Here is a 57,671-nt window from a genome sequence, read left to right on the forward strand (position 1 = left end):
TCTGTCATAATTGCAAATTCGGCAAAATCTCCAATATTTTTCAGGTGATCGAGCGTGATGTGAAACTGACCTAAAAAGTAAATGCTACGAGTTTTTTCCATCTTTAATGACACTTTATATCCCATGGTACATAGCATACTTTTGGCGGCAGTTGAGTCAGTAATGTCGGTTGCCTCACATCGGTCAGATTCTGGCCCTTTTACAATCCACAGTTTGATTCCAGAAGGCTCCATTTCGCGAATGCAAACGCTTTTATTTTCATCGGTAAGTTGACCGTCGGCGGTATCGAAATAGGTGTCTGACTCGATATTATCGATTAGCATCACTCCGTGATTAAACTGACTCAATGTGGCCAAAAAATTGGTTTTAGATTTAAGACGATATTTTATTTCAACTTCATATTTGCCTTTAAAATGATCTTGACTCAAAGGGTTCCTCTACTTTTTCTTTATTGGCTTGAACACCCCCATCTTACTTCTGTTGGAGCTGTAATTGCATTTCATATTTGCTTATCGCTTCTTGGCTATCGATTGCTTTTATTGTCTTTGAATCAATGACAAAGTTATCACAGACTAGCGAGTAAATAACTTCCTTTGCTTCAGGTAAGTCGATACGCTGTGGGACGATGAAAGTGCCTTTTTTGAGAATGGTATACGAATTTATCATCACGCTGCCTCTTTAAGTACGGTAACTATGAGTACATTATTGCGAAAATCGAGCGGTGAAATTCCACTATTGGGCCTGAAATTGGTACTTATTCGCCAAATCGTGAGAAAGCGTTTCCAACTCTCAAAATGGTTATTTGGAGTGCTTACTCCGATACTCTCTCGGCGACATACCTTTATAAGACTTAAATAATCGATTGAAGTTGGATTGGTTGTTATAGCCCACTGAGTGACAAATAAAATTAATACTTAAGCTGGTGGTTTCGAGTAGGCTTGCGGCTTGACCTAACCTGATCTTTTTAAGGCGCTGGCTGAAGCTTTCACCAAAATGTTTCTGAAAGATTCGGTTGGCCGTTCGAGAACTGCAATAGATATATTCCGCGACTGAATCCAATGTAATGCTTTTCGCATAGTTCTCTTCAATGAAGCTGGAAAGTTTATCTACTTTGTCTTGTTCACATTCGCATATTTCATTTTCTTGCTGGAAAGGTGATCTTAGCAAAATGCTATCTTTGTCGGTTGCGATTACGTTTAAGAAGCGCAGTAGTACCGAGAGCTGCTCCAAGCTTGATGTTTGGTAATCTAACTCATTGATGACTTTGTAAGCCTGTAACGAAGTCTGTGGGCAAAAAGAAAGGCCATTGTTGAGATTAAACAGTAACTTGGACAACTTATGCATTTCACTACAATGAGTCAGCATATTGGATATCCAGTCTTTGTCTATCCATAACGAATGCCTCTCATTCACACCTTGCTGTGGCGTTAAGCTTCCAAGAAAGTGCGGAATATGAGGGGGAATGAGGAGTAGCGAATGTTTACTTACTTCGACATCAACGTTACTGACTCGCACTTTACCTTGGTAGTTTACGAGTAGGATAAGTTCGTACTCATTGTGATAATGGAACGTACTATTGGAGAGTGGGCTGTCATCCATGTAGTGTCGCCAAGAAAAACCCGGTCGAATAGGAGTTTTGTTGAGTTCAGGCTTCATACTATTACCAACTCTAGCTTACATTGGCTTTAGCTTAACACCACATGAATGCGTGTTTTTTGAACTGGCCAAAAACTATTGAAAACTGGCCGGTTAGTATTATTTCTTTAGTTGCTCTTTTGCGGCTTCAACTTTGGAGAAATCTAAGCCAAGTTCTTCTACCGCTTCTTTGATTAACGCGGGGTTTTGCATGACTTGCGCCATAAGCATTTGTAGTTTTTCTTGAGGTAACCCTAATTGGCTAACGGTTGCCATGGCAGCGAGAGGGTTTTCTGTTAAAGCTTGAAATAATTCGTTGATTCTCTCATCGCTAATATTGTTCTCTTTCAATATTGCAAGGATTGGGTTCATGTCGTTACCTTTTTACTGCGAAATGTGAATATAGAAAAGATAGTCTAGCACTTCGATATGCGCGATAAAACTAGGGGTTACTCTCGCTTTCTCTTTTAACGTGCTTTGGATTGCTAGCTATTAATCAATCTGGTCAAACCAATTAATTATTTTTCTTATATTTATGAGTGTTGGGAATATATTGGTGGCATACTGTGAAGCCCCAGTTCGCCAGCCTTAAGTTAAAAAATATGGTACGTAAAATAATCAAATCGCCTATTCTTATTGGTATCGCCACTAGTGTTTTGCTCTCTGCGTGTTCTAGCTCACTTCCTACCAAGAAAGAACAAGCGGTTGCCGCTCCTGCCAATATCAAACTCAGCGAAGTAAACTACTCTTCTGATGAAAAAGGTATTCAGTGGGTATCTAAAAACCTCACTCCTCATGATTACACCAATATCATTGTTCAGCCTGTTAGTATTGATCTCAAAGAGAAGCGTTCACCTCAAATTCCTCAAAATGTATTGGTAAAAATATCCGATCGAATAACAGCGCAGTTAAAATCAGATATGTCGAGCGACGTTAAAGTGGTGAGTGAGCCACAGGCCCATACAGCGAAATTGTCCATTGTCATCTACGAAGCGAGTACGGGGGCAGAAGATGCGAAAATTACCGACTTTATACCCATTGGCGCTGTAATTGATGGTGTCGCTGCTGCCGTTGGACACCGGAGCCAAACGGTCCGTTTAGTGATTGAGGCGAAAGTCACGGATAGTATTACTGGCAAACTATTGGCAGAGAGAATTTCGGTAATTAAGGAAAACGGTATTCTTTCCAACGAGTACGTTAAATTGACGTATCAAGAGGTTCAAAAGCGGGTTGAGGGCTTTGTGAAAGAAATGAGAACATTTGTTCAATCTGCCGTTTATTCAGCCAAGCAGAAACCTTAGTTTGTCCTAGAGCACGCTCTAGTATAAAAACCAGAACTTCCAACATATTGTTGTTCCCCATTGTGGTGAAAAATTGTGAGACGACTTACGGAGCTTTCATTTTTTTCACTGATTAATGGGGAATTTTTTTTGGCTGAGTGATCTGTTTTTTACTTTTGTTTAATTAGGCATGATGTCATGGAGTTTAAAAAGTTGGCTCACCTCGGTATTTGGCAGATATGCTCCTGATTACCCCCTAATTGTATAGAACCAAATACCGAGCTTACCTCTTTCATATCAGCTGTGCTGTGCGACAAGTTGGCTCTCTAGCCGGCCATTGGTGATTAATATCGTGGCGCAAATAGCACCAATAATAAGCGCTCCGACAAAGATATAGACAAAACCATGGGAGAAATTATGATCCAGCTGAGTGGCAAGCATTGGAGAGAAGCCACTTATTGCAGCCCCAATGCCATAGCTGGCGCAACACCCACTACTTCGCAAGTATTTCGGATAAATCTCCGAAAATATGGGGGTTATGGTTCCTTGAACCCAGCAACCTAAAATAACTAGTGTCAGTAGGCCGAGTGCCATGCTGGTCATATCATTTGACAATATTAAATGAATCGCTGGGTAGAGAAGCGCAATGTGAAGAATGATGCCGTACAAGGTCATTTTAGCGCGCCCAAACTTATCTGACAGTAAGCCAAACATTGGATAAAGCAAACATGCGACTAGCAGGGAAATGGTATTGAGTGTCAATGATTGACTCATTGTGAGGTGGCTATATTGGGTGAAAAAGGTAACGAAATAGACAAAGTCGATGTAGAACATGCCACCCAGTGCTGCACTAAATAAAACAACGATTAAAAAGCTCAGTTTATAGTCTTTCCATAAGAACTTATAGGTATTCGAAGTGGGTGCTTTAGACTTATCAAAGCTTTTTGCCTCTTCTTTTTTAAACTGAGAGCGTATGACGAATAAATAGATCGCCAGTAAAACGCCGCCAAAGAAGAAAGTGATTCTCCAAGCATAAGGTTCCAAACTTGTTGGCGTATAGTTGAGAACTAAGTAGCTGGTTCCTGATGCTAAAAGGAAACCAATGAGAGACACTGAAATTGCAATCCCTGAGTAAAAGCCAGTATTTTTAAGTTGTTTGTTTTCAGCGGTAACGACAAGGAGGTTCGCATACTGACCTCCAGCGGATATCCCCTGAATAATTCGAATCACTACCAAGAGTATCGGCGCCATAATTCCAATTGAGGCAAATGAGGGCAAAAAGGCGATGAATAGTGTAGAAAGCCCCATAATGATAATGGCTAGATTCATGCTGAAGTACCGGCCAACGCGGTCTCCGATCCAACCAAATACAATTCCTCCTAGAGGTCTGGCCATAAAGCCAACGGCAAACGTTGCAAACGCGAGCAGCAAACTACTGAAAGCGCTTGCTGTTGGAAAAAATAACCTTCCGATCGTGGCAGAGAAATAGCCGAACAGGCAGAAATCATACCATTCGATAGCGTTACCAAAGGATGTTTTTAAGGTGTGAGTAATATTTTTACGTAATTGCATGCTGTATGTCAGTTCGCTTGGGTTAACGTTGAAGAAAGTAATGCAATGGATGCTTTATGGAGATAGTTAGGCTTGTGTAAGTACAATAATTGACGCGCGCTCCACGTTAACATTTGTAGGAATTCGATTAAATTCAATTTAACAAATAGTTATGCAATCTTAGTTTGACTGAAGTGTCATGGTACTTTGAACTTCACCACAGCCCCTTTACCTGTTGTACGGAGGCTACCAAAGACTTTATCTAGACGGAATTATTGCTTAATTCACTGATCCTTCAGGGGTTGAATTTTCCTCTAGATAAATATAGTTTCTAGTTTCGCAGAATAAAACTCTGTGATATGGTTGTTTTTCATCCTACTTAATCTCAAAAACAGAATAATATGTTAGTTTTGCTAACAGACCTGTAAAAAATTATCGATTTTAATTCGTTTTCCGTTGTCCGATACTCCTCAGCTATTTTTAATCATAAATTCGTCGATAAGGTCGATACGATCTATTGATAAGGCTTATTTTCAAGTCGTTACTATTCCTATAATTAAGTGAGAGTTTGATGGAATCAAAAACCATTGGAGCCATATTAATCATTACTGGTACTTGCGTCGGTGCTGGGATTTTGGCTCTACCACTATCAACAGCTGGGTTAGGGTTCGTACCTACCGTTATTTCGTTAGGTGTTACCTGGATCATTTCAATTATCACGGCATTGCTACTCGTAGAGGTGCTTGCTGAGTTAAAGCTGAAAAATATTAACTTCGATACCATGTGCAGCAAGACACTCGGACGTGTTGGCCAAGTGATTTGTATGGTTGCTTACCTGATTCTGTTGTATGCAGTATCTTCGGCTTACCTGAGTGGTGGTACGTCCATGCTAAGTGCGTTGCTCGCACAGGGTGGGATCACGCTTCCTTATTGGGTATCCAGTTTATTGTTTGCAATCGTATTGGGTTCAGTTGTATGTCTTGGCCATCGCGCAGTAGATTTAACCAACCGAAGCCTATTGTCGATAAAAGGCCTTAGTTTTTTTGCTCTTGTAGTGATAGTGATGCCTGATGTGTCTCATGCAAATCTATTCCAATTTAAACATGCTCTGCCTTATTTTTGGGGCGCAGTACCAGTATTGTTCTTTGCTTTTGGTTTCCAGCTGATTGTTCCAAGTATGTATAACTATTTAGAGCAAGATATCAAACAGCTTAGAATTGCGATTGTGCTCGGTAGTTTAATTCCATTTTTGCTATACAGCTTATGGCTCGCCGTGACATTGGGCATTTTGCCTCGCTTTGGTACGACCAGCTATTCAAGTTTCCTGCATAGCCACAGTAGTGGTGACGTAGGCGCACTATTTACCATGCTTGGGTCTCAAGGCACGTTACGTTGGAGTCACAAGGTTATGGATATTTTCACCAACGTAGCAGTAACGACGTCTTTCTTGACGGTTACTATGGCGTTAAAAGATTACCTTTGTGATATTTTTAACCTCGATAGCCAAACAAAAAGTGGTAATGGTAAAGGCGCTCTCTTAACTTACCTTCCTCCTCTGGCATTGGTTCTGTTTGCGCCAACATTATTCCAAGTTGCTCTGGACTATGCCGCTGCGAGTCTAGCTGTCGTACTTGTTTTCTTACCTGTTGCGATGGCCGTAGCCATTAGACGCCAACAGAAGAAGGAGAAAACAACGAGCACGTTTAAGGTCGGTGGTGGCGTGCCGCTTCTCGCAATCTTAGTTATTTTCGGAATTGTATTGCTTGTCTTAAGTTTTATGGCTAGCTGGAATATGCTGCCAGTACTACACTAAGGCCAGTAGGAGCTATCTCGTTTGCATCGAGACTTAGCGCGGCCACCTATCATAGGTGGCCGTTTTTACATTAAAATTAATACCTTATCAGTATCTGTAAATTTATATAACATACTCGTCGATTAATACTGATTATTTCTTTCACTGTTGTTAGGTAATCTGCAGCGTATGGAGATAAATTTGGTTAGAAGGTAATGACGAATTGGATGTAGCAGGTGTTGAATGCACCACTTTTGAATCCCTACTTTGCATTTCAACAGATACGCGCTTTCGATTTGATTTGTTCCAGTCTGCCGCTTACCAATCGTATTAGTTAGGAGGTTGTATGGCTTACGGCGCCGCAATTGAATCACTCTTTGATAGCCGCTTCCATAAGAAAGTATTCCGGGTAACGCTAACCGTTCTGCCTTGCTTTATATACTACTGGTTTACTGGAGATTCCATGGCCATTGAATTTGCGTTGGCCAGTTTCTCTCTTTATTACGTATTGAGGACTTTTCGCTGGGGATTTTCCGCTATTGTATTACACCAAATTGTAGTGGTGTTCGGAATTGCCCTGTTACTTAGCGCTCAGAAAAATTTCTGGCTATTTATCATTGTTTGTACCTTTTGGGGCGCCGCATGTATGGGATTGAGCGTACTCGGCAAGGAGTATCGAACGTTAGGAAGCTTTATTCTTATTCCATCGCTATACCTCTCTTTAGCCTTAGGAGAACATGCTGGTTTTAGCAGTGTATACCAAGATAAGCTCGACTTACTGCTTTGGTCTTCTGTCGCCCTTATTGGACCAGCGATTGTTCATTTTCTAGCGTGTGGTTTTGATGAAAAGCATCAAACCTATTGGAAATGGCATACTCATATTAAGCCAAGTTTGAACGGTGAAGTGGCCTGGACGGTTTTGTCTATTGCCTTTGCGTTATTCGTCACGACATGGATTGTTGAGTATTACAAACTTCCAGAGGCTAAATGGGTAATTTGGTCTTCGGTGGCCGTTATCACCGGAGAGTTTGGTAGCATGCACCGTAAACTCGTTCATCGTGTCGGTGGAGCCGCATTTGGGCTAGTTGCCGCTTTTATCATTGTCCTTGTCGTCCCTATTCCTTCGGTATTTTATGATTTTGTTGGGGTTTTAATAATCGCTACGTTATGTATCCCTAAATATCCAGTGGCGTATGGTTTGCGTTCGATGCTCGTTGCCATTGCTGCTGGTGGCCTCGCGCAAAGTGTATTGGTTGGGGAGCACCGTCTATTTAACGTGTTTGTTGGGGATGTTGTTGGGGTAGTTTGCGCATACGTTGTGTCATATATTTCACTTTCCTACCACAGATTATTTGACACTAGTGTAAACGGCTGAATGATGGCAAACCGAAATCGAGAGGCATATCTTAAGTTACTGAAGTGTAACAAAAGTTTCACTAGTCAGTAATAGTATTCAATACTCTTATTCTATAAGTTGTCGGGAAAATATTGGAAAGATAGATATATGGAGATAACGTATGCCAACCAGTGGAAACTTAAGCTTGTCCCCAAAAGAAGCTTGGAATAATTTTACTCATCCGGGCATTGAAATGAGTACGCCGAATGAAATTAAAATTTATGCGGCGCAAAAAATGGAAGCGATTATGGGATCGAAGACGTCATTGATCAGCGGAAATTATTTCAGTACTAACTTGGGTGTGACTAATAAGATATATGCAATGGAATATGGCCAGTGGTATCCCGGGTACAAAATCGATGTGGATGGTATTTCAAAAAAGTGGTCTTTTTTAAATGCTCACTATGCCGCGTATAAACAAAAAACTTATCTGAATCAGCTGCAAGCCGTTCAAAGTGACTATAACGTTGCAGTGCAGCATATGCATGCGTGTGAGAATAGACTATACGCTGCTCAGAATGATTTTGGCTGTACAAATGCTCGAACTTATATGAACAACATTGATACTGCGATGAATCAGCTTGCGTTGGCGAAAAATAATGTAGATGTGAAAAAAGCCCAAGCTCTTACAGAGCAGGGCGATATTGTAGCCAAAGTATCAAAAGGAAATATAGAAGAGGCAAAAGCAAGATTGATAGCAGGTGATATACAGATTCAAAATAATAAACTGTTTATGGTCTGATACCGCTTAAATTAGATAGGACATCAACTGATATTGAGCTTAAATTGTGATGAATACCCACCATCTAACTTAATATCTTGTCCGGTCATAAAGTTGTTGCTGATTAGCATCTGAACTACGGAGATAACATCGTTTGTCTCTCCACAATCTTCAGTTAAGTAGCTGTTTGAATAATTGGGTAATTTCCCATGATATTTCCCTTGAATCATGGGTGTATCAATTGTTGCTGGTGAAATAGAATTGACTTGAAGGTCTGGCGCATTTTCTACAGCGATGACTTTGGTTAAATTTACGATTGCGGCTTTCGCTGCGCTGTATGCGGCCATATTGGTGCAGCCATAATGCGCTGTTATGCTGGCGATATTAATGATTTTTCGCTTTTTGTGGGTCGCTGTATTGCACAATGCGAGTTCACACTGGATAGCATTGAAGAAAGGGTAAAAGTTGTCGTTGAACGCTTCCATGTAGCCATCGAGTTCAAACTGATCAAAACGCTGTCGCATACTGCTTACACCCGCGCAGTTAACCGCAATATCGAAGTCGTCAATTTCTTTGAATATGTTTTGGGTTGCGCCTTGATTCCTTAAGTCGACTTGAAATTGTTTACATTGTAAATCGTCGATCTCTGGAATGGGGCATCTATCAAGACCGATGACTTGATACCCGAGCCCAATTAAGTGTGTCAGTGCGTGTTTTCCAATACCGCTAGCGCTTCCTGTGACTATTGCTTTCATTTATTTTCTCTATACTCTCGGGCTAATTTTCTGTATACGACTGTTCCATCTAATTCACCGTTAGGTAGGCGACGCGTATGCTCTAGCAATGCTTCAAATATAAATCCGCACCTTTTTGCTACCGCAATGCTTTTGCTATTGGATTCTACAGCTTTAATTTGGACTCGTTGTGCACCTAATTCGGTAAATGCATAGGATTCAACAAGTTTTACGGCTTCAGATACGTACCCTTTGCCGACTTCAGAGGTTCTTAGCCAATAACCAATTTCAAAATGAGGTATGGATTTATCATGAATGATCAGTCCAGTCATCCCCAAAAATCGTCCAGTATTTTTATCGAAGATGGCCATTCTTAACTCTTCACTGAAGTGTTCAAAGTTTTCTATAGCCTCTTGCATGTTGTCGATGGTGCTTTGTTCAGTTAAAGCAAATTCTACCCATGGAAGGTAGTTCGCCAATTCCTTTTGTGATTCGAGCACAGCGTCGAGAACCAATGGGCAAAATGCAAGAGAAGGTTTGTGCAACTCAACCCTTGAGCCAACAGCGAGTTTCGTCATGTATTTACCTAATTAATAACAGGGTGTGTAACTGTTTCATATAGATAAAATCGGTTCAAGAAAATTTATAACCTTTTCTATCCAGTTATTTAACCTAATAAGAGTGATTCTTAAAAGGTCAAATAACTAACCAAGCTTGAGCAAAAACATAGCGACATTACACTGTGCTAATCAATGTGAACGGTGATGGAGTCTTGTTTTGCACACCTAAATATCATCTCTATATCTTCTGGTAATACGCGACTGATAGAAAGGTTAGGTAAAGAGTTGATATCAAAAAACTTAGATTCAGAAATCTCCATTGTCGCTTTAGGCTCTCCCGACACATAGCGGCAGATAAAGAAAAGTTTATAAATATGAAAAGGGTAGTCAGGCTTATAGGCGTGCAACGCTCTGTCTTTAATGGCAACTAACTTTGGCGAATCGACGATAATACTGGACTCTTCATAAACCTCTCGAATAACGCCTTGTGTCGGTGGTTCACATACGTCTGCCCAACCGCCAGGCATGCTCCATCCACCATCTTCAATTTCTTTCACAAGCAATATCTTATTGTCTTTGATGATTCCTGCGCGCAAGTCCACTTTAGGTGTTGGGTACCCGCTTTCTGGAATAAACAACTTTTGGATTTTCTCTACGGGCTCGCCACTTAAACGTGAAAACATTTCGCTGGATATGTTTGCCAGTTGATCAAATCGCTCTAAATCAAACTTGTCTTTGCTGTAGGCTTGCCCTGCTTGAGAGATTGCCTGTATTTGCTTTGCCCAGTCTAGCCAAGGTGACATTTCATTCATGGTGAATTCTCACTTGTAAGGTTTTTAACGAATCCGTGAGCCTTATAAACTAGCAAAATATAACAGTATATAAATGCGATAACTTTCAACTAATTGCAAAAAGTTACCCAAGTGCTGCATCAACACTTGGGTAGAGTTACTCAGGATACTGAGTTCATTTTTTCAATTAGACCCTTGCCTTAGCTTGGTTCGCAATAACCTGAATATCTAATTCCTGATAAAAGGGCCATGTCTCGGTTCCACGTCGCTAAATCTTTCTTGTTAAACTCATTCAGTGAGTGATGTCCGCAAGCTCTAGCCATAACTTGCATCAGCTCTACAGAAGCTTCAAAGAAATTTTTAAGTTGAGTTGCCGACTTATCAACATTCAGCTTTTGGCGCAGGTCGGCTTTTTGTGTGGCAATACCCGCTGGACAGTTATTCGTGTTGCACATTCTAGCAGCGACACAGCCAATTGCTTGCATAGCACTGTTTGATACAGCAATACCATCAGCACCGAGTGCCATCGCCTTAACAAAATCAATGGGGACTCGAAGTCCTCCAGTAATAATGAGAGTAACTTTGCCGCTTGCCCCTTTCTCGTCGAGATAACGTCTAGCTCTGGCTAGTGCAGGAATGGTAGGGACACTTATGTGATCGCGGAATATTTCTGGTGCTGCTCCGGTACCTCCACCTCGGCCATCCAAAATAATGTAGTCGGCGCTGGCATCCAGAGCGAATTGAATGTCATCTTCGATGTGGTTTGCGCTAAGCTTAAAACCAATTGGGATACCGCCAGAGACTTCTCTAACTCTATCCGCAAATCGTTTGAAATCGCTAACACTATGGAGATCAGAAAATGTCGGCGGTGAAACTGCGGCTTCTCCTTCAGCAATATTGCGAACTTGTGAGATTTTACCCACGTTTTTGTTTCCGGGAAGATGGCCTCCAGTGCCTGTTTTTGCGCCTTGACCACCTTTGAAGTGAAATGCTTGTACATTTTTTAGAAGCGATTCATTGTAGCCAAATTTTGCGCTGGCTAACTCATAGAAATACCGGGAGTTTGCTGCTTGTTCTTCCGGTAGCATTCCCCCTTCTCCAGAGCAGATGCCGGTTCCTGCTAGCTCAGCTCCTTTAGCAAGGGAAGTCTTGGCTTCTTCAGAAAGCGCGCCGAAGCTCATGTCGGAAACGAACAAAGGGATGTTGAGCTTGAGTGGTTTGTCTGCGTTTGGACCGATAATGAGCTCAGTATTGACGCCGACATTTTCCATCAGCGGCTTTTGCGCCATTTGTGCGACCATGACTTGTATATCATCCCATTGTGGCAGCATGTGGCGAGGTACACCCATGGAAGTCATTGGGCCATGATGCCCAAGTTTTGATAGACCTTCTCTTGCGAGCTGGTGAATCAGTTCCACAGTGGGCTCTTCTTTTGTTGCTGTCGCGACAGGGATATCACCAATTTGGGCTTGAACGCCGGGTCCTTCTTGACCTACTTGTTGGCTAGAAAATTGTTTGTGTGAGCCGTCGCAAAAGGGAGGGTTTGCCGTATGTTTACATTGGCAAAGATATGCGTCACCATCATCGTCTGCCGTAAATCGCTTGGGCTTAAAGTCTGTTCCGGCATGTGAACCGTCGCAGAAAGGTTGCTTGCTAGAACGTCCACAGGCGCAAAAATAGTAGTCGTCCCCTTTGTTTAACTCTACTTTTATTGGCTTGTTGTCAAAAATAATTGGTTTGCTCATTGACCATTATCCTTATTTCCAATGTAGAAAATTCTTTATGTAGGTGTATGTGAATTCACTTTCTTAATTATATGAATGATTTGTTTCTTCAACTGTGTTTTAGCGAAGTAATGACTAAATACAGTTGTCCAATCAATTTATCATAATTTGACATTTAAATTATGAATCAAGAAGTTAGTTGTCACAAAAATAACTGAATACTGATTTTCAATATTTGAAAACAACCCATTGACCTTACCCTTGGTGGAAGCCTTACGCTAATACTCAGCCCTCAAGGTACTGGTTTAAGTTATCTAATGAGGTTAACTATTAACTTAGGAGAACAATATTATGGGTTGTTGTGGATCTAGTAAAAAACGAGCGCCTGAACAAGGTCAGAATATGAATCATGGCGTTCAAAACAAATCTAAAAATCAATTTAATTCTGATATGAGTCAAAAGCCTAAAGTAGGATTTTGGCGTAGGTTGTTTGGACATTAGATCTAAGGAGTAAGTACTATGTCTAAGGTAAATAAATTTTGGCTGACGATCGCGATTGTGTTTGTTGTTGGCGTGCCTGTTGGGGCTTACGCTTATATCGAGCAAACTCACCTACAAGCGTGTGAAAACATGATGCAACAATATATGGGGAATGGGCAGCATTCGATGATGCATCAACAAAATGCAATTAGTTCGAGTAGTCATAAATAATAGATGTGGCCCCGCATCCTATATTTTCAAAAACTTAAGAAAACTGCCGAATATTGAAGTTACCTTTGGTATTCGGTACATCTTCGAATATACCACTGACATTCCATTTATTTTGATTCAATGATGATCTTGGTATTTTCTCGGTTCTCACTTTGATATGCTGCGTTTTCTATTGAAGAATTAAATGGAATTAAACAGTATGAAAGTTGATAAAATTGCCTTTCCTTTTATTGCTATGTCCTCTCTTCTTATTTCTTCCAATTCTATAGCAGCGGCTGACACTACTTTACCTCCAAAGAACTTTGTAGAAGTCACAAAGCTTATTCCAAGCATGCAGCTTGATATGAGATATGATACTAATTACAACTTTGTGGGAAAAAAGATCGACGGTTATAACAACCCTGTTTGCCTATTGACCAAACAGGCGGTAGAAGCCCTAAAGAAAGTAGAGAACCAGCTACTGCCCATGGGGCTTACTTTGAAAGCGTATGATTGCTATCGCCCTCAAAGAGCAGTAGACGATTTTGTTCAATGGGCTAACAAAATTGAAGATACCAAAATGAAGCAGGCGTTTTATCCAAACGTAGATAAATCGCAATTATTTGCTCAAGGATATATTGATAAGCGTTCAGGGCATAGTAGAGGAAGCACAATAGATCTCACGATTGTACCTCTAAATAGCCAAGTTCCCAGCTTGGGTAATGTAAACCTTAATGAATCTTGTACTGCGTCAAAATCAGAGCGAGCCCCTGATAATAGTTTAGATTTTGGCAGTGGCTATGATTGCTTTAGCCCAATATCTCATCCTGATTATTCGCAAATCAACCCACAAGCGAAAGCCAATCGATTGCTGTTGAGAACCTTGATGGTCAGTGCTGGGTTTGTACCACTGGAGACCGAGTGGTGGCACTATACGCTGGCTTACGAGCCTTACCCGAATACGTACTTCAATTTTCCGGTAGATTATTTAAACCACTAAGTCTGAGTTTCGGTCGCTTCAGGTACAGGGAAAACTTTATCGTAAGCTAGATTAAACAAGTAGGCATAGACCACATAAAAAATGACCAGGCCAATGTCCAGCATTAATGCTTGGATAAGGCCTACTTTTAGAAACCATGCAATCATAGGGACGGTGATGAATACTAGACCACCTTCAAAACTGAGTGCGTGGAATACTCGAACTAGTGCGCTTTTTTGCACTTTGCCATAACGCTTGAGCATAAATTTGTCGAACCCTAGGTTATAAACATAATTCCATCCCGTTGCGATGATCGACAGAGCAATACCGAGCACACCTACATGCCCAGCTTCAAACCCGAAATGTTGGAAGATGGCTACAACGATGATTAGTCCAATAATTTCAAAAGCGATCGCGTGACGTATGCGATCTAATCGGGTTCTCACAGCATTTACCTAGTGCGTTAAATCTCGAGGCATTGTATACCCAGAATTAGCTGTAAGAAACATGCTCGTAATTAGTTTCACGTATCTATATTGTTAGTGTCAGCTCTATAGCCACTCTGCTTTCCAAATAAATCATCTATAAAACGATGGTAAAGATAGTGACAATCGAGTTCATTTGTAAATCATTTTCTTTTCACCTTTACCTTTGAATGTAACGCTACCGAATGTCCGCTATTTATTAACCCATCATTAACCAGATACATGCTATTCCTTCATTGTCCGACAAAAATTTGGATGATTTTTGTTCGAATCTCTAAATTCAGAGGAGGTAGAGGATGCTAAGTGTTGCTTCAAAAGATTTAATAGAAAAAATTAGATACGATAATTCAGTTGAAGGCTCTGTCGATCGATCCAAAAACGCGATGAAAAAAGTGTTGACTCAAATTAATAAGCAAAGAAACATGAGTCAGGGCTTCAAACTAGTCAATAACGCAGAGTTTAATCGCAAGCTCAGTGAGTTGAAAGACATGCTTAAAGTCAAAGGCTTTTCTAACACCGAAGAAGGTAAAATGGCTCAGCAAATGCTAGCTATATTGAGCAGTGATGCTGAGCTAGAAAAATACTTAGATCAAGATGTCGTCAAGGAGATCAAGAATAAAGATAGCCGAAATTGGTTTACTAGAAAGTTTAGTTCTAAAACGCTAGTAAATAACAAAGACCTTAGCATTCACTCACGCTCTCAATTGGCCAGTGCCAGATTGAAAAGAAAGCAATTGTTTCTTTTTTATAGAGACATCATGGAAGCTCAAATTCAGCTCAAGGTTTTTTGTAGAAAAATCATCGAAATCTTTGGTGAGCATGAAGTAAAGCTTTCCAGTCCTCCTGGCGCGCACCATGGGATAAAAAGTTTTAATGGTGCTCTTGATAAAATAACCAATAGAGATAGGGACAGCGAAGTTGGTGATTTAAAAGACTGTGCAAGGATGACGTTGGAGTTTACTTCTGTTGATACAATGCTGGAAGCCAAGCTATTGATTGCGTCAACCGACGAATTTCAGAACGTTAAGAAGTTCAAGAATAGCCTAAAAGACCGATATGGTTCAGGTACAGAACAAGATGGGTTGAAAGGGTTCAATAGTAAAGCACAGAAATCAGGCTATCAAGATATTAAATTTTTTCTACGTATGGAAAACGGAGTGATTGGTGAGCTTCAGTTAAATACGAAAGGCGCTCTTATTGCTAAAGAAAAAGAACATGTTATTTACGATATAACTCGTGTGACTAGCGACCATACAAAACCCTACACCATTAATAACCCAGATGTTGTAAAAAAAGTCCTACATCATATGGATGCAAAGTGGTTTGACTTTGTGCAAAAAAGGGTCCCTGATGCCAGAGAGCCTCTGAAACAAGTGAGGCTGATGATAGATAAAATTCCAAAGACCAATAACCCAACAATGTTGGTGATGCCAGAAGATGTAAAAGCTTTGCAGAAGGTGAGCTTAGCTTTATATGCACAAGGCAAGAATGGCACAGCCCTCATGTAGATGTAATATCCGAAGTATGCCCTAAGCTAGCCTTGAAGTTTGGGCGTTACTCGGTAGTTGGATTTTCCCCGTTTGTGTTCGGAAAAGTCACAATAAATCGCGTAAATTTTTCCAGTTCACTTTCACATGTAATCGTCCCGCCTAACGTGTTAGTGACGATGTTATAGACAATATGTAGTCCTAGTCCGCTGCCACCTTTGCCATGTTTGGTCGTGTAAAATGGTTCAAAAATATGGGGTAGGGTTTCGCTTGAAATACCCACCCCATTGTCACAGTACTCGATATGGACGGTGTCACTTGTGAGATCCGCATGAATGCCGATGACTCCTTCATCTCTTCCTTCAAAACCGTGATAGAGCGAGTTCATTAAAAGGCTAGATATAATTTGAGATAGAGCGCCGGGGTGGGTAAAAATAATCAAGTTTTCTGTACAGGATATGTTTATCTTATATTGGGTTTTACGAAACTGAGGCTGCATACTAGTGAGGATTCTTTCTAAATAATGCTTTAAGTCGAGTTGACGATATTTATTAGACTCCTGATCGACTGACATTTCTTTGAAACTTTTTATTAGTTCTGTCGCTCTATTGATATTGATTTGTATGATATCGCTACCTTCTTTGACGCTCTCGAAAAACTGCTCCAGACCAGACTCGGATAACTCGCCAGTTTGGTATCGATTAACGATGTCGTCGACTTCTTCTTTTAGAAACGAAGAGGCGGTTAGGCTAACGCCTAAAGGGGTTTTTACTTCATGGGTGATACCCGCAACTAATCCTCCTAATGACGCCATTTTTTCCGACTCTACAAGTTGGTTTTGAGTGTCTTGCAACTGCTTAAATGATTTTTCGAGTTCTTCGTTTGCTTTAACTCGATTGTCTATTTCTTCAGAAGCAATAGACAGGACTCTATTGTACTCTCGTGCAATTTGGCCTACTTCAGTGTGTGGCTCTTCATGGACTTGAGATTTAAAGTCGCCTTTTTTTTTATGATTTTCCATGGCTGATAGAAGTTCAATGACTTCAGTGTTTGCGTTGTGTTCTGAAATGTTGAGTCCTTGAATTTCGTCTTCTAGGCTCACTCGTAACGGAACCACTTTATTGATCATTTTAAGGAAGAAATATGTTGGGAAGAAGGTCCATAGAAAGCAAATGATGATACCCAAAATCTGAACCCAAGTTTGCTCTAGAGGGCTGAGACCCGTTGCTAATATTAATGGGTCTCCAAATAGGGCAACGCTTAACGTCCCCCACGCACCGCATAAACCGTGTACTGGAACAACTTTTACGACATCATCAATTTTGTAGATGTCGAGCAACTTAGTGCCCAATAAATATATGAATCCACCTAACATACCAATAATTGCCGCTTGTGCAGGTGTGACAGCATTACAAGCTGCAGTAATACTGACAAGCCCAGCTAGAGCTCCGTTGAGAATATCTAAAACATTAGGCTTTTTTTTCCGAATATAACTAAGGACTAATATCGACAGCGAACCAAAACTCGCTGAAATTAGTGTGTTGATGAGGATCAACGGTATGCTCGCGTCAAGCTTAAAAGTACTGCCTGCGTTAAAGCCAAACCAGCCAAACCAAAGAATGAGAATTCCCACTGTTGCCATGGGAATATTGTGTCCTTGGATAGCAGGTGCGCCTTTGACAAATCGCCCAATTCTAGGCCCGATTACGAGAACCGCTGCCAGTGATGCCCACCCAGCTAGAGAGTGGACAACACTGCCGCCTGCAAAATCGACAAAGCCTAACTGACTTAGCCAGCCTAAAGGTTCGCCTTCGATTGTCCCATTCCATACCCAACGACCAAAAAAAGGATAAATAATGCCAGATATAAATACAGTGACACACAAATAAGCTGAAAAGCTTGCTCGTTCGGATATCGCCCCCGACATAATCGTCGCAGCGGTGCCGCAAAATACCAGCTGAAAAATAAAAAAAGCAAGTAGGGCGGGAGAGTGTACTCCTTGAAGAAACAAGTAGTTTTGGGCAACGCCGTTGTCAAACGAGCTATACATGATGGCAAAGCCAACCATCCAAAACAGAGCCGCCGCAATGCAGAAATCACAGAAATTTTTAGCGGCTACATTTATGCTATTTTTGGACCGAACAGACCCAGCTTCAAGGAAACAGAACCCAGCTTGCATAAGGAATACGCTGCCAGCACAAAATATGACCCACATAATATTTTGCATTTCAACAAGATAAGCAATGCCTGAATCCACTCTTTCTCCTTTTGTTATCGCAAGGTCGCTTCAACACTCAGGGTTGGTTTACTGCGGCTAAGTCATGTTTCAAGGCTGACAACCTAGGGGAATATTGTCATCTAATGATAGAAGACGGATAAGATATCGGCCAAGTTCTAGACTTCATCGCATGTCGTCATTTAAAGAAGGTGTTTCATATTTGCACCGTTACGTCCGTTTTTCTTGTATTCCGTTTCTTTATTTAGCCACTTAAACTCATTGTTGTGTCGTCAAAATTGATAAAGTAGGTTTACGGAGCATTTGCTCGCTTCCTCAATTCGACGCCAAATCATAATGTTAAGAAAAAGGAGAGTAACATGTCACAGCAAGACATCGACACAATCAACTCTAAGGATATCAGTGGCGATTTTCCGTTTGAGTCAAAGTACGTCGAGGTTTTAGGCTCAAGGATCCACTATATTGATGAAGGTGAAGGCGAGCCGATCTTATTTCTTCATGGTAACCCGACTTCTTCGTATCTATGGCGCAACATTATTCCATATGTTTCTGGCTCGGGTAGAGCAATAGCGATGGATCTAGTTGGCATGGGGAAGTCAGATAAGCCAGATTTGCAATATAGATTTGTGGATCATATGAAATATTTGGACGCTTTCATCAATGAACTCAATTTAAAAAATATTACGTTGGTGGTTCACGATTGGGGTTCTGCATTGGGCTTTTCTTATGCTTCTATGAACGAAGAAAACATCAAGGCAATCGCCTTTATGGAGTCATTGGTAGCGCCATATAAATGGGATACATTGCCAACTGAAGGTGCAGAAATGATTCGCCAGATTAGGACTCCTGAACTGGGAAAAGAGCTTATATTGAATCAAAATTTCTTTGTGGAGAAATTTTTGCCAAGTGCTGTTCTGCGCACTTTGTCTAAACAGGAAATGCAAGCCTACAGTATCCCTTTTACAACATATAAAAGCCGTATACCTGTTTGGAAATGGGTCAATGAGATCCCAATCTCTTCAACACCTATCGATGTGCATATTATTGTGTCTACGTATAGTAAGTGGTTACAAACCACAGAAATTCCGAAGTTGCTGTTATCCGCGAAGCCAGGAATTATGATTCAACAACAACAGGTGGATTGGATAAAAAACAATTTTAAAAACATTACTGCGGTCGACGTTGGCCAAGGGCTTCACTTTATTCAGGAAGATTGCCCGCATGAAATTGGTCAAGCTATACACGATTGGTATGTCGCCATTGATTAAACTTGGTGTCGTTGAACGCTAGCTTTGTAGCGGTGTTGAAGGCACAGAGTGGCCTTCAACACTTGATTCAACGGTTCTCAACGCTTAGGCAATTTTGAACTTTGCAACACTGTCCCTAAGCTCGTGGATCAATTGATTGGTTTTTTCCACAAGCTCTGAGGTGCTTTGAGAACTATTCAGTACTCCTTCATTTGAATCACGAATTGAGGTTAGGTTTTGGTTTACGTCTTCTGCTGTGACCGATTGTTCTTCACTTGCCGTTGCTATGTGTGTACTTACTTCGCTTACATCAACCATTAGTTTTGTTAGGCTGTCAAACGATGAACCCATCTCTTGGGCGAGTTGCAGAGTTGCATTGGAGTCATTAAAACTTTTTTCAATTGAATCGACAGAAGAGTCTGCGCTATTTTTCAAATTCTCCATTAAGGATTCAATCTGACTTGTGGATTCTTGGCTTCGTTGAGCGAGCGCTCTGACTTCATCAGCAACGACAGCAAACCCTCGGCCTTGTTCTCCAGCTCTTGCGGCTTCAATAGAAGCATTTAGAGCGAGTAAATTGGTCTGCTCTGCTATTTCATTGATAGTATTAACAAAGCTAGATATGGCTTCAGAGTTGCCTTTTAGCTCGTTAATGACCTCTTTTGACGACAACATATTCTCGACCAAACCTTCCGCTGCTTCGACGTTTTGCGAGACTATGGCTCTACCAGTATTAATTTGCTCTTCAGCAAGGTTGACCGTATCGCTCGCATTAGATGTGCTGGCCGCCACTTCTGTAATGGCAGAAGCCATCTCTGTCATTGCTGTAGCGACTTGATCTGTACGTTGGAATTGTTCATCGACAATGGTTGAGTTTTGCTTGGATAAGCGGGAGACCTCGTTCATAGAAGACTCGATGTGCTGAGTATTGTTTAGGATGATGGCAATTGACTGGCTTAAGTTCTGCGACATGGTAGTCATTGCCTGATATAACTCGCCAATTTCGTCTTTATTATCTGGTATCGATAGACTTTGGTTGGAGAAATCTCCTTGGGCCATTTCGTTTGCTAAATGTTTTGCCTCTTTTAGCCTAGAGGTGATAAACCCGCTAACCATCCAGCCAATACCCAACCCTAAAACAATCGAAATACAAGAAATAATGATCATTGTACTGAGAGCGGATTTTTCTTCAGATTCAGTAAACAGCACAGTCTCTTCAGTGATTTTTTCTAATTGCTTTAAGAAGTCTTTAAGGTGATCGTTGACCTGAGTTTGCTCCTCTTCCAACTTGTCGACTCCGGAGCTAACGTCAGCGCCGGAAGCCAGTTGCGAAAGAATAGCGAAGCCATGTTCTTCATAGGTTTTGTGTTCAGCAATAAGGCCGTCGAGCTTCGACAATAAAATTAACTCTTTTGCTTTTAATTCTTCGGTAAATGCATGGGAAATAGCGGCTTCCAGCAATACTTTCGCTTCGACGAACTCGTTGTCAACGTCTTCACTGAGCTGGTGGAATTTCTTATCAATTTTCTTTATTTCTTCTGCAGAGCTTAGGCGAAGAGCCTTTTCGATGAGAATTGCAGCTTCTAGCTGCTTTATGGTGATGTCACTGACTAATTGAACCAGTGGGATGTTTTCACCAGCGATACCTTCTAGCTCACTACCAATGACACTCATTTTGTATGAACTGAACGCTGAAGTAATTATTAAAAGTAGCAATAATACAGACACTAACCCTAGTATTTTTACTCTGATTGGGAGATCTTTAAACCATTCCATAGTTTCTGCCTCTAGACATCGGGTATCTAAAACTTTAGGCAAAAATCGCTATTGTGACCAGACGAGAATTCGGGCATCAAAACGATAATAAATAACTTTATCCAGACTATGTGATGCTTGTTTCATATTTTATTGTTTTGCCATCTATAAAGTTATTCATCCAATGAACTGAACTGGGTTTATTTACACGTCAACGACAGGACTGAAAAAAAGCTCTAAACGAAAATGAGAGTCGCTGTTGTTCTTTATAAATTGATTGAATATAAATTTCCTCAATGAATAAATTGATGTAAATATTTCAAAATATTTCAAAAAGTAACATTGCAGAATTAGTCGAGTCTCAAAGCTATTGTGCTGAATTTCTTAATTAACTCATTGTTAATATTGATTAAAGATGATTCACGGCTCCACTGTGAATGTGTTTTTTACTTTAATTAGGCGTCATGAAAAAGTCATAAATCTTCCACAATTCAAAACTATGCTGGCGAGCATTCATTGGCAGCCGCAATGGTTGTCATTTTATCTGGAAGTAAACAGCTAGGACCTATTATGACTAGGAAATTTAAGCCGACGCTCGTAGCGGCCTCTCTTGCCTTTTCCTTTATTACATTGGCAGGTGGGTGCTCTTATTTACAAGCGGACTCAAACAACGATCATACTCAAGGTACAAAAACTGAGCAAACCACAACAGCCAACACGTCGTCTCAAGACAAAACGAAAACTCCAATTGAGCACGTCGTCGTCATTTTTGATGAGAATATTTCGTTTGACCACTACTTCGGCACGTACCCTCACGCCACAAATCCAAAAGGTGAGCCGGCGTTCCACGCAAAACCTGATACTCCGCCTGTCAATGGTTTAACTCCAGAGTTATTGACTCATAACCCAAACCGTATCAATCCATTTTTGCTGAAGCGAGACAAAGAGCCTTGCGACCAAGATCATGAGTATGAAGCGGAGCAAGAAGCATACAATGGTGGCTTGGTGAACCAATTCGTCAGTGCAACTGGGAACAAGAGCTCCAAAGAATGTCAACATGAAGTGATGGGTTACTATGACGGAAATACTGTCACGGCTCTCTGGAACTACGCTCAGCACTATTCGCTAAATGATAACTCTTATGGAACAATCTTTGGTCCGTCTACCCCTGGTGCGCTCAACCTAATTGCGGGTACGACAGGTAAAGCCTTCCCAACGGATGCACCAGATATTGTCAATGGAAATCTTGTTGGCGACGTTGATCCGCGTTTTGATGATTGTTCTTATAAGAATCCAGCTCAAGCGAAAGCTGGAGAAGAAGATCCAGCAAAAGATGGCGGACTCGTATACATTAAGGGCAAAAATATTGGTAACTTGCTCAATGAAAAAGGAGTGACTTGGGGCTGGTTTGAGGGGGGATTTGACCCATCGAGCCGAACTAAGTCCGGCATTGCTCGCTGTGATACTGTCAGCACCAACGTGTTCGGTGGACAGAAAAAGGATTATATTCCTCACCACGAACCGTTCCAATATTATAAGTCAACGTCTAACCCTCATCACTTAGCGCCTAGCAGTACAGCGATGGTGGGCAAGACTGACAGAGCGAACCATCAATACAGCTTGAAGACTTTCTGGAAGGCAGCCGAAAGCGGTCATATGCCAGCAGTTAGCTTCCTAAAACCAAAAGGGGTTGAAGACGCGCACGCAGGATATTCAAATCCATTGGATGAACAGAAATTCCTAGTACGTACCATTAACCGCCTACAAAAACTGCCGAGCTGGAAACATACTGCGGTTATCATTGCGTATGATGACTCGGATGGTTACTACGATCATGTTATGCCGCCGAAGAACCACTTCGCGAATGAACAAGGTCGTGCTGGATATGGGCCTCGTCTACCACTGTTAGTGATTTCCCCATACGCTAAGCAAAACTACGTTGATCATACCTTGACCAACCAGGCTTCAATTATTCGCTTCATAGAGAATAACTGGCAGCTAGGACATATCAAACACTCTATGGACAAGCATTCTGGAACGTTAGATAACATGTTTAACTTCCACAAAAAGCACCTAGATCCAAAAGTGTTCCTAAACCCTACAACGGGTGAAGTTGTTTCTTAACCATTGATTGCCGCAGTGATGTCACTGCGGCATTTTCATACCCAAGCCATCTTGGTCATTGCTTATATGGGGGAAAGATAGTTTGGGTATGGGCGTTCGACGAGTCAGAATCATGAGTTATTCAATTCCAAAATCGAAATATCAGCCGATGTTAGAAAAAGCCTTTTTGAGGCTGAGAAGGCTGATTCCATTCCTACAAGCGTTTATGTTAATTGCTTTAGGCGCACTGCTGATTATTCCTCTATTTGGCTCTTATCCAAAATTTCATTGGCAAACACCGTTTAATAATGGGCAGCTTTTCAGTGAATGGATATTGTGGGGGCTCTGGTACCCCGGAACCTTACTTTCAGTTTTGTTGGTGGGGCGTTTTTGGTGCGGAATATTATGTCCCCTAGGTGCACTGAGTGAGTGGGCAAGTAAAATGGGTGCACGCTTTAATCCTCCTAGGTGGATAAAGCACCCCATTGCACCAGCTGTCAGTTTTTTGATAGTGACCGTTTGGGCACAAACCTTAGATGTTCGAGATGATCTGCGTACCGCATTGCTTCTGTTTGCCATTATCTTCGTACTTGCGGTTGCATGTGGCCTATTGTTTGGCTCTTCTGGTGGTGTGTCGCGCAGAGTTTGGTGTCGTCATTTGTGTCCAATTGGTTCGGTTCTAGGTGTGTTCTCTCGTTTAGGGATCATGAGCCTAGAATCAGCGACAAAAACACAAGGAACTGAAGGGTACCGAGATCAAGGGCTTTGTCCTACCAGTATCGAACTGAGAAGTAAGAAAACGGCGCGGCATTGTATTAAATGTGCTCGATGTATTAAGCCCAACTCTCGGGGCGGTTTAAAACTTGAGTTGAGGCAGCCTGCGAAAGAAATAGAGCAGATCAGCCATCATGCTCCATGTAGTTCAGAGCTTGCGTTTATCTGGTTTGCTCCGGGACTTGCCATTTCTGGGTTTATTTGGAGCTCTACACCTATTTATACGCAGTTTAGGCAATGGATTGGTGAGTGGGCTATGAACCATCAATGGATGGGACTCTTTACACAAGGCCCTTCTTGGTTGATGAATCAAAACTCATTTATTGAACAACATTATTTGTGGCTCGATTTTTTATCCATTTCGCTATTTATGCTTTTGTTCGCTTCGATCATGGCCTTTATTCTTAGCGGTTTGTCCCTGCTTGGCGCGAGCATTCTCAAAGCCGAGAGTAAACAGTCATATAGTCAACGTTTGACTTTATTTGGATATCAATTTGCGCCCTTGGCTATGCTGTGCATTTTACTGGGCTTAGGTAGCACGCTATTTGGTTCGCTTCAACAATGGATAGGCCATGACTTAGTGGTGGATATTGAGCTCGTTTTTGTTGTGTTCGCACTGGCGTTTAACTTGCTCATTGGAGCTAGGTGGGTAGCTCGCAACCACAGTACTCTACCGCGTCGTATGGCAAGTGGAGCCGTGATTACGGCTGGATGTTTTGTCATATCTACAGTGACATTGTGGAGTATCTTTCCAACCTTTAACTTGTTTTAAAGGCCAATAAACTTCGGAGAATTATGTGAAGAGTCGGTTTTATTTCCTTATTGTGATTCCTATTTTCTTGTGGAGCGGTTTCGTATTCGCTCAGGCTGCAACTTTTGGCTCAAAAGATTTTGCAGGTATGCACCTTTCCAACGGTATCGATATTCAGGGTGAAAATTATATTCTGTATAGCCGAATGAATGCCAATGCGATGAACCCAAATGGATTCATTACCAATGACTTTATACCGTATTGTGTGATCACCTATAAAGTCAGTAAAGCAGGCAGCAAATGGCAGACAAAACTTCGCTCGCCAATGCGCCTAACAGCAAAAGGGCCGGAGTATGGCATCGCAGTCAAACTTGATGGTCCAGGCAAATACCATTGGGAAATAGACTATCAATCGCCTTATTACGGCGGATTCTATCGGCACACGGATAAAGCAACAGGTGTGGCGCCTTGGTGGAAGGCGTTCTCTCAAAATTACACCTTCTCAATCGCCAAAAATGGTTCAGCGACAGAGGTAAAGTCATGAAACGGTTGATTACAGTGTTTGCTCTTTTCCTCGTAAGCAATATGGCGGTGGCAATGAATGTGGTGTTTGGCCCTGATATTGGTATTAACGGTATGAAAGTAGGGGCAAGTTACATTCAAGGTGTCACGATGTCGCCAAAAGTGAAAGGGATGACCAAACATCCGGATATTCACCTAGAAACTGATGTTCATGCCTTACCCGGCAACCCACAGGGCTTTCCGCCAACAGCTTGGATTGCAGGGCTTAAAATTCACTATATTGTCACCAAGCAAGGAAGTGACTGGAAACAACAAGGGTATTATTTGCCGATGGTTGCTCAAGGTGGTCCTCACTACGGGGTAAACCTTAAGCTTGATGGTCCCGGTCAATATTTTGTGACCAACTTTTACCAGCCGCCGACTGCAAATGGGTATTTTGAAACCGCGAAAGCAGGGACTGGCGTATACCCATGGTGGAAGCCATTTACACGACACTATTCTTTCGATTTCTTTGGAGCAGGAAAACATGGCGGTTATTAAAAATTTAGCGATTACATTTGGCTTACTGGCGGTATCGAGTGCTGGGATCGCCAAATCAGTGACTGCTCCTAAGCCCCGAACTCCAATAAAACATCTGGTGGTGTTAATACTACAAGATCAAAGTTTTGATCGTTATTTTGGTATTTACCCACATGCTAAGAACCAAGTTGGTGAGAACCCATTCCATGCGGCATCAAAAACCCCTTCTGTTAACGGATATACGACATATCTATTGGCGCACAACCCAAATTTAAGTAATCCGTATCGGATGGCACCTCAAGAGCCTACATGTGATAACGGGCATGGTGTGTATGCGGAAAAGCGATCATACAATAATGGCCGAAACAACATGTTTATCTGGAAAGATTACGATATTTCTAGCGGGATTAATGATGACGGATGCTTTCCACAATCTGTACTGGGTTATTATGATGGCAACTCAGTCACCGCACTTTGGAATTATGCGCAGCATTATGCGATGGCCGATAACCTTTATGCTTCAAATTACACTACAGAAGCTGGAGGAATGATCGATCTTATCGCGGGCACCAATAAAGGCGTAGTGCCAAAAATGTCTCCGGGGGTGAGCTTTAGAGACTCTTTGATTCAAGATAATCCACCACTTTATGATGATGCAAGTAAGGGGCGTTTCAAGGTTAGCTTTACCCGAAAAAATATCGGTGATTTACTCAATCAGCACGGTGTGACTTGGGGCTATTTTGCTGGTGGCTTTTCTCCCTCAACAGCAGTTTCTGGCAAGGCTAAATTCAATTCTCGTTCATTGAACTCGCAGGGTTCTTTGATAGAAAATTATCAGCCAGTGAGTGAGCCTTTTCAGTACTTTGCTGCAACGGCCAACCCACATCATTTGGCACCATCTTCCAGTTCTAAAGTCGGACGTTCTGATCGAGCCCATCATCAATACGATATTCATTATTTCTGGGAAGTGCTGAAAGATGGCCACTTACCTTCTGTAAGCTTTGTTTCCCCGATAACGGGTCAAAGTGGCCGAGTGGGAGTGTCGTCACCGAAAGATGAACAATATTTTGTCGCTAGTACAATCAATAAAATCATGAAGTCACCGCAATGGAAATCAACAGCGGTAATGATTGTATGGAGTTATAACGATGGTTGGTACGATCACGTAACACCGCCAAATAAACCAAAAGAGATGAACGGAATAGGCTACGGGCCGAGACTACCCTTTCTGTTGGTATCACCTTGGGCGAGGCAAAATTACGTGGATCATAAAATGCTAGACCAAGGGTCTATCTTACGTTTTATAGAACGCAATTGGCACTTGGGGCAGCTTGGCGATCATACCGCTGATCATTTTGCGCACTCTCTCCAAGGGATGTTTGATTTCAAGGCGAAACCGAATCTGAAACCGACATTGATCAACCCTAATACGGGGGAGGTTGAAAATTTGGTAGGAGAAGAGAACCCGAATTAAGTTTATAGACATTAGGGCCGCATTTATGAATTTAATGCGGCCCTAATAGTATTTCAGCTCAGGAGCTATAAATTGATCAGCTCACAATAGTTATTCGCTGTAGTACTATCATTATTGGTAACGTCACCGTTTTTATTTATCACACAGTTCGTAATAAGCAAGCCTAGGGCTTTTTGACCTAGCCCTGTTGGGTGAATAGTATCTTCAAATAAGTAGTTTTCATGAGACTGAGGAGGTACACACGTTAATGCTTTCAAGGTTGCTGGGTTCGTTTCGGTACAGGCTGGAACGGAAACGTTATCAAACGTAAGAGTCCTACTAGTATTGCCAGTCGCGATAGTTATCGAGTGATTGGCAGAGTTGATTATGTCGTCTAATAAACCAAATGAATCGATATAGTAGGCTTTGACGTCACTACCAGCGAGCCAGTTGTGCATTGTTTCGTTGTACTCTTTCGCCGCTGCAGTCAGCCACTCAGGCCAATTGTAAGCTGCACCTGCTGTAGCCAAAGGTGTTTTCCCGAGATCCGGCATATTAATGACTAAAAATGTAGGATTAACCCCGCCTCTTCTCAAGATACGTGCTCTTAAATGGGCAATACTATTAAACTCTTGAATAGCGGCCTGTTTTGCTGCATCTTTGACACTTTCTTCAGTTGAATTTTGTTGCTCTAATGCCATGAAGATATTGTTGGCACCAGCCCAGAACCCGTAAAGCTTATGTCCTCTATCATTTTGCCCGAGTTTAGAGTTTAGGTAAGTCGCAACTTGTTGTTTTACGGAGGGAGGGTTGTAGCAATAACCTGTTGGGCTAGAGTCACATTTTGAAGCGACGCCTTGGCCTTTTGTTGTTGCTCCTCCTGCCGCATAGTTTGTACCGCCTTTAACAATACGTACATAAGAATTGGTTTCGCTAGGCATTAAATTGAATGCTTGGTTGTTATACGTAATGCGATGTTTGAGTTGGGCAGCCAGATATTCAGGCCACACCCTATATCCAGGGGTCGTGTATGTAGATGCTTTCAGTTGAGCTAAATTAATTAGATTTTGATTTTGCACTCCTTGATCAGACAAGCTATCACCAAAAACAACCAGCTTGTGATACAGTGGTTTACCTTGCTGCGATATATCTGATGCTGCATAGCCACTAGCGCTCACCCCTATAGATAGTAGCCCACACAGTAGCAACGACGCTTTATTCATTTTTTATTCCTCTAGTTTCAATTTCGTTCGCAAGCTTCGGTTAAGTGTCTGTTCAGTTGTTTGCTTGACACCAAAACTTGTTGAGTTGAGAAAACCTCACTTGCATGAGCTTTTTGCTATTTGCTTAATCAAAAGAAAATGAGTCTGTTAACTATTATTTATCTAGAAAATACTTATTCATATTGAAAGCTAACGCATTGTGATTTCACCAATTACTTTGTTCAAAGCCTACAATTTCAGACTGTGATATTTAGCAAACAAATAAAACTGTCAATTGCAGAAATATACGGTATTTTATTGAGTAAATGTGTAATATACGTAGGCAAATATGGAACAAGATGACTTTTCAGGGATAGATCGGACGCTTTAAAATTTTGAGATAAATAATGAAAAAGCAGATTTCTGGGCTATTAATTTTTATTAGTTTACTTTGGTATCTATTTGCCTCTTTGGTTTCACTGCCTATCTGGCCATCAGTTGTTTTATGTTGGGTGACAGTTTTAATGGTTTGGCCAAGCTTGAATCGTACAAGTAAGATTCAGTCACTCAGTTTATTTATTATTGGCGTTGTTCTACTTGCTGTGAGTTTTGTGATGAGTGGTCATATCGATTGGTGGCAGGCGATGCACGTCAATTTACCACTGGTTATGATGTTTGCAGCGATTACGTTTTTGACAGCAAATCAATCGCCAACGAAAGAAGGTCAAGCATTACCAAAAGGAAAAAAAGGTGCGCTTTCCACATTGGCGACTTGCCACATCATTGGTGGCGTAATCAACCTTTCTATCCTCTTTATCGTAGCCGATAGGTTATCTGAGAAAACAAGAAGACTGACGCCAACCCAAGCGAGCATTATGTCTCGTGGTTTTTGTGGTGCGGCTTTATGGTCGCCCTTTTTTATGGGAGGGGCGGTAGCGCTGAACTATTCACCAGGTGCGCAAATTGGCAAATATATTTTCGCAGGATTGATTATGTTGATTCCAATGGCACTTTATACTCTTGCAGACACCGCTCGCAGTAAACATCAGGCGTTCGAAGGGTATCCATTGAATTGGGATAGTTTAATTTTACCATTATTTTTGTCGGTTGCAGTAATGATTGGCCATTACTTGTTTCCCCACCTTTCAACAATTCTACTAATCTCAATTATCGCGCCAATTGGAGCAATTTTATTTGTTCCTATAGGGAAGAAAACTCAGAAGTCCATTGAAGTTATTAAGGAGAAAATCCCAAGAATGTCGGGGCAATTTGCTCTATTTATGGCAGCAGGTGTGTTTTCTATTGGTATCGCGTCGATGTTACATCAATTTTCTGGTTTGGATAAGCTGTTACCAGAGCAATTTACTATGATGGGCTTTATAATTGTTGGGCTAACAATGACACTTGTGTCTATTTTTGGCGTTCATCCCATTATTACCATTTCACTTATCAGTCCATTTCTTCAGTATATGCAGGTAAACCCAAACGAAATGGTATTTCTGTTTGTGACATCTTGGGCGATTTCTACAGCGATAAGTCCGTTATCCAGTGTTGGGATGATGCTAACCGATCACTATAACGTACCAAAACTAAAATATATGAAGGAGCAAAGCTTATACGCAGTGCTGATGTGGGTTTTGGCTGCGTTTGTGGCAAAGGTTTATTTTCAGTCATAAAGATTCGTCATTCGCTGACTAAAAAACGATACAAGGTAATTTGGCTTACTGATAAGCTTGCATATTATTTATAAATAAAACTCATTCTATTTATGTTTGGGTGTTATTTATATTCCTTTTGTATGACTTGTTATATCCTGGTCAATATCTTAAATAGATCAAAAATAGTGAGTATCGTCTCGGTGAGCAAAAGTTTTAAACTGTAGGATAATGAGCTTTCTATGGAATTTGACTTTAATAAAGATTTTTATAAAAGTTTGATCTTTAAGCCTAGAGATATATATGGAAGTAATAAATCTAAGCAATCATATTAATTTAAATAGTAAAGCGAGTAATCTATTCCGATTATTTTTCTTTTTTATAATAATGTCTGCCGATGTGTGCGCTGAAGGTTTTTATACAACAGCAAGTGTTGGAAGAGCAAAGCAATATATCGAGTATCATGATACGAGCAACACCACAGCATCAAGCTCGTCTACTTCAGATTCCTACGGGCTAGCGATTGGCTACGAGTTGGATCGTGATGGCTCTACATCTGGCGCAATAGAGTTGGGATATCAACAATTTGCAAAAGCAAAGTTTTTTTCGGCCCAGTTTGGGGAATTGACACAGCGAACATCAGTTCTTTATTGGGATGTGTTATTCAATTACTACCTTCATTCTAAGTTTGCAGCTTTTGCTAAACTTGGTACGGGAATTACTTGGTCGAGTACTCGTTATCAAAGTCCTCCTGAGCATGTTGGTACTTATAACACTGGTTTGATAGATCCATTATTGGGTATTGGCCTACGCTATAGCCTGAATGAACACTTAGCCATTGAAGTCTCAACAACGTATTTTTTTGGCAGCTTGTTGTCAGATGATGACTCAGATATACCACATGAGTTTGATGCGAATTCCTCGGTGCCAAGTTCAATTCCAAGTTCACTAAGCTCAACAATTGGGCTGAGATATACTTTTTAAAACTACTCAGAAGTAAAGTCGCTTTTGCATATCACTTGGATACACGAAAGCGCCTTACTACTAGCAATTAAAATGCATAGTGAACGCCAACCACAAAGTTGTCGATGGTAGGTACGAATGTGCTGCCGTAGTCGTCATCAGTCTCTTTCAAATAAGAATCACCAAAGTAATGCATATATTCGGCTTGCAGGCTCAGTTGATCGTTAATCTTATAACGCATGCCGATACTCGCAACGGGCCTGTATTCGTGGGATTTGTGAGCTATTGCTAAATAAGAGTTGCTTAAGCCGTCATTTTGCTCAGACATCATGTAAGCAACACCACCCTTGCCGAATACAGAGAACTTCTGAGTAATGTTGTAAGTACCCACTGCGGTCAAATCTATCGCTGAAGTGCTTAATTTCGCTTCTTTATTTAAAACATCGTGTGTAGCTGGTGAAAAGTATGTGTAGCCAAGTTCTGCGCCTAATCCAAAGTCATCACCAATCGCATGCTCGTAGCCTGTCGCAATTCGGCCAGAAAATTCAGTTTGTGACTGATTACTTTCACTTGGTAGTGAAATAACGCCAGCAGGAATAGATTGGTGTGCAGCACCCACGCCACCATCTACGTAAAAGTCTCCAGCGAATGCTGATGCAGTTCCAGCAGCTGATAGTGCTGCAGCTAGTGCGATGCACTTAGCAATATTTGTCTTTTTCATATTAATCATCTTCTCAAATTGTTGTATCGGTAATTACTTACACAAAGGATAAATCTGGTCATTCCAGTTGAAGAGAGCGGAAGATGGTATGTTTGAAATATTTCACTTTGGTTTCAATTTTATTTCAAACATCGTTTTTTATTACAATTTATGGCTATTTATAACCTAGTTAACATACTTGATAATACTGTTAACCATATGATTAAATAGTATTTAACCATGCAGCGTACTAGCTAATTAAAAGATTATTAATATACAAAATAAAAGAAAGTTTTTTGATTATTAATAGTCATTACATAGAAATTTGAATGATTTTAAATTATCAGCCATTTTTCAGGTTTATAAATATCTACATATACATGTTAGTGCGTATTTTAAGTCGATTATCATTTATAAATGATAATCGACTCTACTTAGATTCATTATAAGAGTGGATTTACAATTACAATACGGGGCGCTGATGACGAATTTACCCGTTTATATTTTTGGGTTGTTTAGTTTTTATTACAAACCTTTTGATAATTAACTTGGTGATTAATAGTACAATTTCTGTTAGATTTCGTTCGATTCTAAAGACTCGACATGTTTGTCTTGGTAAATTTTTATGGGTTTTATGGTACGACAGGAATTGATATGTTTGCATCCTTACCTCCTTTAGCGACTTTGTTTATCGCAATTTTGTGTGAAGTATTTGCCACATCTTGGTTGCCAAAAACGGCTGAGTTTACTCGTATCTGGCCTACGGTACTCGTTTTAGTGGGTTATTGTATTGCTTTTTATGCGTTGTCGGTGACAGTCCAGTCATTGCCTTTAGGGGTTGCTTATGCGATATGGTGTGGCGCGGGGATTGTGTTAGTGACTATGATTGGCTGGTTGGTGTATGGGCAAAAGTTGGATGGTTATGCTCTTATCGGAGTAGGGTTGATTTTGCTAGGAACGGTGATTATTAATGTGTTTTCGAGTTCGGCAATACACAAGTAGCGGTTGCTACTTGTGTATTTCTAACTTTTAAGCGTTAGATGACGCTAAAGTCATCGCTGCGACTCTTGATTTTTTGATTCCTCTAAGCATTGATACAGAGATAACGAATGCAATTGCGAGGAAACACATAAATACGTATAGGGCTCCAGTGTAGCTACCGGTAAATTGCTTAGTGTAGGCAATTAGCGTTGGCGCAAACAGTCCTGCGGCTGCCCAAGCTGAAAGTATATATCCGTGAATGACGCCAGGTTGTTTGGTGCCAAAAATATCACCGATATAAGCGGGGACGAGAGAGAAGCCACCACCATAGCAAGATAGTACGGCAAATACCGCAAGTTGGAACTCGATTGGGTTGTGAGTTTTCGTCAAAATGTAGAAGCAGAAAATTTGAATGACGAAAAATAACGTATATACAACTGGTCGACCTAGATAGTCCGATACAAACGCCCAGAAGAAACGACCGATCCCGTTAAACACACTCATGATCATGACCATAAAGGCCGCTGCCGCGAGGGATAGGTTAATTACGTCGTGGCCCATAAATTTAGCAACAGAGATAAGTGCAATACCACAGCATACGTTGATAAATAATAGTAACCACAAGCCGTAAAAACGAGGCCTTCTAAGTGCTTCTGTAGCATTTAGACTTTCTAAATCAGGTGCAAGTTTTTTGCTGCTCGCTTGCTGATTGAAAGATTGAATAAATTCTTCTGAAGGAGCGACCAAGAATCGCGATGAAACGAAAATCAGTACAAAGTAAATTACTCCAAGAATCATCAGTTGGGTAGAAATATCTGTGATGCCGAATGCGGGCAGAATCGTTCTTAAAACGAAAATTTCGATAACAGCGCCGAATCCAAAGCCCATGACGGTCAGTCCCATAGCTAAACCACGTTTATCTGGGAACCACTTAAGCACTGTAGAAACAGGGGTAATGTAGCCGAGACCAATACCTACACCACCAATAGCGCCATAGGTGATATAGAGTAGCCACAAATTATCATGTTTTAGAGCAATACCTGAACCGATCAAGCCTAAGCCAAATAATAGAGCAGACAGCAGACCGGTAAATTTCGGACCTTTTGTTTCAACAATCTTTCCCATGAATGCCGCGGCAATACCTAAGCAAAATATGGCAATAGAGAAAGTTACAGTAATATCACCTAAACCCCAATGGATGTTCGGTTGGTTTTTTATCGCGACTGCGATTTGACTCCACGCATATATTGAACCGATTGATATGTGTATACCAACTGCACACAGAGCATATAGCCATCTTTTATTCATATAAGTACCTACACTTTTAGTCTTTATAATTAGGCGGCTATCGTAATATTAAAGTTGTAAAAAAACATGATTAAGATCAAATGGTTAAAGTGGTCTGAGCTGACGGAAATTAGCAGTTATTACTGCTTTAGTTAAATTAATATTTATTTTTGAAACACAACATATCATTTCTTTTTCTTAGTTTTACTTAAGTTGATATGTTTTTGTTTATAAAGTGTATGTGAAATGATAATAAAGTGTACTAGTTTTTTTTGCTTTATATCTTTTGCTTAGATGATATTTAAAGGCAATATAGTGTGATCTATGTCTCACCGAGGTGTGAAATTTTAAGTACCAATGTATATTTGATTGTTTGCGACCAAATAAAGAGGATTTATAGCTAGCTCGCCTGCTGTTTTATTGGCTCTGGAGTATGAAGCTTTTTCGTGCGCTTTTTATCTTCGTACATGTTTAAGTCTGCTTTTGCCAAGAGCTCGACAATATTAGTCTTTTGACCACGATAAATGGTATAGCCAATACTCAATATCGGTTTGACGGTATTGCCTCGCCATAAAAGTTGGTTACTGCGGAAAACTCGGCGAATATGGTTGATGATTTTTTCGACTATTTCAATATCTCTGACATCTTGTAAAATCACTATGAATTCATCTCCGCCAAATCGTGCGACCTTATCCGAAGCGCGAATGCTTCTTTCCAGTCTTTCTGATACAAATTTCAGCAGTTCGTCTCCTGCTTCATGGCCCAATGTGTCATTGACGATTTTGAAGTCGTTGATATCGATATTCAATATAGTAAACGCTGAGCTATCAGTTCTATGCAGTAAACGATTAATATAATTAAGTATGAATCGTCGGTTTGGCAGCTTTGTCAATTCATCTTGCAATGAGGTTTTGTGAGCGTACTGGTAGTTACGAATGAACAGCGCTAAGGAGATATAAATCAATGTGGCTGTCATAATAGCAACCAGCTGCACAAGTATTTTGGTATTGGTTATTTCTTTTATATTGTTGAGCTGGTACTTCGCCGCTAATAACCATTTGCCACTCGGCAAGTTGATTGGATAGACCAAATCTGGCTTATTAAATACGCTCTCAGAGCCATAAAAAACATCACGCACTTGACCGTCAATTTCGCGCTTTCTGAGTGCGATATTCGCTCCTTGAACATTATTTAAACCAGATTCCTTGATGATAGCTTCATAGTTTAAGACGACGCTTACACTGCCCCAGTAATGACGATTGATAGGGTAGTCACTGAATATCGGGTAACGTGCGATGATGCCTTGACCCCCATTTATTAGTTCAAGCGGCCCAGAAATGTAAACGGCTTGGAGCTGTCTGGCTAACATGATGGCATTGAGCCTTTGTGGCATCGAGGATAGGTCTAACCCTAACGCTTTTTCATTACCTTTACGCGGATAAACATGGGTGATCACATTGTTTTGAATGATGGTTAGGTTTCGGACGTAGCGAGCTTTTAGTAGCAGCTTTCCTGCTATTGTTGGCCAATTCGAAATAGCAAAATTAGGGTCAAGGGTCACTATAGTGACAAGACTGTCACCTAAGTAAACATCAGCGAAAATTGTCGCTTCCAGCTTAGAGCGAACTAATGAAAGGTTTTTTTGGATGCTTTCTTCGCTTTGACGAATAGTTCTTTCAACAAACAAATTAGTCAGGGTGTGGGTTGCAAAAACTGCAATGACCACATATAAAAATGTCACAAGATAAAAGACTAACTTACCGTCGTGTTTGAAGTTGGAAAACATATTGCCTCAGAAACGTCCGTGTTGCTCAGGATGTTTTACTCTACATCATCGTTTCTTTTAGTGTAGTTCAACCATTGCTCTGGGGGTTGTCTATCTTTTGCGACATTAATGGTTGTACCCCAACGTGCTATTTCTGTGATCTTGAGGGAATAAACTTATACGATTAGAGTAATTGCTTTGTTGTATATGGAATCAAGTTTGTACTGGGTTTAATTATTGACTAAATTGATAGTGAGGATTTTGGCGTTTACGGTATGATTTTACGGGTTTTTTTATAAAACTATATGAATATTGAACATTTGAAGCTGTTTGTTCGACTGGCTTCCACTCATAATATTAGTATGGCAGGGCAAGAGCTTGGGCTTTCTCCTGCTGTTGCAAGTTCCCATATTAATAAGTTGGAAGAGGGCTTAGGAGTTCGTCTTGTTCACCGTACAACACGAAAAGTAAGCTTAACAGAGGAAGGGCAAGCCTTTTTGCCTCATGCCGAGGAAGTCCTTAGTTGCATTGAAGTAGCGAAAGCGTCGGTGGGTAGCGGCAGTGTGTCCCCTGAAGGGGTTTTACGAGTGACAGCTCCTGCTTCTTTTGGCCGAATGCATTTAATGCCCGCGTTAAAAGGGTTTATGGCTAAGCACCCTAATTTAAGTGTTGATTTTCGGTTCTCGGATTCTATTGTTGATTTAGTTGAAGGGGGATTTGATATCGCGATTCGAAACGCGGAACTGAAAGACTCTACACTCGTTGCTCGTAAGCTCGCTCCCGATAATCGTATGCTTTGCGCTTCTCCGGAATACGTTGAGAAATTTGGTGAACCGCGTTCACCTGCTGATCTCAATCAACATCGTTGTGTCATACTGCATGGTGTCGAAAATTGGCAATTTCAGTCAAATGATGGGCCAATTAATGTTCGACCAAAGGGGTATTTTAAATCTGACAACGGAGAGGCGGTTAGAGAAGCATGTGCGAGTGGTATTGGCTTAACTATCAATGCTACATGGAGTGCTTACAAGCAGCTTAAAACAGGTGAATTAGTGCAAGTTTTGAAAGATTATCCACTAATTTCAGAAACCGCAATCTGGGCGGTATATCCAAGTTCACGTTTACTTGCTCCTAAAGTGAGAGCTTTTATTGACTATTTCAGTGATTACTATGGCGACCCGCCTTATTGGGATAATCACTTAGCAGGGCTTTAAGGGCAAACTCGTCTGTTGCTTGATACCGCATTTTCCGCTGGCTCGATAAAGCCACTTCAATGATGGTTTCAATCGTTTGAATCACTTGGCTTGTTTTTTCTGGGTTCAGTGCGTCAGGATGAGGGTTGTCAAAGCGGCCAGTGTCGTTGTCAAAGTATTTGCCTGCGGCATCAATAAAGTCATTAGAAAGTGCTGCTCGACACAACACATATGCGCCAATTCTTATGTCTTTTCCAGAAACACCGTAAGCATTCTGAACCATCTTACTGCCCAAAAACGAGGCGGGATTGACTGAGACAATCATTGGACCGTCACTCCCTACAGCCTTAGCCATCTCCTGAGTCCACATAGTGATAGCTAACTTACTCTGTGCGTAGGCATCTCCATCAGACAAACGTTTTTCTCCTTTCAATGCCTCGATGCTGACGGTTGCTTGAGCCGCAGAAGAAACATTTACCACTCGGCCGTCCGTACCAAATAGTGGCAGCAGCTCTTTGGTGAGTAGGTAAGGTGCAATGGTGTTGACAGCAAACCTCACGTCAAGTCCATCATCGGACATATAATTATGAGTGGTAAAAACACCTGCATTGTTGATGAGCACGTCGATTTGGCCGTGTCTTTCGCATATTTCGACAACAAGATTTTGTACTTCAGAGAGGCGAGAAAGGTCTGCGAGATAAGCTTCTACGTTGTTGTCCCCGTATATACCAGATAAGTTTTGTAGGAGCAGCTCAAGCTTACTTGGGTTTCTGCCATGTAGCAGTACATGGGCTCCTTTTTCGAGCAGCATTTTTGCCGTTTCTAATCCAATTCCGTCTGTTGATCCGGTAATGAGTACAACCTTGCCCATAGTCGCTTTCCAATAAGTAACTCTTATTAAAAAGACTAGTTTGGTTTGTATTTGTGCACTATCTATTTGAGGCGAGAAACAGTTTCAAGAGGAGTTTAATAATGATATGACCTCAACGAAGTAGGGCGTTGAGGCCATTTTTTATCAAGCAGTTATAAAACTGGAAGTAGATTTAAGCTGGCCATAAAACCAAGTACTACTAGTGCTGCACCGAAGCATGCTAATAAGACAAGTAATCCATATCCACCAGCAACCCGATAGGTGGTGACTGACTTTTGCTTGTCTTGACGACGACGAATAGACCAAACCATTGCAACAGGAATGATTAGAAGTAAAAGTGCCTGTAAACCAGCCGCATATTCCAACGCACTTTGGAATAGAGCGGGTAAGAATAGAGAAACCAGTAGTGGCGGTAGGTAGGTGATTGCAATACTTTTTTTACGATCAGCTTTGGTGGTGCCGATCTTACACAGGTCTCTCATATAATCGTGCAGCGCGAGCGTCAAAGACAAGAACGTTGTCATTACCGCGACATTGGTGAATAGACCCATCATCATGCTACTTAAATGAACCGTCGAATGGTTGCCTAGCATAACGAACAGGTCGCCAATGTCATTCGCTGAGTGGCTCTTTAAAAAATGAGCGAAGCTTGGTGTGCCAAAGCGAGGCAAAATACCAAGAATAACCACCAACCAAAGCAAATAAATAACGAGTGGCAAAAAGCTTCCAATTACGATGGCTTTACGGATTTCCTTGATGTCTTTGTCTAGGTAGCTAAACATACTAGGAACCATAATTTGTAAGCCAAATGAGAAAAATAAAATGGGTATCGCAAACCACAGATACGGCATGGTATGTGTTATATCAAACAAATTTACAGCTCGTACATCCGGCATCAAGATCGCAGCAAGTATGACAAAGCATATCCCTTTTACTGAAAGAAGTACGCGGTTACTTATATCAACTGCTCGATGCCCTTTATAGACGATGCCACCTAAAATAAGGATAAATGCTACTGCGGTCACCCAGCTTGGCAAATGTACACCTGCCTGAGCAAGAATGGCGGTAAGGATTGAGGCGCCTCCACTTGTATATGCCGCAGCAACAGAGTAAAGCAGTACCACATAAGCCAACATACCAATGATTTGGCCTAGTTTGCCTAACGTCAAAGAGTACATTGAGTCAAAATTGAGCTCTTTTTCTGGGTAAGCGGCTAATACCTCGACAATCAGAAGTGATGCTATCATTGAAACTAGCCAGCAAAGCGTAATCACAACGCTTGTGGCAACAAAACCAAGCCCTGCGGTTGATAATGGTAGCGCTAATATACCAGCGCCTACACAGTTACCGGTAAAGATTAAACTGCTTCCGAGTGTTTTAGATTTCATGTGCAATACTCTAGAAATTTATAAATGTCACATTTAAAGTGAAAAATTGCTCGCAACCCAATTTCTAACCTATCTATTGGTTGTGATATGGGAACTTATCCAATTTATCCCTAAGCAATATGAGGATACTTGGGGTTACAACGCGCCCGAGTATACGCAAAGGTTAATGAATTTCCAATTTGTAATTGCTGGCTAGTACAAAAAGCTGATGACTGAAAATTTGGTTCAGTTTTTTACCAAATGATGTTGTATATAAAACGTTATTATTTCATTGATTGTTATGTGATTATTTAGTAAAAGTATCTCTGAAGTGGCGGGTAGGTTTTGTTACTTCAAAGCACTTGCATTCAAGGAGTGAATAATCTTTCTATTTTTTTAGGTTGGTGCATAAAAACAACATTTCATGTCGTTTTATGCCCTTTCGTGTAGACAGAAACGTCTCCGAAGGAAAAGGAGAGCAATCCTTATACTCAAGCAACTTTATCCGATTAGATGATTGAGTACTGAACATAAAAATAAATGAGAGAGTAAAGAAAATGAGCCAAGTTACATTTAAAGGTGAACCAGTAAACGTATCAGGTACATTCGTTCAAGTTGGCACTCAAGCTCCTGAATTCACTTTAACATCGTCAACACTTTCTGACATTCAGTTATCTGACCTGCGTGGTAAGAAAGTTGTGCTGAATATCTTCCCAAGCATTGATACTCCAGTTTGTGCCACGAGCGTTCGTAAGTTCAACGAAGCGGCTGCAAGCCTAGATAACACAACGGTTCTTTGTATCTCTGCTGATTTGCCTTTTGCTTCTGGACGTTTCTGTGAAGCTGAAGGGCTTGAAGACGTTCAAACTGCTTCATTCTTCCGTTCTCAGTCCTTTGCTGAAGACTACGGTGTAAATATTAATGAAGGTGCTCTAAAAGGTTTGGCAGCTCGCGCAGTCGTCGTTCTTAATGAGGAAGGTCTGATCACTCACAGTGAGCTAGTTTCAGAAATTACTAACGAACCAAGCTATGAATCTGCGCTAGAAGCGGCTAAAAAAGCATAACCTTCAATAGGGTTTGTTAACTTTTTAGGTTAACAGGTTGCACATATTGGGGCTGCACGGATGTGGCCTTTAGCCATCCTCGATTATCAATATCTCAAAAATGTCAGATGATCATTGTCCAAAGAAAATGGACACCCTTAAAGCAATACATTGTCCATGAAATATATCTCTTCTAGAGCTTATTTTCATAAATCGTACATTAAATTTCTCATAACCGTACAAGAAAATTAATGAATTAGTTTCTTTAAATAGGGATATAGGTACTTATTTATTAAGTATTGAGTACTGTAAATAATTATAGTGATTGACCGTACTATTTTACACCTATATCGTTGATTTAAAAGTATTGAAGGTAAATTAAATGAGTAACTGAGTAAATTAAATTTGATTAATTTCTTTTAATGTTTCAGAATCTGTGACCTTTAATACAATAACTATTTTCACTTAGACACTCACGGTTATATACATGACTGATAAGCAAAGGTATTGGATATTTATTATCTTTTACTTCATTTTTTTTTATATCTGTTTATCTATAGTTCGACCTATTTGGAATCCAGATGAAGTTCGATATGCGGAAATGGCGCGAGAAATGTTGTCTTCTGGACAGTGGATTGAGCCTCATTTTAATGGGTTACTGTATTTTGAAAAGCCCGTTTTAACTTACTGGTTTAATGGTTTTTTTATATGGCTGTTTGGGTTAAATAATCTTTCTATTAGGCTAACTTCAATATTCAGTGCTGTATTGATGTGTATGTCTGTTTGGACATTTGCTAAATGTTACCTTGGGAAGCGCAGCGCCCGATATAGTTTACTTGTTTTTATCTCTAGCTTATATGTTGTTGTAGAAGGCAGCTACTCTGCGACCGATGCCTTATTTTCAGCATGGGTAACGATCTCTTTAGTTGCTCTTTATCCTCTTATTTTTTCTCCTACGGTGAGAGGGTATTTTGTATTTGGTTTGGTATGCGGGCTTGGTTTTTTAACTAAAGGATTTATTGCTCTAGCACTGCCATTTATTGTCGGTGTTGCCGCAGCTATCCGGTTTAAGGTTTTGGGTAAGATGTGCAAGTTTGGCAGTATTGCGATTCTTGGTGCTCTTGTTGTTAGTCTTCCATGGAGTATAGCGATAGCAATCAAGAACCCTGACTATTGGCACTATTTCTTCTGGGTTCAAAATATTCAAAGGTTTTTTTCCGGTCACCATGCTCAGCACCCTCACCCTATTTGGTATTTTGTTCCAATTATATGGGCAGGTTTGTTACCTTGGAGTGGCTTTTTAGTTTCTTCTCTAAGGGCATGTTTTAAAAATAAAGTACGTAACAGTAAACCAATTGAATACCTATTGCTGTGGTCACTGTTAGTCACTTTGTTTTTCTCACTGTCAGATGGAAAACTTTCGAGCTATATTTTGCCCGCGATGCCAGCTTTTGCAATTCTATTAGGGCATGGTATTTCTAGGCTCGCTAAACTCAAGCAGCTACCCAAAGACGGAATATTGGTCAACGCGCTACTATCCTCGATAGGCTTAGCATATGTCATTTACGAACTATTCTGGGGAAAATCTCTATTCTTGACTAAGTTTGATCAAGTCTCAGCGGTACTGATGGTTGTATCTATGTCCGTTTGGCTCGTGCTAACCCTCATTCCAATTGCTCCAGCTAAAAAAATAACGGTTCTCGCTATTGCAGCATCTGGGTTACTCGTGACTGCCTCTGTAGCAATGCCGTCGAAAGTGGCAAAGGCGAGTATCAATCCTGCGCTATTTTCTCGGGTTACCCCTTATCTAGACAAGAATACGGAGGTTTACTCAACGGCAGAGTGGGTGGGGGCGATGGATTTACAAAATAACATTACTCATACCAATATTCTTGGTGGAGCAGGTGAGTTTGCGTACGGTCTAAAAAACCATAATCCCGGTGTTAAACAGTTATCAGTAAGAGAGTTTACTCACTTAGTTGATGCAAAAGAGCGTCCTCGTGTCGTGGTGCTTCTAAGTAATGACGAAGCCAAAGGTTTTAATTTACCGAAAGCAGACAGAGAATTCTCAGATGGTAACCTGACCGTACTGATTTATTCAGCTGGTTTAAACCAAGCGGAGTAGACGTGTTTCTATCTCTTTCTTCGCTCAGGTTTTAAAGGTTGCAAGGACGCAGCCAGTGCTCTTTCTCAATACTACAGAATTAGCTACTCACTTTTACCACAGAATCGCGTCTTACTACGGTCGGAGAAAAGCGCAATGGCTCTGGTTCAGGTTGTTTATCCTTGGCTAAATCCAAAGCAATGCTCATTGCTTTTTCTGCCATCATTTCAATTGGATAACGGACAGTTGTAAGTTTTGGGTGTACATAACGTGCAATTAAGCCGTCATCAAAGCCCACGATCGAAAGTTGGTCAGGAATGGCGATACCATTCTCATTGGCAGTGGCTAACGCTCCGGCGGCCATATTATCGTTGTAAGCAACGACGGCAGTCATCTCTAACGACTTTGTGAGCAAATTGGACATGGCTAGTTCGCCCCCTTCACTGTCGGGTGAGCCGTACTCTACGTAGCTTTTTGGCAGTTCAATATTGTGCTCTTTCAGTGCCGCCAGATAGCCTCGAGTGCGCTCGGTAGCATCTTCAATATCGTGATTGGAGCTGACACAGGCAATTTTAGTGTGGCCGTGACGAATGAGATATTCGGTTGCTAAAAACGAGCCTTTGTAGTTGTCTAGTGAAACACATCGGCCTTCGAGCTCATCAATATGACGATTGATGATCACCATGCTTTTAACCTCATTTGCGTAACTAATGAGTTCTTTATCTGTCAGTCCTTTTGCATGGATAATGAGAGCATCACAGCGATTGTTAATTAAAAGTTCGATGGCTTCTTTTTCTTGTTGCGCATCGTGGTATCCATTGCCAATGAGCGTATGTTTATCATTTTCTCGAGCAATTCTATCTACCGACTTCACCAAGGTACCAAAAAACGGATCGGACACGTCACTCACTAACACGCCAACGGTATTGGAGTTTTGGCTGACTAAGGCTTTCGCAGCGGCATTTGGGCGATAACCGAGCTTGCTCATCGCTTTATTGACAGCCTCGAAAGCGGATTGGCTAGCTTTCGGTGACTTGTTAATCACTCTAGAAACCGTCGCGATAGATACTCCAGCTTCTTTTGCTACGTCTTTAATGGTTGACATTATTTACCTCAACAGCTCTTTAAGAGCGCTTAACTGACTTTTGTTTAATTGTAACCGTTTTCACATTTGTATGAGAGTAGTTTGTTGTGACCAAAGTAAAATTTAGCCATCTGTTGGAGGAAAGTAAACATATTTTGTAATCGTTTACATTTCTTTAATAAATGATAAAAACGCCTAAACTATAAATAGTTATTGCAAAAATAATGGATTATGCATGAAAAAATATTGGCTAGTTATAATTGTTGCTGCGTTCGCTTTTAATTCTCATGCAGCGAAAAAGTATGTTAGGTACCAATATCAAGGAGAAGAATCTTATGGGCTAGTAACAGGGAATCAGATTCAACCTTTGCTTGGTGATATTTTTAGCAAGGTTGAGCCGATAGGAAAGCCAATCTCATTGTCTGAGGTAGGTTTGTTGCTCCCGGTCAAATCAAATAAGGTCTTTGCTGTCGGTATGAATTACGCGAGTCATTTACCCTCTAATTCAAGTCAACCACCGCCCATTTTTTCTAAGTTAGTCTCCTCTCTAGTACTATCGGGAGATACGGTGACACTACCTTCGGACGCCCAAAATGTGCACTTTGAGGGGGAGTTGGTGCTTGTTATTGGCAAGTCACTACATAAAGCAAGTCAAGCGGAAGCAGAGGCTGCTATTTTTGGTGTTCTTGTAGGAAATGACATCACTGAGCGAAATTGGCAGGGGTCGGATCTTCAGTGGACAAGAGCTAAATCCAGTAACGGATTTGGCCCTGTTAGCCCTGAAATCGCGACGGGGCTAGATATTAACGATCTCACTATTACGACACGCTTAAACGGTGAAATTGTTCAGCAGGAAAGCACTGCCAACATGATACATAAACCCACCAAAGTGGTGAGTTATTTGAGTCAGTATTTCACTTTAATGCCCGGCGACTTAGTATTTATGGGGACACCAGGACGTACTCAGGCGATTAAGAGTGGAGATGAGGTGAGGGTATCAATTAAAAGTGTCGGTGAAGTTATCAATATATTTGAATAAACCATCCTTGGTTTCAGGATTTAAAAGAAAGTGTTAGTGGTGGAAGCAGTGGCTTTGAGTCGGAAAGTCATTGCTACGCACCTCGTTTGAGTATTCAGTAAATACAGCGTCGATGGTTTTGCGTAAGTCTATATATTGCTTGGCAAATTTTGGTTTAAAGCCCGAATAAAGTCCTAGTACATCTTCGGTGACTAGGACTTGGCCATCACAGCTTGGAGAAGCGCCAATACCTATGGTAGGAATATTTATTGAGCGGGTTATTGCCGTGGCTGTGTCTTCGTAAACACCTTCAACGAGTAGAGCAAACGCTCCAATAGACTCAAATGCTTTAGCTTGTTCTATCAATTTATTTTTATCGCTTTCTGTCTTGCCTTGTATTTTAAAGCCACCCAGCGCGTTCATTTGCTGCGGTTTCAACCCTATATGCGGTAACACGGGTATGCCTCTTTCAATCAAGAAAGAAACGGTTTCTATTCCTTCCATGCCAGTTTCAATTTTGACGGCTTGAGCCCCTGTTTCAGCTAAAATACGTTTTGCATGTTGAAACGCTTTTTCTTTCGATTCCTCATGAGTACCGAACGGCATATCGACGACGACTAATGCCTGTTTTGTACCTCTGACAACAGCAGAACCATGTGCGATCATCATGTCTAAGGTCACTGATAGGGTAGAGTCTAACCCGTAAGCGACCATTCCTAGTGAGTCACCGACAATAATTACATCGACATGTTGGTCCATGAGCTCTGCCATGAAGGTTGTGTACGCCGTAAGAGCAACAATTTTTTTCTTGTCTTTTTGATTCTTGATATCATTTATTGAAACTTTTCTGCTTTTGTCATGAACACTCATAAATAATCCTAACTGTAATACTTCGTTGTTTTTTGAATGGAACTTCGGCTTTTATTCACTTTTGTCGATTTCTTTATTTGGGTTAGCCCAACCCCAACCAAGATAAACACTCCGGATACCAATTGCATGGAGCTGATTGGTTCGCTTAGAATGAAATAGGATAAAACCGCACTGATTAGAGGTAAAAAATTCATAAATACCGAGCACTTATATGCGCCGATTCGCTCAATGCCTTTCATCCAGAGATATGGCGCTATCACTGACGCAAGTATTCCCGCATAGCCAATTAAACCAAAGGCTCTACTATTAAAAGTTGTCGGTTGTGCGAAGAAAATAAATATCGGTAATAAAATAGCGACAGCACAAATAATTTGACCATATAGAGAGGTCCAAGCGGTAAGACGGATTTTATCTTCCCATTTTTTTATAAGGACGCTATATAGCGCGTAACTGCCTACGGCAATAACCATTAAAACATCACCAACTTTTAGTCCTTCACTGACTATATTGGATAAGTTGCCATTGGAGACAAACGCTAGTACACCGACTAGAGAAACGATAAGCCCCAGAAACTCATAAAAAGAAGATTTTTTGTTATACAAAATAAACGTGATGGCTAAAGTAAATGCTGGGAAAAGCGCGAGGATCACGCTTGACTGCATTGCGGAAATTGTATGTACCGAAAAATACGCTAAACACTGATACGAAACCATCCCAAGAAAACCCAAAATAAACAGCTTCCAAAAGTGGCGTACGAACTGTCTGCGATGCTTTAGTAAGTTAGGTAGACAAAAAGGGGTAAGAATTAAACCCGCAACAAGCCATCTATAAAATGAAATCGCATCGGGGCCAATTACCCCAACCGCCATTTTATTCACTATCATATTTCCCGCCCAAATAAGGACAGCGATGATAGGGATTAAATTAATCATGATTTTCTCCTAAGGGAGCGTCAAATTTGATTTGTTTACAAGATATAAAATCTTGACCGATACCCATAAGTGTCTCGACGTGAGTTGGATATGCGTATATCTTAGTGTTGTCTCATAAAATTTATATAGATAATTTAAGACAATCTATTAACAGAAGAAGACATATTGTTTCTTGTACGGTTTAAATATTGTTCAGAAATATTTAAAACCAAATGCCTCCAATCGTATACCGCCATTGCCAACCTGTAAAAACAGCCAAACGGTTAGAGTCCAAACTTCTTTACCACTTGAAACGAGTAAAGCCAATTTATTACAGTGAATGTGTGGTAAGTCGATGTGTAAAAACGTAACCTTCTATCATTTGCTTGAATACGGTGAGTCGTATAAAAGTGAAATGCTTTCAAGTATCGACACACAGAAATAGAAGGAAAGTATGCTAGATATTTTAATTACTCAGTTTGTGCTGCTGTGGGCTGTCATTGACCCCATTGGTTCAGTTCCCGTTTTTTTATCTCGAACCTCTCATTTAAATGAAAAGCAAAAACGTATTGTGGCCCTAGAAGCCGTAGGTATATCAGCGGCGATATTAATTTTCTTCCTTGTGGCAGGACAATTCTTGTTGGAGGCCATGCAAGTTCCTTTGCCAGCATTTCAGGTAGCTGGTGGCCTTGTATTACTATTGTTTGCTCTGACAATGATTTTTGGTGAATCAAAACCTGATGTTGAAACGAAATTGTGTGAGAAAGGGATGAACAATGTATGTCGTAGCCAATTATCACAGTTGGCGGTGTATCCTCTTGCCGTCCCTTCCATAGCGAGCCCCGGAGCCATGATGGCGGTTGTACTTCTGACAGACAATAATCGATACAGTCTTATACATCAGATGATGTCAGGCGGCATCATGATGCTGGTTTTGCTTGTCACTCTTGCGCTGTTACTTTGTGCGAACCTAATCGATAAGGTAATCGGTAATGTTGGGGCTATGATTATTAGCCGAGTCATGGGGCTGATCCTAGCTTCTGTCGCAGTCACCAACCTTTTAGAAGGGATTGTGAAATTCTATCATTCGATTTAACAGTGCTCTTTTCGACGATTAACGCCACCTTAAGCTGAGGTGGCTGCCTGCTGTTAAAACGCTAGTCCCTATAAAATAAAGACTTCGTTAAACCCCATAAAAGAATGAAAAGCAACTTTACGTTGGTGAGCAGATGAAAATAGGAATTATAGGTGTTGGAAAGCTGGCGACTGCGCTAGTCTCAGGTTTAACCAAAATAAACAAGGCAATTGAGATCATATTGTCGCCGAGAAACAAGGAAAGGAGTCAACTTTTATCAAGTAGCCACGAATACGTTAAAGTCGCTAAAGACAACCAAGCGGTGGTGGACGAATGTGATTGGGTGTTTCTCACTCTTCCAACTTCGATAGCGTCGCATGAGCTAGAAAAGTTAACATTCAACAAGCACACATCCGTCATTAGCTGTATTTCTACGTTGTCTCTAGCTGAATGCCAGCGGCGAATAGGAGATCATGCCCCTCTATATAAAGCTTTCGCTTTGCCAACCATTGCTCAATGCATCGGGCCTATTGTTTACCATCCACATGACGACAATATTGAACGGTTTCTCGCTGGATTAGGAGAGCTGTTTCCTTGTCAAAATGAGTCAGCGTTTAATCCTTTAGCGACCGTGACTTCCCTAATTGCAAGTCACTATGCAGGCCAGAATACGGTAGCGAATTGGCTAGTGCGGCACGATGTTGAATCATCCGTTGCCAGAGGATACTTAAATAGCTTAACAGGTTCATTGACTTCAATAGCAGAATATCAGCCTGATGTTGATTTTAGTGAATTGGCCCTAGAAGCTTCGACTCCAGGAGGCCTGAATGAAGAAGTCATTAACAGGTTGAGCGAGCGGGGCATTTGTCGAGAAATCAGTGCTTCCTTAGATACCGTTCTTAGCAGGTTGAAACGAGATACTGTCGATTAGGTGCCTGAGGTATTTACGCGAAAGAAAATTGAGGCGAAGTGATTACGTTTTCTCTCTTTGTCTATTGTCCGTTCGGCACTTTGGTTTGCACATTGCTCATTCTCTAATGAGGTGTTAAGTTGATGATTCAAATAACTAAGTATTAAGAAGCTATGAAATTTAAAGTCTATTTGTCAGGTGAAATTCATACCGATTGGCGCAATCAAATTATAAAAGGGTGTGAGGCCAAGAATGTAAAAGTCACTTTTATATCAGCGAATACGGATCATGAGTCAAGTGATGCAGCGGGGGATTTATTGGGCCCAGAAACTCAGCCGTTTTGGCGAGATCATAAATCAGCGAAAGTGAATGCTATTCGCATTCAAACGGCAATCAAGTCATGTGATTTAGCCATTATCCGTTTCGGAGATAAGTATAAACAATGGAATGCAGCGTTTGATGCGGGGTTTTGTGCCGCTTTGGATACGCCCTACATTACTCTGCATGATGAGAGTTTGGTACATGCTCTAAAAGAAGTGGATGCATCAGCACAAGCTTGGGCAACCACACCCGAACAAATTGTAGAGATCCTTGCATATACGATCGATTCTTAGTTGGCGAGGCAGTTATGGAACCAAAGGAATTAGTTGAAAAATGGGTTGAGGCTTTTAACAAAGGCAACGCTGAAGAAATCGCAGAATTCTACAGCGAAAATGCGATAAATCACCAAGTAGCCAACGAGCCGATAGTGGGAAAAAGTGCAATTAAGGCGATGTTTACCAAGGAATTTGAAACAGCAGAGATGGTCTGTATTGTAGAGAATATTTTCCAAGATGGTGAGTGGGCAATGTTGGAATGGAAAGACCCTATTGGTTTACGTGGCTGCGGCTTCTTCCAATTTGAAAAGGAGCTTATAGTTTTTCAGCGAGGCTATTGGGATAAGCTAAGTTTTCTAAGAGCACACAGTTTGCCAATTCCAAGCTGACACCTAAGCTAAGCAGCGGCAATATCGTTTTTGAGTGCGGTAGCAGCCTTCATCAAGATAACTGTTTTTATGACGAAGTTGGTCATAAGTGAAGGCTGAGCTTGATCCTCAATTCATCTATAGCGAATAGTTTGTAGGGGATTCTAAGCGACTAATATGGATTGGTGAGACGGGTCGCTTACTTAACAATAATAAATACAATAAATACAGAGCAATATTTGCCTGTTTTCTATTCGAATACCAATGCTTCAATCCGATTACGCCCAGCTTTCTTAGCTCGATAAAGAGCTGAATCTGCTGCTTCATAGAGCTGCTCAATGCCGTATCTCGATGCATTGGTTGTCACCAAACCAAATGATGCTGTCACTACAGTTGCTACACAACTGTGTTTATGTTCAATTTGGAGAAGTTCGATAGCCTCCCTTAGTCTTTCAACAAACGCTGAAGCTTCTTTAGGAGTTAAACCTGAGAAAATAATACCGAACTCCTCTCCTCCCAGCCTGAAGCAATAGTCTGATGCTCGGTGGCAATGGGACATTAGACTATTAGCGATTTCAATTAGCTGGCTATCACCGTTGTGGTGACCATAGTTATCGTTGTATTGCTTGAAGCTATCAACGTCCAAAATCACGAAGCTGAGCCAGTCTTTGCTGCGCTGCGCTCGGCGAATCTCATCTGGAAACACTTTATTGTAGTGACGTCGATTATATAACCCAGTTAAAGGGTCGGTGATAGATAGCTCTTCTATTTTTTTCTTTTCTTGGCGCAGCTGTTGTTCAACTTGTTTTCTTTCTGTAATTTCGTTGTTCAGCTTTAGGTTTAAGTTTGATAGCTTCTTGGTCCAATAACAAAGCAATGTTAAAAGTAGAATTGATACCGCAGCGACCTTCCATACTAGGCTGTAATCAATGCCATGGTCATAGCGCAACGTGACCCAACGGGAATAGATAACATTTTTTTCGTTTTCAGACAGTGAGTCTAACGCCTTTTGCAAGATGGTATGCAGTATTGGCCAATCACTGCGCACTGCCATACTAAGATCAAAATGATACGGAGTCGCACCCGAAATTTTTAAATTGGTAAATCCTTCACGCCTCATTACGTAGTTGGCCGTTGCGATATTGCCTACATAGGCTTTGACTCGTCCAGAGGATACGGCCTCAAGTGCTTCTGAAACGGATTGTGCCTCAAATAGCTGAATTTGTGGGTGGTTTTCACGTAGCATCTCATGGGATGCATACCCTTTTACGATGGCAACTTCTGTATCATTTAACGCGTCGATATCACCAATAAACGGAATATCTTGGTTAGTAATTATCATCATCGGAAAACTGAGGTAGGGGCGGGTAAATTTCAGGTAGCTTTTGCGGCCAGGTGTAACAGCAAGGGCGGGATAGACATCTAGTTCTCTGCGTTTGGCAGCTTCCACAACTTCTGTCCAACTCATATTGATACTAGGCCTCAATTTGACCCCAATACGATCGGCTATCAGCTTGATATAGTCTGCTGACATTCCTTGATAAACGCCTAGATCATCAACATATTCAAATGGTGGCCAATCGATATCAATAGCCAATCGCAGGGTATCGTGCTGTTGTAACCACTGTAATTCTTCTTCGGTCAGTTTGAGTGCTTTAGTGTTTTGATAGTAAGTATCGAGCAGATATTTGATACTGAAGTTGTATAGCTGACCAGCGCTCTGTTCTTTCGAGTGTTTGTTGAAGTCAATACGTTGCCAGTTGTCATCGGTAAAGCTTTGAAATGTTTTTATATTTTGTTGAGTGATTGGATGCATTTGAGTATGAAATTGAGTCGAATCGGTAACAAAATCGTTGCCGTGAAGGTAGTCTTTTAGTAGCACGATTCCCCACGCAGCTTCAGTAAAATGGCCGCCAACAGAAATATAGTCGGGTTGTTTTTTTATAGTGTCGAGCGCTTCAGGTTGCCAATCGATACCACCCACGACAATCGTATTTTCTGGCAAGGCTAGTTCTGTAATTGCCTCTTTTACTCCTAGACCAAGGCTGTCTGATGCAGCCCAGACCATGTTGATCTCGGGATGTTGGCGATAATACTCCATAAATTGACGTTTCGATTCTTTTCGGCTCCAGTTCGTACCAGTATCAACTTCTGCCACAATAGAAATATTCGGGTGATGTTTAATGAATTGGTGTAGGCCTTGATTTCGATGTTGCGCGGAAATTTCCTTCATATTTCCGTTGACTACCAACATGTTGATGTTTTTTAGCTTTCTCTCCTTAGCCGTAAGTAAAAGTTGCTCGGCTAAGTGCACTCCAGCTTTTTCGTCGTCTGGAGTGATACTACCAATCCAGTACTTATATTTTGTACGGGGTATCAGATCGCTCGAGGTGAAGACGGTGTTATATAAGATACTCGGAACCCTATGGCGCTCTGTTATGGCAAGTATCTGCTCTCCTATTTGCTCGTAATTCATAAATAGGACACCGTCTATGCCCTGTTGGCAGACTTCTTCTACTTGTCTCAACATGGCCTGAGACTGATTGTTAGCACTATATACCTTAAGGGAGATCCCCAGATCAGTAGCTGCTGCTTGGGCAAATTCTACTTGAGATTTCCAAAATGGCGTCTCACTACGAGGAATAAACAGAGCAAACTCCATCGCAAGAGCCTGCATGGGTAGAAATAAATAGAGTACCAGAGTTGTTAGAGTCTTCATCATCACCGTAAGAACGACTGTTTTTGTCAAGTATAGCAGTCATATATTGGATTGAATTTATGAGATAAATAGCTCTGAACTGTGATGGAGAGATTTCTATATTGCACCAGCAAGCGCTCCACTTTTCCAACTAGCTTCAGAGCTACGGCTTTAAATTTCAGAAAATGGTTAATGCATTATTTGTGTTAGCACGAATAAGGTTACTAGTTTGATTAACACAATCTATTGTTACGTTAGTTTTATCAATTGTAATCTGTTGTAAATTTGGACACACAAATTTTCACATGAAATAACCATTGGCGTACAAGTTCGCTAGAAAAGCTGCCGATGGTGGTTTACGCATACAACGTTCGGAACTCAATAATGAAGGCTTATCTTAATAATATTAATTGGATTAAAGTAATAGGGATGTTGTTAGGTGCAGCAACACTTCAGGCTTTATTGTTGCAAGTTTACTCAAAACATTTTACTGCCAATGGAATGGGGGCGTATCTTAGTCAGATAATCGCGACCAACAAAGCGCCAATCTACTGGAATCAGTTGCTGGAGTTTTTTTCGCACTATCCCATGTTTAGTGTCATTCTGCTCGCTATTGTGATGATAGTATGTGTAGTGGGGTTATTTTTCTCTTCCAGTCCCATCTATCCTCTTTTATCTTCGATGTTATACGCGAGCTTTTGGCTGTCCAATTTAGGCAGGCCGGGAAGTTGGATCTTTGAACTCTTATTCCCTTGCTTATTTTCTTTGATTGTCGCGGTGGCTCAATGGGATATACGACAACATTCAAACAACAACTCGAACTGGCTAGGGCAGAAAATTGTACCAAGCAGGAACAACGTTGTGAGTGGTATGATTGCTGTTGTCTTGCTCATCATGTTCGGATACTTCAATCATTTATCCAAAAATGGTGGTGAGAATGGTATTGCGGTGACCGCTCTGTTCTCAATATTAACCGCTTTAATCACTTATTGTTCGCTGACGTTGGATGGTCGTCGTAGTGACATAGACTATTCAGTGCTGGATAGAGTCAATCGTAAGTACCTATTCTTAATGGCGAGTATGATTGGATTGATGCTAATTTATCAGGTAAATGCGGATATTTCATTAAACTGGTTTACGAGCGAAGGCTACAAACATCTCGTTGAAACTTACCAAAAAACCTCCAATGCACCTGAATTTGTTAAATCCTTCTTGGCGTTGTCTGCGTCTATATCGGCAACATTGGCGCCAACACAATTTGTGTTTGAAAGTTTGGCTGCTCTATGTCTGTTCGTTGGGCTTTTCAGAGCGCCGATGTATTGGTTAACAACAGGACTACTTGGCTTGTTAATGGTTATCGAATTTGGCATTCCAGCGACTTGGCCCCCAACACCGACCAGTCCGGTGAACTGGGTATGGGAGCTTATGTTACCTACCTTAGTACTGGTTATTTGTAGTGTTCACGCGACGTTGGAGTTTATTGAATCGAAAAGCTTCCGTCAGTTTATTTTCGGCAATCAGCTTTTCTCTGAAGTGAGCTTAGCAACTAAAGCACTTATTTCCGTAATTCTGCTAGGTGTATTGGGGGTGGCGACTGTTCAATCTATTCACCCGGGTATATCGGAATCAGTACTGAGTAAAACTCTATTATTTTCTATTGGTTTGTTTATCTTAATGTTTGTATTTGATTCTGTACGGAATAAAGCTGATTAACTTTGAAATGAAAGAGCGGAACATGCTAGCGTTCTGCTCTTTACTATTTCCGCCTCAGTATGATTTAAGACTTCTTTCTGAGTTAAGTCGTTAGTCTAAGGTTCGCACGACGAAAAATCATGACTCATCGTCAACCGAGTTAAATGGGTCACTAGTCTCACATCTCTACAAAACAATGAGTGTTCATTCGAAATTAAATTTCTAACGAATCTCAACATCTTCCCTAGAAGAAAAAGTACGATTTGTTGATACAAGCATTACGTTGCCAATGTATCTATGACGCGATAAAACAGCGTTTATCCCCCAAGGGCATATTCTACAAATAACAACATTAGATTATGATTTAAATAACTGACATCAATTAGCGTTTAAATTTAGTCAAATCAATATCGACAGGGGTTCCAAGCCAGCTGGCATAGGAAGTATGATCGACATAGTCATCGCCAGTATCCGCGTGAATTAGTATGGTTAAGCCTTGTCGGTTTTCGTCGAGCCAAGTAGTAAAAGAATCAAACTGCTCGGAGTCAAAGGCTACCATGAAGCTCCATTTGGTATGCGGGCCGACAAGCTTGGTGTGAAAGCGACCTACTGGCATATCTAGCTCTTGGCTAATTCGATCTCTTAGCGTACTTGCGATGTCTTGTGACTGCTCGTCAAAATAGATATGAGAGTGGTAATGGGGGTGGTTATTCTCGATTAATGCCATTTTGAGTTCTGTTTTTATTAGAGCGTTCTAAAAGCTTAACATATTTTGATTGAAGAGGCTCGGCAGCCAGAGGTAGCTGCCGAATAATTACTTACAATACTCTTTCATCGTGACAAGCCAAGTCTAATCCTTCTTGCTCGGCCTCTGGGTCGACACGTAAACCAATACACTTATCGATTATTTTTAACAAAATGTAGCTACCGATGCCACTGTACACAATGGTTGCGCCCGCTCCTAACAACTGAATGGGTAGCTGCATCCAATTCCCTTCCAATACACCAGCTGTTCCGCCGACTGCTTTACTTGCCAAAATACCCGTCATAATGGCGCCAATGATTCCGCCAACTCCGTGAACACCCCAACAATCAAGAGAATCATCGTATTTAAACTTGTGCTTTAACCAAGTCGCTCCCCAGTAGCAACCCACCCCAGCGACCATCCCTAGAATGAGCGACCCCATTGGTGTGACAAAGCCTGCTGCTGGAGTAATGCCCACCAGTCCGGCTACCGCGCCAGAAACAATACCCAGCAAGCTAGGCTTCCCGTGTTGATACCATTCTACTGCCATCCAGCTTAAACCAGCTGCTGATGTCGCAATTTGCGTGACAACCATAGCCATCGCTGCACTTGTTCCAGCACTAAGTGCCGATCCCGCATTGAAGCCAAACCAGCCGACCCAAAGCATGGCACCACCAATGGCCGTTAAGACTAAGTTGTGAGGAGCCATGTTGTCACGACCGAACCCTTTGCGTGGCCCCATAACAATGGCTGCCATTAAACCCGCAATACCTGCGTTGATATGGATGACATCTCCTCCAGCAAAATCAAGCACTCCAGCATTGGCTAGCCAACCGTCAGGCCCCCAAACCCAATGAGCGATAGGGCTATAAATCAAGATACTCCACAAGCCAATAAACCACAGCATGGCAGAAAATTTCATGCGTTCAGCAAATGAACCCGTTATCAACGCTGGCGCGATGATAGCGAAGGTCATTTGAAATACCATGAAGAGTGATTCAGGAATGGTTCCACTCATAGCATCGGTAGAGAGTGTTTTTAGCAAACCATTTTGCAGTCCACCAACAAAGCCATTTCCTGTTGAGAAGGCCAAGCTATAACCGGCTATAGCCCAAATAATAGTGACCATGCAAGTAATAGAAAAGCATTGCATGACGACAGATAACACGTTCTTTTTGCGAACCATACCGCCATAAAATAACGCGAGTCCGGGGATAGTCATAAAGAGAACCAGGGCCGTTGCGGTTAACATCCAAGCTGTGTCGCCAGAGTTCAACGTATCAGCGTAACTGGGGAAGGCAAAAAAACTGGTAAGTATGAGCAACAAAAATGTATTTAAACGCAAGGTGCAATTCTCCATTATTAATATTATTCCGAATATCAGATTGTTACGTTCAGCATCCTGCGATTTATCTCTTCCTTGACGCGCAACCTTGTTGTTTTGAGCAAACCTTGTGCCATGGATCTAAAAAATATGAAAAATTATGGTAAGTGCATTATTTGTATTGTTTTTTATTGTTTCTCTTCGTTACATAGATTGTGTTGATTAAAGTGCATTGCTCAATATTGGTGCAATGAATCATATCTAGGAAACGTTTTGGTTCATCGCCAAAGCAAGCTAGAGAGTGGCGATGGTGTGATCTGCGCATTTGGAATATTCATATAATATGATAAATTTGCTGGCTTAACCTTCACCATAGTTACCTAGGCCAGTTTTACTGGAAATGAGAGTGTATGGATCAAACTCTACTGCCAAATTTAGTTGCCTATCTCAAGCAAATATCTCCATTTGATAAGCTTCCAGAAGTTATTCTTGAGCGAATTTCTGAACAAGCTGAAATTCTTTATCTAGGGAAAGGGCAAGTTCTCTCAACTCAAGATAGCGAAGCGAATTATTTTTATATCATACGCTCGGGTGTTGTTGAGCAAAGGCTGCCAAACGGTAATTTGCGAGGCCGATTAGGAGAAGACGACATCTTTGGGTTTAGCCTCAAGGAAGGTAAAGAGAGCGCTTATCAAGTTGTCGCGCTTGAATGTGCACTGCTTTATCGGTTTGACTATCGTAACTTGTTAAGTCAGGTACATGATCATCCGGAAGTGGCAGAGCAATTAGCACTCAGTGCAAACCTAAGGTTGCAATCTCGCGTTAAGGTAAAATGGTCTCAGCGTGACAAAGGTACTTTCTTCAAACATATAAAAGAAGTCGCCACCGATCGTGTCGCAATTGTTCGAGTTGAAGACTCCATACAAAGTGTTGCTCAAAGCATGCTAAACAACTCGCAAAGTTCGTGTGCGGTTGTTGTTGAAGGAGAACAAATCGTTGGCATGGTCACAGACACGGATATGACGACACGAGTTGTCGCTGAAGGCGTCGATGTTTCGTTGCCTATCTCCAAGGTAATGACTTCAGCCCCAAAGACGATTCAACAAGATGATCTCGTGCTCAATGCGGTCCACATCATGATGAAACATGATATCCAAAACCTGCCGGTACTGGATAGCCAAAAGCGGGTTGTAGGCTTAATTACGCCACAACAATTGATTCAGAAACACAGCGTACAATCGATTTACTTGATTAAAAAAATTGGCCGATGTCGTTCGATTGAAAAGCTAACTAAGTTGAAATTGGAGCGGCAAGCCATTTTTGAAGCGATGGTTGAAGGGCGATTGCCAGCCAATGTTATCGGTCAAGTGATGGCGGCTATTTATGATGCGTTTACTCGACAGTTGATTGCATTAGCTGAGAGTGCACTTGGCCCAGCACCATGCAAATATAGCTGGATGGCGGCAGGCTCTCACGCGCGAGGTGAGATTCACCTTGGCTCAGACCAAGACAATGCGCTTATCATTGAAGATGGTGCAACGGAAAATCAGCGGACCTATTTTAGCCACTTCGCAATGTATGTTTGCAAAGGCTTGGCTGAATGTGGTTATAGCTTGTGTACTGGGCGTTTTATGGCGGCGACGCCTAAGTGGCGTCAGTCTCTTTCCACATGGAAATGCTACTACAGCAAATGGGCACGCAACCCTGAATACGACATGCTAATTAGCTTAACGGTGTTCCTTGAAATTCGCTTGATTCATGGTGATGAATCCATGTTTGATGAGCTCAATCGCCATAGGCAGGAGCAAGTGAAAGGCAACTCCAACCTCATGTCTGCATTGGTTCGCACTGCTTTAGAAATAAAACCACCGATAGGTGTGTTTAAGAATTTGGTATTGGAAAAAAATGGTAATAACGAAAAACAATTAAACATTAAGCGTTCAGCTATTAACTGCTTGGTGGATATTGCAAGAATTTATGCCATCAACGAGGGAAGCGATGAATTAAATACTGAGCGACGTTTTGAGTTTGCCATGCAAAACAACATGTTTAACCAGAACACTT

The 57,671-nt window shown here is 41.2% G+C and carries 50 protein-coding genes (2 of these 50 only partly in view); 26 read left to right on the forward strand and 24 right to left on the reverse strand.

Translation table 11 applies throughout. The features are described 5' to 3' along the window. From cyaB to ACM2FC_RS01475, 4 genes are all read right to left on the reverse strand, one after another. Positions 1-428, reverse strand: partial view of a class IV adenylate cyclase gene (gene cyaB, locus ACM2FC_RS01460; protein WP_498479042.1) — the 5' portion only. 136 nt of this gene lie to the left of the window's left edge; only the first 428 of its 564 coding nucleotides appear in the window; the start codon lies at positions 426-428; the stop codon falls past the left edge of the window. A 43-nt stretch (positions 429-471) separates the two neighbouring features. Next, positions 472-666 carry a hypothetical protein gene (locus ACM2FC_RS01465; RefSeq protein WP_498479043.1) on the reverse strand — a complete coding sequence of 65 codons (195 nt, stop codon included), beginning with the start codon at positions 664-666 and terminating at the stop codon, positions 472-474. A 132-nt stretch (positions 667-798) separates the two neighbouring features. Continuing rightward, positions 799-1,656 carry an AraC family transcriptional regulator gene (locus ACM2FC_RS01470; RefSeq protein ID WP_498479044.1) on the reverse strand — a complete coding sequence of 286 codons (858 nt, stop codon included), beginning with the start codon at positions 1,654-1,656 and terminating at the stop codon, positions 799-801. A gap of 99 nt (positions 1,657-1,755) precedes the next feature. Beyond that, positions 1,756-2,007 carry a DUF2999 family protein gene (locus ACM2FC_RS01475; RefSeq protein WP_498479045.1) on the reverse strand — a complete coding sequence of 84 codons (252 nt, stop codon included), beginning with the start codon at positions 2,005-2,007 and terminating at the stop codon, positions 1,756-1,758. Between the two features lie 230 nt (positions 2,008-2,237). On the opposite strand from ACM2FC_RS01475, the gene ACM2FC_RS01480 reads away from it, so the two are divergent. Next, positions 2,238-2,936 (forward strand): DUF3313 domain-containing protein, encoded by a 699-nt coding sequence (locus ACM2FC_RS01480; protein WP_498479046.1) that lies wholly within the window; start codon positions 2,238-2,240, stop codon positions 2,934-2,936. A gap of 276 nt (positions 2,937-3,212) precedes the next feature. On the opposite strand, the gene ACM2FC_RS01485 is transcribed toward ACM2FC_RS01480, so the two are convergent. After that, entirely contained in the window at positions 3,213-4,487 is a 1,275-nt protein-coding gene (locus tag ACM2FC_RS01485; RefSeq protein WP_498479047.1) for an MFS transporter, read from the reverse strand. Positions 4,488-5,037: 550 nt separating this feature from the next. On the opposite strand from ACM2FC_RS01485, the gene ACM2FC_RS01490 reads away from it, so the two are divergent. The 3 genes from ACM2FC_RS01490 (at position 5,038) to ACM2FC_RS01500 (ending at position 8,396) form a co-directional block, all read left to right on the forward strand. After that, complete coding sequence (locus ACM2FC_RS01490; RefSeq protein ID WP_498479048.1) at positions 5,038-6,279, forward strand: amino acid permease; 1,242 nt, start codon at positions 5,038-5,040, stop codon at positions 6,277-6,279. A 325-nt stretch (positions 6,280-6,604) separates the two neighbouring features. Continuing rightward, positions 6,605-7,633, forward strand: a complete 1,029-nt coding sequence (locus ACM2FC_RS01495) for an FUSC family protein (RefSeq protein WP_498479049.1) — start codon at positions 6,605-6,607, stop codon at positions 7,631-7,633. Between the two features lie 142 nt (positions 7,634-7,775). After that, on the forward strand, positions 7,776-8,396 hold the full coding sequence (locus ACM2FC_RS01500; protein WP_498479050.1) for a hypothetical protein: 621 nt from the start codon (positions 7,776-7,778) through the stop codon (positions 8,394-8,396). A 23-nt stretch (positions 8,397-8,419) separates the two neighbouring features. On the opposite strand, the gene ACM2FC_RS01505 is transcribed toward ACM2FC_RS01500, so the two are convergent. The 4 genes from ACM2FC_RS01505 to ACM2FC_RS01520 all read right to left on the reverse strand — a co-directional run bounded on the left by ACM2FC_RS01505 (position 8,420) and on the right by ACM2FC_RS01520 (position 12,205). Beyond that, a complete protein-coding gene (locus tag ACM2FC_RS01505; protein ID WP_498479051.1) occupies positions 8,420-9,130 on the reverse strand; it encodes an SDR family NAD(P)-dependent oxidoreductase in 711 nt (236 codons plus the stop codon). After that, the gene (locus tag ACM2FC_RS01510) at positions 9,127-9,687 is read right to left on the reverse strand and encodes a GNAT family N-acetyltransferase (RefSeq protein WP_498479052.1); all 561 of its coding nucleotides are present in this window, start codon (positions 9,685-9,687) and stop codon (positions 9,127-9,129) included. The genes ACM2FC_RS01505 and ACM2FC_RS01510 overlap by 4 nt, the downstream gene beginning before the upstream one ends. 167 nt (positions 9,688-9,854) lie before the next feature. Beyond that, positions 9,855-10,481 carry an NUDIX hydrolase gene (locus ACM2FC_RS01515; protein ID WP_498479053.1) on the reverse strand — a complete coding sequence of 209 codons (627 nt, stop codon included), beginning with the start codon at positions 10,479-10,481 and terminating at the stop codon, positions 9,855-9,857. A gap of 179 nt (positions 10,482-10,660) precedes the next feature. Beyond that, on the reverse strand, positions 10,661-12,205 hold the full coding sequence (locus ACM2FC_RS01520) for a glutamate synthase-related protein (protein WP_498479054.1): 1,545 nt from the start codon (positions 12,203-12,205) through the stop codon (positions 10,661-10,663). A 498-nt stretch (positions 12,206-12,703) separates the two neighbouring features. On the opposite strand from ACM2FC_RS01520, the gene ACM2FC_RS01525 reads away from it, so the two are divergent. Next, positions 12,704-12,895 carry a hypothetical protein gene (locus ACM2FC_RS01525; RefSeq protein WP_498479056.1) on the forward strand — a complete coding sequence of 64 codons (192 nt, stop codon included), beginning with the start codon at positions 12,704-12,706 and terminating at the stop codon, positions 12,893-12,895. A gap of 199 nt (positions 12,896-13,094) precedes the next feature. Continuing rightward, positions 13,095-13,874 (forward strand): M15 family metallopeptidase, encoded by a 780-nt coding sequence (locus ACM2FC_RS01530; RefSeq protein WP_498479057.1) that lies wholly within the window; start codon positions 13,095-13,097, stop codon positions 13,872-13,874. Here ACM2FC_RS01530 and ACM2FC_RS01535 read toward each other — a convergent pair. After that, positions 13,871-14,299: a PACE efflux transporter gene (locus ACM2FC_RS01535; protein ID WP_498479058.1), complete on the reverse strand. Its 429-nt coding sequence runs from the start codon at positions 14,297-14,299 to the stop codon at positions 13,871-13,873. The two genes, ACM2FC_RS01530 and ACM2FC_RS01535, sit on opposite strands and share 4 nt — an antisense overlap. Positions 14,300-14,634: 335 nt before the next feature. On the opposite strand from ACM2FC_RS01535, the gene ACM2FC_RS01540 reads away from it, so the two are divergent. After that, a complete protein-coding gene (locus ACM2FC_RS01540) occupies positions 14,635-15,846 on the forward strand; it encodes a hypothetical protein (RefSeq protein ID WP_498479059.1) in 1,212 nt (403 codons plus the stop codon). A 46-nt stretch (positions 15,847-15,892) separates the two neighbouring features. Here the strand turns inward: ACM2FC_RS01540 and amt are convergent, their stop codons facing one another. Next, a complete protein-coding gene (gene amt / locus ACM2FC_RS01545) occupies positions 15,893-18,082 on the reverse strand; it encodes an ammonium transporter (RefSeq protein WP_498479060.1) in 2,190 nt (729 codons plus the stop codon). Positions 18,083-18,420: 338 nt separating this feature from the next. On the opposite strand from amt, the gene ACM2FC_RS01550 reads away from it, so the two are divergent. Further along, positions 18,421-19,329: a haloalkane dehalogenase gene (locus ACM2FC_RS01550; protein ID WP_498479061.1), complete on the forward strand. Its 909-nt coding sequence runs from the start codon at positions 18,421-18,423 to the stop codon at positions 19,327-19,329. Between the two features lie 84 nt (positions 19,330-19,413). On the opposite strand, the gene ACM2FC_RS01555 is transcribed toward ACM2FC_RS01550, so the two are convergent. Then, complete coding sequence (locus tag ACM2FC_RS01555; RefSeq protein ID WP_498479062.1) at positions 19,414-21,084, reverse strand: methyl-accepting chemotaxis protein; 1,671 nt, start codon at positions 21,082-21,084, stop codon at positions 19,414-19,416. A 549-nt stretch (positions 21,085-21,633) separates the two neighbouring features. Between ACM2FC_RS01555 and ACM2FC_RS01560 the strand changes: the two genes are divergently transcribed. From ACM2FC_RS01560 to ACM2FC_RS01580, 5 genes are all read left to right on the forward strand, one after another. Next, the gene (locus ACM2FC_RS01560) at positions 21,634-23,187 is read left to right on the forward strand and encodes an alkaline phosphatase family protein (RefSeq protein ID WP_498479064.1); all 1,554 of its coding nucleotides are present in this window, start codon (positions 21,634-21,636) and stop codon (positions 23,185-23,187) included. A 112-nt stretch (positions 23,188-23,299) separates the two neighbouring features. Then, positions 23,300-24,712 carry a 4Fe-4S binding protein gene (locus ACM2FC_RS01565; RefSeq protein ID WP_498479065.1) on the forward strand — a complete coding sequence of 471 codons (1,413 nt, stop codon included), beginning with the start codon at positions 23,300-23,302 and terminating at the stop codon, positions 24,710-24,712. Between the two features lie 25 nt (positions 24,713-24,737). Further along, a complete protein-coding gene (locus ACM2FC_RS01570) occupies positions 24,738-25,235 on the forward strand; it encodes an iron transporter (protein WP_498479067.1) in 498 nt (165 codons plus the stop codon). Next, positions 25,232-25,753: an iron transporter gene (locus ACM2FC_RS01575; protein ID WP_498479068.1), complete on the forward strand. Its 522-nt coding sequence runs from the start codon at positions 25,232-25,234 to the stop codon at positions 25,751-25,753. Before ACM2FC_RS01570 ends, ACM2FC_RS01575 begins: the two co-directional genes overlap by 4 nt. Next, positions 25,740-27,206 carry an alkaline phosphatase family protein gene (locus ACM2FC_RS01580; protein ID WP_498479070.1) on the forward strand — a complete coding sequence of 489 codons (1,467 nt, stop codon included), beginning with the start codon at positions 25,740-25,742 and terminating at the stop codon, positions 27,204-27,206. Before ACM2FC_RS01575 ends, ACM2FC_RS01580 begins: the two co-directional genes overlap by 14 nt. Positions 27,207-27,271: 65 nt before the next feature. On the opposite strand, the gene ACM2FC_RS01585 is transcribed toward ACM2FC_RS01580, so the two are convergent. Then, positions 27,272-28,408, reverse strand: a complete 1,137-nt coding sequence (locus ACM2FC_RS01585) for an SGNH/GDSL hydrolase family protein (protein ID WP_498479071.1) — start codon at positions 28,406-28,408, stop codon at positions 27,272-27,274. A gap of 386 nt (positions 28,409-28,794) precedes the next feature. Here ACM2FC_RS01585 and ACM2FC_RS01590 point away from each other — a divergent pair, with 386 nt between their 5' ends. Both ACM2FC_RS01590 and ACM2FC_RS01595 read left to right on the forward strand, forming a co-directional pair. After that, positions 28,795-30,063 carry a hypothetical protein gene (locus ACM2FC_RS01590; RefSeq protein WP_498479072.1) on the forward strand — a complete coding sequence of 423 codons (1,269 nt, stop codon included), beginning with the start codon at positions 28,795-28,797 and terminating at the stop codon, positions 30,061-30,063. A 282-nt stretch (positions 30,064-30,345) separates the two neighbouring features. Further along, entirely contained in the window at positions 30,346-31,026 is a 681-nt protein-coding gene (locus tag ACM2FC_RS01595; RefSeq protein ID WP_498479073.1) for a hypothetical protein, read from the forward strand. Positions 31,027-31,093: 67 nt separating this feature from the next. Here the strand turns inward: ACM2FC_RS01595 and ACM2FC_RS01600 are convergent, their stop codons facing one another. Continuing rightward, entirely contained in the window at positions 31,094-31,726 is a 633-nt protein-coding gene (locus ACM2FC_RS01600; RefSeq protein WP_498479074.1) for an outer membrane beta-barrel protein, read from the reverse strand. A gap of 582 nt (positions 31,727-32,308) precedes the next feature. Here ACM2FC_RS01600 and ACM2FC_RS01605 point away from each other — a divergent pair. Next, the gene (locus tag ACM2FC_RS01605) at positions 32,309-32,707 is read left to right on the forward strand and encodes a DMT family transporter (RefSeq protein WP_498479075.1); all 399 of its coding nucleotides are present in this window, start codon (positions 32,309-32,311) and stop codon (positions 32,705-32,707) included. Between the two features lie 27 nt (positions 32,708-32,734). On the opposite strand, the gene ACM2FC_RS01610 is transcribed toward ACM2FC_RS01605, so the two are convergent. After that, positions 32,735-33,994, reverse strand: a complete 1,260-nt coding sequence (locus ACM2FC_RS01610; protein ID WP_498479076.1) for an L-lactate MFS transporter — start codon at positions 33,992-33,994, stop codon at positions 32,735-32,737. 379 nt (positions 33,995-34,373) lie between these two features. After that, the gene (locus ACM2FC_RS01615) at positions 34,374-35,759 is read right to left on the reverse strand and encodes a diguanylate cyclase (protein WP_498479077.1); all 1,386 of its coding nucleotides are present in this window, start codon (positions 35,757-35,759) and stop codon (positions 34,374-34,376) included. 284 nt (positions 35,760-36,043) lie between these two features. On the opposite strand from ACM2FC_RS01615, the gene ACM2FC_RS01620 reads away from it, so the two are divergent. Next, positions 36,044-36,952, forward strand: a complete 909-nt coding sequence (locus ACM2FC_RS01620; protein WP_498479078.1) for a LysR family transcriptional regulator — start codon at positions 36,044-36,046, stop codon at positions 36,950-36,952. Here the strand turns inward: ACM2FC_RS01620 and ACM2FC_RS01625 are convergent. Beyond that, complete coding sequence (locus ACM2FC_RS01625; protein WP_498479079.1) at positions 36,897-37,802, reverse strand: SDR family NAD(P)-dependent oxidoreductase; 906 nt, start codon at positions 37,800-37,802, stop codon at positions 36,897-36,899. The genes ACM2FC_RS01620 and ACM2FC_RS01625 overlap by 56 nt on opposite strands. A 152-nt stretch (positions 37,803-37,954) precedes the next feature. Further along, entirely contained in the window at positions 37,955-39,190 is a 1,236-nt protein-coding gene (locus ACM2FC_RS01630) for an amino acid permease (protein WP_498479080.1), read from the reverse strand. 536 nt (positions 39,191-39,726) lie between these two features. Between ACM2FC_RS01630 and tpx the strand changes: the two genes are divergently transcribed. Together tpx and ACM2FC_RS01640 are read left to right on the forward strand one after the other, a co-directional pair. After that, positions 39,727-40,233 carry a thiol peroxidase gene (gene tpx, locus ACM2FC_RS01635; protein WP_498479081.1) on the forward strand — a complete coding sequence of 169 codons (507 nt, stop codon included), beginning with the start codon at positions 39,727-39,729 and terminating at the stop codon, positions 40,231-40,233. 466 nt (positions 40,234-40,699) lie between these two features. Beyond that, entirely contained in the window at positions 40,700-42,337 is a 1,638-nt protein-coding gene (locus ACM2FC_RS01640; protein ID WP_498479082.1) for a glycosyltransferase family 39 protein, read from the forward strand. A 79-nt stretch (positions 42,338-42,416) separates the two neighbouring features. Here ACM2FC_RS01640 and ACM2FC_RS01645 read toward each other — a convergent pair whose 3' ends face one another. Next, positions 42,417-43,421: a substrate-binding domain-containing protein gene (locus ACM2FC_RS01645; RefSeq protein ID WP_498479083.1), complete on the reverse strand. Its 1,005-nt coding sequence runs from the start codon at positions 43,419-43,421 to the stop codon at positions 42,417-42,419. 214 nt (positions 43,422-43,635) lie between these two features. On the opposite strand from ACM2FC_RS01645, the gene ACM2FC_RS01650 reads away from it, so the two are divergent. Further along, entirely contained in the window at positions 43,636-44,439 is an 804-nt protein-coding gene (locus tag ACM2FC_RS01650; protein WP_498479084.1) for a fumarylacetoacetate hydrolase family protein, read from the forward strand. A 33-nt stretch (positions 44,440-44,472) separates the two neighbouring features. On the opposite strand, the gene panB is transcribed toward ACM2FC_RS01650, so the two are convergent. After that, positions 44,473-45,288, reverse strand: coding sequence for a 3-methyl-2-oxobutanoate hydroxymethyltransferase (panB, locus tag ACM2FC_RS01655; protein ID WP_498479085.1), 816 nt, complete (start codon positions 45,286-45,288; stop codon positions 44,473-44,475). 8 nt (positions 45,289-45,296) lie between these two features. After that, the gene (locus ACM2FC_RS01660; RefSeq protein WP_498479086.1) at positions 45,297-46,220 is read right to left on the reverse strand and encodes a DMT family transporter; all 924 of its coding nucleotides are present in this window, start codon (positions 46,218-46,220) and stop codon (positions 45,297-45,299) included. Positions 46,221-46,653: 433 nt separating this feature from the next. Here ACM2FC_RS01660 and ACM2FC_RS01665 point away from each other — a divergent pair, with 433 nt between their 5' ends. The 4 genes from ACM2FC_RS01665 to ACM2FC_RS01680 all read left to right on the forward strand — a co-directional run bounded on the left by ACM2FC_RS01665 (position 46,654) and on the right by ACM2FC_RS01680 (position 49,169). Beyond that, positions 46,654-47,295 (forward strand): MarC family protein, encoded by a 642-nt coding sequence (locus ACM2FC_RS01665; RefSeq protein ID WP_498479087.1) that lies wholly within the window; start codon positions 46,654-46,656, stop codon positions 47,293-47,295. A 133-nt stretch (positions 47,296-47,428) separates the two neighbouring features. Further along, a complete protein-coding gene (locus tag ACM2FC_RS01670) occupies positions 47,429-48,205 on the forward strand; it encodes an NAD(P)-binding domain-containing protein (RefSeq protein WP_498479088.1) in 777 nt (258 codons plus the stop codon). Between the two features lie 152 nt (positions 48,206-48,357). Further along, positions 48,358-48,798, forward strand: a complete 441-nt coding sequence (locus ACM2FC_RS01675; RefSeq protein WP_498479089.1) for a YtoQ family protein — start codon at positions 48,358-48,360, stop codon at positions 48,796-48,798. A 14-nt stretch (positions 48,799-48,812) separates the two neighbouring features. Continuing rightward, positions 48,813-49,169 (forward strand): nuclear transport factor 2 family protein, encoded by a 357-nt coding sequence (locus ACM2FC_RS01680; protein ID WP_498479090.1) that lies wholly within the window; start codon positions 48,813-48,815, stop codon positions 49,167-49,169. Positions 49,170-49,398: 229 nt separating this feature from the next. Here ACM2FC_RS01680 and ACM2FC_RS01685 read toward each other — a convergent pair whose 3' ends face one another. Then, entirely contained in the window at positions 49,399-51,897 is a 2,499-nt protein-coding gene (locus ACM2FC_RS01685; protein WP_498479091.1) for a diguanylate cyclase, read from the reverse strand. Between the two features lie 333 nt (positions 51,898-52,230). Here ACM2FC_RS01685 and ACM2FC_RS01690 point away from each other — a divergent pair, with 333 nt between their 5' ends. Then, complete coding sequence (locus tag ACM2FC_RS01690; protein ID WP_498479092.1) at positions 52,231-53,559, forward strand: hypothetical protein; 1,329 nt, start codon at positions 52,231-52,233, stop codon at positions 53,557-53,559. Positions 53,560-53,920: 361 nt separating this feature from the next. Here ACM2FC_RS01690 and ACM2FC_RS01695 read toward each other — a convergent pair whose 3' ends face one another. Both ACM2FC_RS01695 and ACM2FC_RS01700 read right to left on the reverse strand, forming a co-directional pair. Then, on the reverse strand, positions 53,921-54,265 hold the full coding sequence (locus ACM2FC_RS01695; RefSeq protein ID WP_498479093.1) for a DOPA 4,5-dioxygenase family protein: 345 nt from the start codon (positions 54,263-54,265) through the stop codon (positions 53,921-53,923). A 91-nt stretch (positions 54,266-54,356) separates the two neighbouring features. Then, complete coding sequence (locus ACM2FC_RS01700; protein ID WP_498479094.1) at positions 54,357-55,628, reverse strand: ammonium transporter; 1,272 nt, start codon at positions 55,626-55,628, stop codon at positions 54,357-54,359. A gap of 389 nt (positions 55,629-56,017) precedes the next feature. Here ACM2FC_RS01700 and ACM2FC_RS01705 point away from each other — a divergent pair, with 389 nt between their 5' ends. Continuing rightward, positions 56,018-57,671, forward strand: partial view of a DUF294 nucleotidyltransferase-like domain-containing protein gene (locus ACM2FC_RS01705; protein ID WP_498479095.1) — the 5' portion only. Its footprint extends 200 nt past the window's final position; the window shows 1,654 of its 1,854 coding nt (coding positions 1-1,654); it begins with the start codon at positions 56,018-56,020; its stop codon lies beyond the right edge, outside the window.

This window comes from Vibrio sp. A37, assembly GCF_059777565.1.

Bases quoted from the DNA above. Each gene is read 5' to 3' on its own strand.
- ACM2FC_RS01465 (WP_498479043.1), bottom strand. From the start codon at position 666: ATGATAAATTCGTATACCATTCTCAAAAAAGGCACTTTCATCGTCCCA.
- ACM2FC_RS01470 (WP_498479044.1), bottom strand. From the start codon at position 1,656: ATGAAGCCTGAACTCAACAAAACTCCTATTCGACCGGGTTTTTCTTGG.
- ACM2FC_RS01475 (WP_498479045.1), bottom strand. From the start codon at position 2,007: ATGAACCCAATCCTTGCAATATTGAAAGAGAACAATATTAGCGATGAG.
- ACM2FC_RS01480 (WP_498479046.1), top strand. From the start codon at position 2,238: ATGGTACGTAAAATAATCAAATCGCCTATTCTTATTGGTATCGCCACT.
- ACM2FC_RS01485 (WP_498479047.1), bottom strand. From the start codon at position 4,487: ATGCAATTACGTAAAAATATTACTCACACCTTAAAAACATCCTTTGGT.
- ACM2FC_RS01490 (WP_498479048.1), top strand. From the start codon at position 5,038: ATGGAATCAAAAACCATTGGAGCCATATTAATCATTACTGGTACTTGC.
- ACM2FC_RS01495 (WP_498479049.1), top strand. From the start codon at position 6,605: ATGGCTTACGGCGCCGCAATTGAATCACTCTTTGATAGCCGCTTCCAT.
- ACM2FC_RS01500 (WP_498479050.1), top strand. From the start codon at position 7,776: ATGCCAACCAGTGGAAACTTAAGCTTGTCCCCAAAAGAAGCTTGGAAT.
- ACM2FC_RS01505 (WP_498479051.1), bottom strand. From the start codon at position 9,130: ATGAAAGCAATAGTCACAGGAAGCGCTAGCGGTATTGGAAAACACGCA.
- ACM2FC_RS01510 (WP_498479052.1), bottom strand. From the start codon at position 9,687: ATGACGAAACTCGCTGTTGGCTCAAGGGTTGAGTTGCACAAACCTTCT.
- ACM2FC_RS01515 (WP_498479053.1), bottom strand. From the start codon at position 10,481: ATGAATGAAATGTCACCTTGGCTAGACTGGGCAAAGCAAATACAGGCA.
- ACM2FC_RS01520 (WP_498479054.1), bottom strand. From the start codon at position 12,205: ATGAGCAAACCAATTATTTTTGACAACAAGCCAATAAAAGTAGAGTTA.
- ACM2FC_RS01525 (WP_498479056.1), top strand. From the start codon at position 12,704: ATGTCTAAGGTAAATAAATTTTGGCTGACGATCGCGATTGTGTTTGTT.
- ACM2FC_RS01530 (WP_498479057.1), top strand. From the start codon at position 13,095: ATGAAAGTTGATAAAATTGCCTTTCCTTTTATTGCTATGTCCTCTCTT.
- ACM2FC_RS01540 (WP_498479059.1), top strand. From the start codon at position 14,635: ATGCTAAGTGTTGCTTCAAAAGATTTAATAGAAAAAATTAGATACGAT.
- ACM2FC_RS01550 (WP_498479061.1), top strand. From the start codon at position 18,421: ATGTCACAGCAAGACATCGACACAATCAACTCTAAGGATATCAGTGGC.
- ACM2FC_RS01555 (WP_498479062.1), bottom strand. From the start codon at position 21,084: ATGGAATGGTTTAAAGATCTCCCAATCAGAGTAAAAATACTAGGGTTA.
- ACM2FC_RS01560 (WP_498479064.1), top strand. From the start codon at position 21,634: ATGACTAGGAAATTTAAGCCGACGCTCGTAGCGGCCTCTCTTGCCTTT.
- ACM2FC_RS01565 (WP_498479065.1), top strand. From the start codon at position 23,300: ATGAGTTATTCAATTCCAAAATCGAAATATCAGCCGATGTTAGAAAAA.
- ACM2FC_RS01575 (WP_498479068.1), top strand. From the start codon at position 25,232: ATGAAACGGTTGATTACAGTGTTTGCTCTTTTCCTCGTAAGCAATATG.
- ACM2FC_RS01580 (WP_498479070.1), top strand. From the start codon at position 25,740: ATGGCGGTTATTAAAAATTTAGCGATTACATTTGGCTTACTGGCGGTA.
- ACM2FC_RS01585 (WP_498479071.1), bottom strand. From the start codon at position 28,408: ATGAATAAAGCGTCGTTGCTACTGTGTGGGCTACTATCTATAGGGGTG.
- ACM2FC_RS01590 (WP_498479072.1), top strand. From the start codon at position 28,795: ATGAAAAAGCAGATTTCTGGGCTATTAATTTTTATTAGTTTACTTTGG.
- ACM2FC_RS01595 (WP_498479073.1), top strand. From the start codon at position 30,346: ATGGAAGTAATAAATCTAAGCAATCATATTAATTTAAATAGTAAAGCG.
- ACM2FC_RS01600 (WP_498479074.1), bottom strand. From the start codon at position 31,726: ATGAAAAAGACAAATATTGCTAAGTGCATCGCACTAGCTGCAGCACTA.
- ACM2FC_RS01605 (WP_498479075.1), top strand. From the start codon at position 32,309: ATGTTTGTCTTGGTAAATTTTTATGGGTTTTATGGTACGACAGGAATT.
- ACM2FC_RS01610 (WP_498479076.1), bottom strand. From the start codon at position 33,994: ATGAATAAAAGATGGCTATATGCTCTGTGTGCAGTTGGTATACACATA.
- ACM2FC_RS01615 (WP_498479077.1), bottom strand. From the start codon at position 35,759: ATGTTTTCCAACTTCAAACACGACGGTAAGTTAGTCTTTTATCTTGTG.
- ACM2FC_RS01620 (WP_498479078.1), top strand. From the start codon at position 36,044: ATGAATATTGAACATTTGAAGCTGTTTGTTCGACTGGCTTCCACTCAT.
- ACM2FC_RS01625 (WP_498479079.1), bottom strand. From the start codon at position 37,802: ATGGGCAAGGTTGTACTCATTACCGGATCAACAGACGGAATTGGATTA.
- ACM2FC_RS01630 (WP_498479080.1), bottom strand. From the start codon at position 39,190: ATGAAATCTAAAACACTCGGAAGCAGTTTAATCTTTACCGGTAACTGT.
- tpx (WP_498479081.1), top strand. From the start codon at position 39,727: ATGAGCCAAGTTACATTTAAAGGTGAACCAGTAAACGTATCAGGTACA.
- ACM2FC_RS01640 (WP_498479082.1), top strand. From the start codon at position 40,700: ATGACTGATAAGCAAAGGTATTGGATATTTATTATCTTTTACTTCATT.
- ACM2FC_RS01645 (WP_498479083.1), bottom strand. From the start codon at position 43,421: ATGTCAACCATTAAAGACGTAGCAAAAGAAGCTGGAGTATCTATCGCG.
- ACM2FC_RS01650 (WP_498479084.1), top strand. From the start codon at position 43,636: ATGAAAAAATATTGGCTAGTTATAATTGTTGCTGCGTTCGCTTTTAAT.
- panB (WP_498479085.1), bottom strand. From the start codon at position 45,288: ATGAGTGTTCATGACAAAAGCAGAAAAGTTTCAATAAATGATATCAAG.
- ACM2FC_RS01660 (WP_498479086.1), bottom strand. From the start codon at position 46,220: ATGATTAATTTAATCCCTATCATCGCTGTCCTTATTTGGGCGGGAAAT.
- ACM2FC_RS01665 (WP_498479087.1), top strand. From the start codon at position 46,654: ATGCTAGATATTTTAATTACTCAGTTTGTGCTGCTGTGGGCTGTCATT.
- ACM2FC_RS01670 (WP_498479088.1), top strand. From the start codon at position 47,429: ATGAAAATAGGAATTATAGGTGTTGGAAAGCTGGCGACTGCGCTAGTC.
- ACM2FC_RS01675 (WP_498479089.1), top strand. From the start codon at position 48,358: ATGAAATTTAAAGTCTATTTGTCAGGTGAAATTCATACCGATTGGCGC.
- ACM2FC_RS01680 (WP_498479090.1), top strand. From the start codon at position 48,813: ATGGAACCAAAGGAATTAGTTGAAAAATGGGTTGAGGCTTTTAACAAA.
- ACM2FC_RS01690 (WP_498479092.1), top strand. From the start codon at position 52,231: ATGAAGGCTTATCTTAATAATATTAATTGGATTAAAGTAATAGGGATG.
- ACM2FC_RS01695 (WP_498479093.1), bottom strand. From the start codon at position 54,265: ATGGCATTAATCGAGAATAACCACCCCCATTACCACTCTCATATCTAT.